This window comes from Kitasatospora sp. MAA4, from assembly GCF_029893355.1.
Lineage (GTDB): Bacteria > Actinomycetota > Actinomycetes > Streptomycetales > Streptomycetaceae > Kitasatospora.
The window spans coordinates 1-44,278 of the sequence record NZ_JARZAI010000046.1 but is presented as its reverse complement, the minus strand read 5'-3'; the positions used below and the strand labels follow the sequence as shown (position 1 = coordinate 44,278).

Genomic DNA, 44,278 nt, shown 5'->3' with positions numbered 1-44,278 from the left:
CTGCCCACGGCGGCCAATCGCCAGCCCGCCTTCGCGATGTACCGGCGCGCGCCCGGCAAGCCGACGCACGAACCGTTCGGGATCGGGGTGCTCCGCGTCGAGGACGGCGCGGTCGCCGAAATCGCGACCTTCCTCCAGCCGCAGGTGTTCGCCTCCTTTGCCCTGCCCACAGCGCTGCGGCGCCAGGCCGACGCCAGCGCCAGGGCCCGTTGATGGACGGCGAGGAGCGGATCTCGTTCCTCGGCACGCGCTGCCCGAGGGGCTTCCGGCTGCGCACGAGGGTCCTGGAACCCGGGGAAGAACTGCCGTTCCGGGCCGCCGACTGGCAGGACGCGCTCGTCCTCGTCGAGATCGGCGAGCTGGAGGTCGAGTGCTGGAGCGGCGCATCCGCGGGCTTCCAACGAGGGGCGGCTCTGGAGTTCGCCGGACTGACACCGCGATGCCTGCGGAATCCCGGCGACGGTCCGCTCGTCCTCGCTGCCTTGTCACGAGCCTGATCCGGCCTGATCCGGGCCGGCGGGAGCGATGAATGACGGGCCACCGCCGCGTCACACAGGTGACCGCTGTTTCCGGGACTGAGGATCCCCCATGAACACCACGACGCCGATCCACCGCTGGCGGGCCTTCGCCGTGCTCGCCGTTGCCTTCTTCATGACGATCGTCGACCTGACCATCGTCAACGTCGCGCTCCCGACCATCGGCCGCGACCTGCGCTTCTCCCCGTCGGGCCTGCAGTGGGTGGTGACCGCCTACGGCCTGGCGTTCGGTGGCCTGCTGCTGCTCGGCGGCCGCTCCGCCGACCTGCTCGGCCGCCGCCGGATCTTCCTGCTCGGGCTGGCCGTCTTCACCGGCGCCTCACTGGCCTGCGGCCTGGCCCGCAGCGACACCGTCCTGATCGTCATGCGCGGCGTGCAGGGCACCGGCGCGGCGATCGTCCTGCCGGCCGCGCTGTCCATCGTGATGACGATGTTCCCGGAAGGGGCCGATCGCAACAAGGCGCTCGGCATCTGGGGCGGCCTCGGGGCCGGCGGCGCCACCGTCGGGCTGCTCACCGGAGGCCTACTCACCCGCTACGCCGGCTGGGAGTACATCTTCTTCCTCAACGTCCCGGTCGGCCTGGCGGCCCTGGCGCTGGCCCCGCGGATCGTGCCGGAAAGCCGCCTGCGCACCGACCACCGACGCTACGACCCGCTGGGCGCGCTGACCGTGACCGGCGGCCTCCTGCTGCTCGTCTACACGATCTCGACCGCGCCGCAGGACGGCTGGGCGACGCCGAAGACCATCGGCTCGCTCGTCGCGTCCGGGGTACTGCTGGCCTCCTTCGTCCTCGTCGAGGCACGCGCCCAGGCGCCACTGCTCCCGCTGCGGCTGCTGCGGTCGCGGCCGGTCGCCGGCGCGAACATCGTCGGGCTGCTGCTCGGCGGCGGCTTCTTCGCGTTCATCTTCATCGGGACGCTCTACATGCAGCAGGTCCTGCACTACTCGGCGCTGATGGCCGGAGTGGCGTGGCTGGCGGCCTCGCTGACCTCGGTGGCGCTCGCCGGGCCGTCGCAGCTGCTGGTCACCCGCATCGGGGCGGGCCCGGTGATGACAGCGGGCATGACCCTGATCGCCGGCGGCACGGCCTGGGCGACCGCGGCAGGGGTGCACGGGAGCTTCTGGGCCGACCTCGCCGGGCCGTTCTTCGTGGCCGGCGCCGGTACCGCGTTCACCTTCATCCCGATCTCGATCGCCGGGCTGACCGGGGTCGCCGAGCGGGACGCCGGGCTCGCCTCCGGCCTGCTCAACACCACACAGCAGCTCGGCGGCGCGATCGGCGTCGCGATCGCGTCGACGGTCGCCGCGAGCCGCACGGCGACGCTGGCCGCGACGGGCCAATCAGGCGCAGCGGCGCTCACCGGCGGGTTCCGCGCGGCGTTCTGGGTGTGCACCGTGATCGCCGCGCTGGCCGTCCCGGTCGGCCTGGTCATCCCGCGCCGGACGAAGGCTCAGCCCCAGCCGGTCACCCCCACGGACACCGCGGCCCTCGACGCCGCGGCGCGCTGACCGCCCGAGTTCAACACCTCGACAAGGAGGACATCATGAGTGAGTTGTCGGACAGGACCGCCGTCGTCGTCGGAGCGAGCCGCGGCCTGGGCCGCGGGATCGCGACCGCGCTCGCTGAGGCCGGTGCCGCGGTGGTCGCCGTCGCCCGAGGCCGGGAAGCACTCGCCGAACTGGCCGAGGGCGCCGATCGAATCCGGCCCGAAGCGGCCGACGCCACCGACCCCTCTGCGGCCGGCACCCTTGTCGACCGCTACCGGCCGGACGTGCTCGTGCTGGTGGCCGGCGCGACCCCGCAGCTGCGTCCGCTCCAGCACCACACCTGGGAGACGTTCTCCGTCAACTGGGAGAGCGACGTGCGGATCGCGTTCCACTGGCTCCGCGAGGCCTTGCTGAAGCCCCTGCGCCCCGGCAGCCGGGTGGTCGTGATCAGCAGCGGTGCGGCGGTGGCCGGCTCGCCGGTCAGCGGCGGATACGCCGGGGCCAAGGCCACCCAGCGGCTCATCACGGGGTACGCGCAGGAGGAGGCGCAGCGAGCCGGCCTCGACATCACGTTCACCGCGGTGCTGCCCCGGATCACCCCGATGACCGAACTCGGACGGCCGGCGGTGCGAGCGTACGCGGAGCGCTACGGCATGACGGAGGACGAGTACATCGAGCAGCTGGGCCCGCTCGTCACCCCGGAGATCGCGGGCGCCGCCGTACTCGAGCTGATCGGGTCGGACGCCGCCGACGTCGCCCCGGCCTACCTGCTGACCGGCACGGGGCTGCGGAAGCTCCCTTGACGGGCGGCGCGGGAGACCGGTCGCCGGGGCCCGTCAGTGCTGGCCGGTGCGGCGGGCGATGTCCTCGGTGTGGCTCAGGCGCCGGCGGCCGTCGTCGCCCAGGGCGGTCAGGACGCCGGTGATGACGGTCTCGATGACGGCGAGGGTGGGGACCAGGCTGTCGTAGGGCGACAGGGTGGTGACCTGGCTGGGGAGGACGACCTCGGCTTGGGGAGCGACCGGGGACAGCCAGGTGTCGGTGAAGAGGACGACCTTGCCGCCGGTCTCCTGGACGAGTTCGGCCAGGGTGACCTTGTCCTGCTCGTAGCGGCGGTAGTCAAAGAGCACGAGCACGTCCCGGCGGCCGAGGGAGGCCAGGGTGGCGGTGCGCTCCACATCGCGCTCGGACAGGAAGCGGACGTCGTCGCGCAGTTGCATCAGGTGCAGGCCCAGGTACTGGGCCAGCAGTTGGGTGAAGCGTCCGCCGGCGAGGGTGATCCGTCGTTTGCGGTCGGCGAGGAGGGTGATGGCGCGTTCGAGGTCGTGCGGGGTCAGTTCGGCCAGGGTGCGGCTGACCGCGGCGGTGAAGACGCCGCCGCCCTGGCGCAGCAGGGCGGCGGGTCCGGCGTCCTCGCCCGTCGCGGTTTCGCCCGTGCCGTCCGACGGGTGTTGGGACAACGTGTGCTGGGACGACGTGTTCAGGGACGACTCGTGCAGCGACGACTCGTACAGCGACAGCGGTGAGGCGTTGCGTTCGTCGAGCTCCTGGCGCAGGGCGCTCTGGAAGTCGGGGAACCCGTGGTAGCCGAGCCGGGTGACGAACCGCAGCACGGTGGGCGCGCTCACCGCCGCACGTTCGGCGATGGTGGCGATGGTCTCGAATCCTGCGGCGGGCCAGCCGGCCAGCAGGACGCGGCCGACTTTGCGTTCGGCTGGGCTGCACTCGCCCAGCCGTCGCCGGATCTCTTCGGCGAGCGGGCCTGTGGCCATGGCGGGCAGTCCTTTCGTGGGTCTTCTCGCAGGTCTTCCATGAGACGGAGCCGGCTGAGCTTAACTTCCCGCGCTGCCCAGGCGGGTGATCAGTGCGGCGAGCAGGGCGACGCGCGCCGGGACGGTAGCGGTGTCCAGCCACTCCTGCGGGGTGTGGTCGGCGCCGCCGACCGGTCCCAGGCCGTCCAGGGTGGGCACGCCGCTGCCCGAGACCAGGTTGCCGTCGCCGGCGCCCCCGGTCGCGGCCGCCGCGAAACCGAGTCCCAACTCGGCTCCGGCGGCCTGGGCATGGGCGAGCATCCGCCGTGATGCGGGGCTGTCCTCCATCGGGGGGCACAGGTCGAGCAGTTCGACGTGTGCCCGGGTACCCTCCACCGTGCGGCGCGCGGCCAGCGCCTGGACGGCGGCGTCGGCGAGTTGGAGCCCGGCGAGGGTGGTGGCCCGTACCTCGGCGCGCAGTTCGGCCTCGGGGCAGACGATATTGGCGCGGGTGCCGCCCCGGATGACGCCGACGTTGACGGTGACACCCTCCCAACGGCCGTTGAGGGCCTGCAGATCGACCAGAAGGTGGGCGGCTGCCAGGGCGGCATTGGCGCCGCGCTCGGGTTCGATGCCGGAGTGGGCGGCCCTTCCGTGCAGGGTGATCAGGTAGTCGGCGATGCCCTTGCGGGCGATGACCAGGTCGCCGTTCTCCCTGGCGCATTCCAGGACGAGAGCGCAGTCCACGTCCTGTGCGACCGACTCGGTGACCGGGCGGCTGGCCGGGGAGCCGATCTCCTCGTCCGGAGTGGCCAGGAAGACCAGCTCCGCGTACTGGTCAGCTGCGGCCCGGGCCAGCACCTCCAGCGCACACAGACCGGCCAGCAGACCGCCCTTGTCGTCGCTGACACCGGGGCCGTGGCCGATCGCCCCGTCCAGGTGGAAGGGCCGCTGGGCGGCGGTGCCGTCCTCGAAGACGGTGTCCAGGTGGGCGACGAGGAGGATGCGCCGTCCTCCGGCCTCGGCGGGCAGGGCGCCGGTTCTGCGGGCAAGCACGACGTCGCCGACGGGACGCCCGTGAGCGAGCGGGAGCACGATGCGTTCGACGGTGAAACCGAGCGTCCGCAGCCGGACTGCGACCCAGTCGCCGACCCGGTTGACGCCGCCGGGACTGTAGGAGCCGGAGTCGACGGCGACCAGTTCGGCGAGGTCGGCGAGGTACTGGGGGTAGCGGGCCTGGGCGAGCGGCAGCAAGGCGGCGGCCGCGCCGGCCGGGCGCGGCTGCCGGGTGGGGGCGCTCACAGGACTTTGGACAGGAACGCCTGGGTGCGCTCGTGTCGGGGACTGAGCAGGACCTGGCGCGGCTCGCCGGCCTCGACGACGACGCCCTCGTCCATGAAGACGACGGTGTCGCCGACCTCTCGGGCGAATCCCGTCTCGTGGGTGACGACGACCATGGTCATGCCGTCGGCGGCGAGGTCGCGCATGACGTCCAGCACGTCCCCGACGAGTTCCGGGTCCAGCGCGGAGGTGGGTTCGTCGAACAGCATCAGTTTCGGCTCCATGGCCAGGGCGCGGGCGATGGCCACGCGCTGCTGCTGGCCCCCGGAGAGCTGGGCCGGGTAGTGGTCGGCGCGGTCGGCGAGCCCCACCCTCCCGAGCAGGCGCCCGGCCCGGATGCGGGCGTCGGCCCTGTTCACCCCGGCGACCCGGACGGGGGACTCGGCGACGTTCTCCAGCGCGGTGAGGTGCGGAAAGAGGTTGAAGCGCTGGAAGACCATGCCGATGTCGCGTCGGCGGGCGGCAACCTCCTTCTCACGCAGCTCGTGGAGTCTGCTGCCCTGGCGGCGGTAGCCGACGAGCTCGCCGTCGACGGCCAGTTGGCCCTCGTCGACCTTCTCCAGGTGGTTGATGCAGCGCAGGAAGGTGGACTTGCCCGAGCCGGAGGGGCCCAGCAGGCAGCACACCTGGCCGCGTTCGACGGTCAGGTCGATGCCCTTGAGCACCTCCAGCCTGCCGAACTGCTTGCGCACGCCCTGGGCGTGCACCATGGGAACCGACATGGTCTCAGGTGTCCTTTCCGGTCGTTCCGGTCACTCCGGTCATTCCTGTGAACATCCGCCGCAGCGGTGAGGTCCGGGTGGCGCGTGCGGTGCCGCGGCCGTAGCGGCGCTCCAGTCGGGCCTGCGGAACGCTGAGCAGAGTGGTAAGTGCCAGGTACCACAGGCTCGCGACGACCAGCATCGGGATGACCTGGTACGTCTGCGCGTACACGTCCTGGATGTTGGACATCAGGTCATGAGCCGCGATCACCGACACATAGGCGGTGGTCTTGAGCATGTTGATGGTTTCGTTGCCCATCGGCGGGATGATCACCTTCATCGCCTGGGGCAGGACGATCCGACGCATCGTCAGCGCCGGGGTCATTCCCAGCGAGTGAGCGGCCTCGGACTGGCCCGGGTCCACCGACTGGATGCCCGCGCGCACGATCTCCGAGGCGTAGGCGGCCTCGTTCAGCCCGAGCGCCAGCAGTGCGGCGACGGAGGGGGTGAGGACGGAGTTGGTGTCGATCCGCAGAAAGGTCACGTGGGTGAAGGGGATGCCGATCATCACCTGCTTGTACAGGGCGGCGGCGTAGGCCCAGAAGATGATCTGCACCAGCAGCGGGGTGCCGCGGAACACCCAGACGAACAGCGCGGCCAGGGCGTTCAGCACAGGGTTGGCGGACAGGCGCAGCACCGCGATCAGCGTACCGAGCGAGAGGCCGAGGACCATGGCCGCGACGGTGAGCCACAGAGTGGTGACCAGGCCGTTGAAGATCAGGCCGGCGAACAGGTAGTGACCGATCACCTCCCAGTGCAGGTTGGCGTTCCTGGCCAGCGAGCCGACGAGACCGGCCAGGCCCGCCGCCGCGCCCGCGGCGGCGATCAGCCGACCCCAGTGGCGCACCGGGACCGCCTGCAGCCGCTCGGGGGCGAGGGACGTACTGCTGGACCGACCGGCGCCCGTTGTGGCAGCGGTGGAGTGGGCGGGAGCGGGCATCTCAGTTCACCGCGCCGTTCTTGGTGGCCTGCTTCACCGTGATCGAGGACGCCCCGTACTGGTCGAAGATCTTCGTCAGGGTCCCGTCGTCGATCAGCGACTGAAGGGCCCTCTGGATGGCGTCGGCGAGGCCCGGAATGCTCCTGGAGACCGCTATGCCGTTCGGAGTGGCCAGGTAGCCACGCACTGCGGACGGGTCCTCGACGACCTCGAAGGCGCTGCCGCCGTCGGCGGTCCTGGCGGTCCATCCGGCGGCGGGCTTGTCCATCACGTCCGCCACGACCCTGCCGGAGCTCAGCGCGAGTTCGGCGTCGGAGTTCTTGGGGAACGCCTGGATGGTGACCTCGCCCTTCCCGGCGGCTCTGCACGCGCTCTGGTGTGCGCTCAGCAGGGTCTGCTGGCTGGTGCCGCTCTCGACGGCCGCCTTCTGACCGCAGAGGTCGTCCAAGGTGGTGATCCTGGCCGCGTTCCCCTTCGCGACCAGAATGCCGGTCCCGGAGACCGAGTAGTCGACGAAGTCGAGGACCTGCTCGCGCTGCCTGCTGTCGGTCATCGCCGAGATCGCCACGTCGTAGCGGCCGGCCCCGATGGCCGGCACGATGCCGTCGAACTTCTGCGCCTGGAAGGTGAATCGGACCCCCAGCCTGGCGCCGAGCGCCTGCCCCATGTCGTAGTCAAGGCCCGTCATCGCGCCGCCGCCCGCGCCCCGGTACATCTCGAACGGTGCGTAGGGGATGTCACTGGCGACGCGCACCTGACCGGACTGCTTGATCGCATCCGGCAGGACGGCATGCAGCGCCGCATCCTCGGTGATCCGCACACCGGCGATGGTGAACGGCGCGACCGCCGCCGCGGACGAGGGCACGGGTGCCGTTGCCTGGCCGCTGCCGCCGCCGCAGGCGGTGAGCAGCAGTGTTCCGCAGGCCGTCAGCGCGACGAGCGAGGCGAATCTGCGGGTGGGGGCGGTGGGAGGCATGGGCGGACCCCTTTCTGGGAGCGGCTGCGCGACGGGCGGGGGCCGTCGGCTTCCAGAACAAGAAGTTACACATGAACGTAATTCGACGCTAGATGTAACGCCAATTACATGATGGAGGATCTCCTCGCGCAGACGACGGCGGGCGAGGGCATGATGTTCGTCAGGAGGACCGAGGAGGGTACGGTGCCATGGACATCTCGCTGACCACCGATCGGCTCATCGTCCGGGACTGGTCCCTCGACGACTCCGAAGCGGCGCTGGCGATCTACGGCTCGCCGGAGGTCGCCCGTTGGCTCACTCCGGCGATGGACCGCGTCGGCGACCTGGCGGCCATGCGCGCGGTGTTGCAGGCCTGGCAGGAAGCGCAACCGAACCTGCCTCCGCCTCGGGGACGGTGGGCCGTGCAGCTGCGGGAGGACCAGTCGGTCGTCGGTGGCCTCGGCATCCGCCTACTGCCGCCCTACGAGGACGACCTCGAGGTGAGCTGGCAGCTGGCCCCCGGAGCGTGGGGGCACGGCTATGCCGCCGAGGCCGGGCGCGCGTTGATCGACTGGGCGTTCACGCAGGACATCGACGAAGTCTTCGCCGTCGCGCGCCCGAACAACGTCCGCGCCATCGCCATGGCGAAACGGCTCGGCATGCGGTGGGTCGGCGAGACCACCAAGTACTACGGGCTCAGCCTGCAGGTCTACCGGATCCGCGCCAGCGACGTCCCCGACTGAGCGCCTGACCGACTGACCGGCCGCTCAACCCGGTTCAGCCCGTGACGTCGATCACGATCCTGCCTGCGGGGGCACCGCTCTCCACCGCCCGGTGGGCGTCGGTGGCGGTGCTGAGAGTGAAGCGGCGGGGGTCGAGCACCGGCTTGAGCGCTCCGGCGTCGGCGAGGGCGGCCGCCTGCCGCAGGATCTCGCCGTGGTGCGTGCGCCCGCGACCGGTCAGCATCGGCAGCAGGGTGAAGATGCCGGAGTAGCTTGCTCCGCGCAGGGACAGCGGCGCCAGGCTGTGGGTGCCGTGGGTGCCGTGGGTGCCCCATCCCAGGGTGCTCACCACATGGCCGGTGTGGGTGCGGACGGCGGTGAAGGCCGTGTCGAGTGTCTCGCCGCCGACGGTGTCGACGATGACGTCGAAGCCCTCGCCTGCGGTGTACCGGGCGACGTACTCCTCCACCGAGGTGGTGGTGTAGTCGATCGCCGTCGCACCGAGGCGCTCGATGGCCGCCAGGCTCCGGGGCGATCCCGTTGCGAAGACCTCGGCGCCGCGATCCCGGGCGAGCTGGATCGCCGCCTGGCCGACGCCGCCTGCGCCGCCGTGCACCAGGACCTGCTGGCCGCCGCGCACCCGGGCCCGGTCCACCAGGCCCACCCAGGCGGTGATGAAGACCAGCGGGAGCGCCGCCGCCTCACGCATGCTCAGCGACGTCGGCTTGTGCGCCACCAACCGGGCGTCCACCGCCGCGTACTCGGCGAGCGAGCCCTGAAGGGCGCCGACGCCGCCGGTGAGGCCGTAGACCTCGTCGCCCGGCGCGAAGCCGGTGACGTCCGCGCCGACCTCCGCGACCACGCCGGCCAGGTCCAGGCCGAGCACCGCAGGCAGCAGGTTCTGGGCATGGGCGGCCTCTCCGGCCCGGATCCTGGTGTCCAAGCGGTTCACGCCACTGGCCCTGATCCGCACCAGGAGCTCGCTCGGGCCGGCCACCGGGGTCGTGATCTCGCTCAGGGCCAGCGGGCCGCCGAACTGTTCCAGCACCACCGCGCGCATGGAATCACCTCATCTCGTGTCAGGAACGCGTGTTCAGCAGAATCGGCAGGATCAGGAAGCGAAGTCCTGGGTCAGCCAGACCGTGCCGGAGGCGTCCCGCACGACGGCGATCCCGACGCGGGTGAAGGCCGAACTCAGGATGTTCCGGCGGTGCCGGACAGCGTGACCGGCCCGTCCTGGGCGCCAACACCCGCGCAGGCGAAGGCCGTACCGCCGCCCAGCACCGCGAGCGCGGCGGCCCCCGTCACCATCAGCCGCAGGCGACGCTTGCGGGCGGGAACTCGGCGGTGAGAACTCATGATGCGCAACACCTCGGGTTCGGGTCGAGGGAACGACTGGTCCGCTCCGAACCTAGGCGCTTTCCACCCCCCGAAACGGGCACCGGCCCCGACTTCAAGACCCCTTAAGAATCGCCTCATGTCCCGCTTCACCAGCGGGGAGGGTCCGGGCACCGGACATTCGTTCCTCGACGCCGGTCGCGCTCTGCTCGCGGTCGATCGCCCGCAGCGCCGCGGCCAGCCGTCCGCCCAGCTCGGGCAGGAGCGGCTCGTCGTCGTCCAGTTGGCGCCAGCAGTGCAGGCCGTTGCGCACGGCGAGGCGTACGGCCTGGTCGCCGGGACTGCCCCAGCGCAGCCGGTGTTCGGCGGTCGCGATCCAGCGTTCCGCGGCCCGTACGGTCGCGCCGGAGGCGGCGGCCGCGGTGGCCTGCACCTCCAGTACGTCGCCCATCAGCGCGGATTCCCGGCCGGCCGAGCGGAGCACCGCGCGCTCCCACTGGGCCGCGAGTTCCGCGGCCGCGTGGTGGTGGCCCGCGCGCATCGCCTGCGCGATCGCGGGGCGCAGGTCGGCCACCGGCTCCGCAGCCGTCGCGGGCACGTGCGGGGCGGCGGGAGGAGCGCTCGGGGCCTGCCGCCCGGGGTGCGGGCGCGGCATCGGTATCTCGACGCGCCCCGGTGAGGGCGAGGACAGCAGGACGGTGCCCGGCGCGAGGCCCGCCTGGCCGGCGGCCATCGCGTGCAGCTCGGGCAGGTGGACCCGGCCCGCGGGGGCGGTGCGCAGCAGCTCGGTGAGCGCCCGGGTGTAGCCGGGCACCTGCCGGGGTCCGCGTCCCACCGGCGGCGCGACCGCTCCCCAGCGCGCCACCTGGGCGGGCAGCAGCAGGTCGTCGTCGCGCATCGGCAGGCAACTCGGGTCCACGACGAGGTCCAGGACCACGGCGGTGCTGCCCGGCTGACGTCCGGCCAGCTCCCGGGCCAGCCACGGCCAGGGCAGCGCGCTGTAGCGGACCGTGCTGTCGTCGGTGGCGGCCAGCGCGACGTGCAGCAGCCGCTGGCGGTGGTCGCGGTACAGCAGCCCGACGACGTAGAGCAGCAGCGGACCCGCCGTGGCGGCGGCCTCGCGGATCCGGGCGAGGACGGCCTGCGGCTCGGTCGGGTCGAGCAGCGGCACCACGTCCACCGGCCCCCGCCATCCGGGCAGCAGGGTCTGGACCGGGACGGCGGCGACCGCGCCCACCGCGTACTCCGGGTCGAGCAGCCGGCGCCGGCTGCCGCGCGGGGCCGCGGCCAGCAGCAGCACCTGGCCGCGGGCAGAGCCCTGGTCCTCTCCGGCGATCGTCATACGTGCACCGTAGCGCGCCCGCACACCGCGTCAGGGCGCGGCGAGGACGTCCGGGCGTCGACGCAGCCCGGCGGCAGGGTGGCGTTCGGCTGGGCGGCGTCCCCGGTGGCGTACGACGTGGTCCGCGCGAGGTGGAGTCGGGGCACGTACGGGCGAGCGCCGGTGGCGCGGGCGCGACGCGGGTGCCCACAGTGGTGCTCATGGGGGGCCGTCGCACTGCCATGGAGGCTTCTGTCATGCCCGTCGTCACCAGTCCCTACACGCCCGGCACGCCGTGTTGGATCGACCTCATGGTCCCCGACCAGCAAGCCGCCCTCGACTTCTACCGCGACCTGTTCGGCTGGCAGGGCGAGGTCGGTCCGCCGGAGACCGGCGGGTACGCGGTCTGCACGCTGAACGGGAAGGCCGTGGCCGGCATCATGACCGCGATGGCACCGGAGGGCCAGCCGACGCCGCCGACCGCGTGGACCACCTACCTGGCGACCGCCGACGCCGACGCCACCACGGCGGCGATCACGCGTGCGGGCGGCGCGGTGCTGATGCCCGGGATGGACGTGATGACCATCGGCCGGATGGCCGTCGTCGCCGAGCCCAGCGGTGCCGTGTTCGGGTTGTGGGAGGCCAAGGACTTCTCCGGGGCACAGGTGGTCAACGAGCCCGGTTCGGTGGTCTGGAACGAGCTGCTCACGGGCGACACCGCCGCCGCCGCGAAGTTCTGCTCCGCCGCTCTGGGCATCGAGGCCTCCCCCATGGAGGGCGCGGAGGGCTACTTCTCGCTCAGCGCGGGCGGGCGGGTCGTCGGCGGCATGCAGGGGCTCGGACAGCTCCCGCCCGGCACGCCCCCGCACTGGCTGGCGTACTTCTCCGTCGACGACACCGACAGCACGGTCGACGCCCTGATCCGCGCCGGTGGCAACGTGCTCAAGCCGCCGTTCGACATGGTCGCGGGCCGGATGGCCGTCGTCCAGGACCCGCAGGGCGCCACCTTCGCGCTCATCAACGCGACCGGTCCCGAGCTGCCCTGAGCCCGGCCGCGCAGGCCGACCACGGTCGGCCTGCGCGGATGCCGGACACCCCGCAGGATGGACCCATGGGCGGAATGCGACTGGTCGCCAGGTTCACCTGGAAACCCGAGACCACCGGCGGCGAGGACAACTACCGCCGAGTCTGCGAACGTCTCGGCCTGGATCCCCTGCACGGCTCCTACGGCGTCCTGCACGTCGTGGCGGCCGACCACAGCCGGGAAACCTGGATCACTCCGGACGAGGAGTACGCCAGGGCGGTGGAGCAGGCACAGCAGCTCATCGCCGGCGGGATCAGCGTGAGCAGTACCGGTCCCCTGAACGGACTCGCGCAGGCCAGGGACACCTTCGTCCGGCTGCCCGGCTGGCCCGAGGCCTGGGACCCGAACACCCCGCCCAGGCCGCTCGGCTGAGGGAGAGCCTCATGAGTACCCAGCAGTACGAGTTGATCTTCACTCGAACGGGCGCCGAGAGCGGTGAGGATGTCGTCCTGGTCAGCCTCACCGGAACGCTGGGGCCCGGCGGCCACCCCGTCTACGTCGACACCAGCGGCATCGTCCGGGCGGAGATCAGCGACCAGGGCGAGGTCAGGATGCTGGCCACCGGCGGGCACCAGGACCTCGCGCAACACGTCGTCGCGCGCCCCCGATAACTGGAGGACCGTCCATGACCAGTTCCCTCACCGACCTCGCCCCCGGATCCTGGGTGCTCGACCCGGCCGGCTCCGCGGTCCGCTTCCGGCACAGCGCCATGTGGGGACTGGCCACCGTCAAGGGCGAGTTCGCCCGGATCGAGGGCCACGGCGAGCTGCCGGCCGGAGGCGGTCCAGCGCACGGTCGGATCGCCATCGACGCCGCGTCCCTGGACACCCGCAACGCCAGACGCGACACCCACCTGCGCTCCGCCGACTTCTTCGACGTGCAGGCCCACCCGCAGCTGGTCTTCGACGCACAGAGCGTGACCGCCTCCGGAGCCGACACGGCCGCGATCAAGGGGACCCTCACCGTCCGCGGTACCACCAAACCCCTGAGCTTCACCGCCCACGCGACGGAGGCCACCGCCGACGCCGTCACCCTGGCGGCGGAGGTGAAAGTCGACCGGGCCGACTTCGGGCTCACCTGGAACAAGGCCGGCGTGATCAAGGGCCCCGCAACCATCAGCATCAGCGCCCGCTTCACCCGACGCCTGCACCCGAGCTGAGCCGCCCGCATCCGCAGCGAGAAGGGCGTCCGCCGGGGCGGGCGCCGAGGTGCGGTCCTTCACCCCGGGACCGCCCGTCGGAATGACCGATATCACAGGTTTCAAATTCGGTGACGCTATCTGAAGAATCTTTGCGCATCAGTGGAAGTTCGGGGTGGCGTTCGAGTTTTGCGCATGAGGGGTCACTCTTTGGAATGGGTCATTACACGAACTTCTTGACCCATCGTGCAGGGCTGGCTACTTTTCGTGACATTGATCGGTACTTGCACGAAAGGGCCCTGATATGCCACGACTTCGCATGCCCGCCACCGTCCGAGCGTCGCTCGCCGCCGCCACCGCTCTCGCTGCCACCCTGTCCGGCCTCGGCCCGGCGTCGGCGTCACCGTCGTCGTCGGCGGCGGCGCGGGCGGCTGAGGGGTCCCTCGGCTACGTCGCCATGGGCGACTCGTACAGCGCCAACGTCTTCGTCCGGCCGTGGGACGACCGCGACGGCTGCGGGCGCTCCTTCCGCGACTACCCGCACCAGGTCGCCACGGAGTTGGGGCTGGGCCTCACGGACGTCACCTGCGGCGCGGCCGAGGTGCAGGACGGCATCCTGGGGCCGCAGCCGTCCAAGAAGCTGCTCGGCCCGCCCACCACGCCGCCCGAGGGCGGCTGGCCGGAGAAGCCCGCGCAGCTCGACTCGCTCTCCCCCGCCACCGATGTCGTGACGGTCGGGATCGGCGGAAACACCCTGGGGTTCGGGGACATCGTCACGCAGTGCCTGGAGCGCGGCGCCGCCTCGTTCGGACTCGGGACGCCCTGCACGACGCACTACAGCCGCGGCGAGGGCAAGCAGTGGCTGGACGCCAAGTTCGCCCAACTCGACGCCGAGTTGGGCGTGATGATGAACGAGATCGGGGACCGGGCACCCAACGCCAAGGTCGCGGTCGTCGGCTACCCGGCCATCGTCGCACGCACCAGCGGCTGCTCCTGGGCCAACTTCCGCCAGCTCGGCACCGTCACCAAGGGTGACATGCCGTGGCTGGACAGCCTGGAGCGCGACCTCAACGGCCGGCTCGCGCGGCAGGCCGCGGAGCACGGCGCCACCTACGTCGACACGTACACCTCCAGCATCGACCACGGGGTCTGCGCCAGCGGCGACCAGAAGTGGATGTACGGAGTCAAGGACGACCTCACCGGAGAAGGCGACCAGACCGACCCACCCGCCGGGCTCTGCCTGGAGATCCCTGGCACCGGCGCATCCTGCACGTTCGTGCACCCCAATGCCTCCGGGGCGGACAACCAGGCCCAGCAGGTGGCCGCCGCCTTGGAGCCGCTGACCAGGAAGGGGTGACGAGAAATGGGATGAGGGCGAATTGTTTCGGCGAGGCAATTCCCTTGCGGAGGGGTCGGGAAACGGAGCGAGAGAAATTCGCAGGACAGAGGAGGAGGTCATGAGGTCGTATAGAAAACGGGTCGACGTTGTCGGCAGTGCTGGACGTTAACAGCGATGCCTCGGTGGCCCGCTTCCAGGGCGAGTTCGACGAGCGGGGCTACGGGTGGTGGGCGGTCGAGGTGACGGCCACCGGTGGGTTCGTCGGCTTCGCCGGGCTGGACCGAGTGGACGACGGCCTGCCGTTCAGCGGGGTCGAGGTCGGCTGGCGGCTGGCCCGCTCGGCCTGGGGCCACGGCTTGCCACCGAAACCGCCCTGGCGAGCCTGGCCTTCGGGTTCGAGACCCTCGCACTGCCCGAGATCGTCGCGGTGACGACCGCTGACAACGTGCGCTCCCGGGCGGTGATGCGGCGGATCGGCATGTCCTACGACCCCGCCGACGACTTCGACGACCCGGACGCGCCGGAGGGGCCGCTGCGCCGCAACGTGCTGTACCGGACCCGTCGCAGCTCCGGCGGCTGAGAGCCCGCGTCGGCGGGCGTGGCGTCGGCGCTGCGGGGCGGTCCGGGCGGGGCTGCTTGGTAGCGTCGGCGTACACCGTCGATGGAGGTCCGCGTGGCAACCTACGTACTCGTCCCCGGCGCCGACGGCCGCGCCTGGTACTGGCACCGCCTGGTGCCCCAACTGCGGGCGCGGGGGCACGAGGTGGTGACCTTCGACCTGCCGCAGGACGATTCCGCAGGGCTCGCCGAGTACGTCGACGCCGTCGTGCAGGCGATCGGCGAGCGGCGCGGCGGGCTGGTGCTGGTGGCGCAGTCGCTCGCCGGATTCACCGCCCCGCTGGTCTGCGAGCGCGTCCCGATCGACGAGTTGATCATGGTCAACGCCATGGTCCCCACCTACGGCGAGAGCGCCGCCCAGTGGTGGGGGAACACCGGGCAGGGCGCGGCACGGTCCGCGCAGGCCGTGCGCGACGGGCGCGGGCCGGACGCGGAGTTCGACGTCCGGGTCGACTTCTTCCACGACGTCCCGGCCGAGGTGACCGAGGAGGCGCTGGCGGCAGAGGTCGGCGGGCCCTCGGAGGCGCTCTTCGCCCAGCCGTGGCCGCTGCGGAAGTGGCCCGACGTCCCCACCCGGTTCCTGCAGGGTCGCGAGGACCGGTTCCTGCCGCTCGAGTTCCAGCGCCGGATCGTGGCGGAACGGCTGGGCATCCCCGTGGAGGAGCTGCCCGGCGGGCACCTCGTCGCACTCAGCCGGCCGGCGGAACTGGCCGAGCTGATCTGCGGCCCTCGGGTGTCCTAGGACTCGGCGCCGTCGGGTAGGACGGGTAGGGGCCAGGTGGGTTCGGGGGCCCAGGTCGGCCAGCCGTCGGGCGTGGCGATCAGGTCGACGAAGAGGTCGAGGGTGTCGATGCCGATTGCGGTGCGCCGGTAGGGGCGCTCGAAGTTGACGTACCAGCGCAGCGGGCGCATCCCGGCGTCGTGGAAGCGGTGGACGCTGAAGTGCTCGCCGGCCAGGAAGTGGCTCAGGAGCGAGGTCTGCTGCCAGGTGTAGCGGCCGAGCTGCCAGGAGCCGGCGGCGAGGTCGGCGATCCCGCGCTTGCGCGGGATGTCGGAGCCGGTGCGCAGCGACTCGATCCAGGTGGTCGGCGCGAGGCTCTCGATGCCGGGCCAGTAGGCGAGTTGCAGGGTGGCGCCGGTGTCCTGCAGGACCCGCTGCGGCATGGCCGTCCAGACCTGGCCCGCCCGGACGTCGCGGCGGACCGCGGTGGCTCCGGGCTCGAAGCGTTCGGCGGCGGTGGCTGTCATGGCGTCCAGTGTGGCGAGCACGCGGCTGCGGGCCGTCCACTTCGCGCCGTAGTCACCCGATCAGGTGAGGACCGCCGGGCGCCGGTAGGGTGCCGGGGTGGAGAGCGAACCGTTCGTGGGCGAGGAGAGCGAGCACGAGGTGTGCTGGTTCTGCCCGTCGGTGCGCCTGCCGGCGGGTGGGTTCGACGTCTTCGAGCGGCCCACTCGGGAGTGCGCGTTCGATCCCGCCGACGGGTTCCGCTACACCGTGGTGGGCCGGGTGCCGGTGTGCGTGCACCCGGGCAAGGTGGGGCTGCCGCCGGGACGGTACGCCAGCGAGGGCCGGCCGATGCCGGCGCGCGAGCCGCGGCCGGTCGTCGTGGAGCGGGCTGCGGAGGCGGAGCCGGAGCCGGAAGCGGAAGTGGTCGGGGTGGTGCGTGCGCAGCGGCGTGAGCGGCGGCAGGTCCCGGCGCCGTACGCGGGTGCGCTGCCGGTGGGCCTGCCGCAGGAGCTGACCGGGCTGGCGGCCTGGGTGGCGGAGCTGGCGCGCGGGGCGCAGCCGCAGGACCTGGCCGAGGTGCTGGCCGGTGCCGAGGCCGCGGCGCTGACCAGATTCCCCGAGGCCGAGGTGCTGGAGGTGCTGCGGCGCGTGCTGTCCGGCGGTTAGGACGTCGGTGTCAGTCGCCGTCCAGTGCCGTGGCGCGCAGGGCGGTGAGCAGCGGCAGCACGTTGTCCTCGACCGGCCCCGCGGTGAAGTTGAGGATGGCGTCCAGGACGGCGCGGGCGATGTCGCCGGACGCCTCGTCGGGCGCGGCGGCCGCCCAGGTGGTCAGGGTGCGGCCGAGCGAGGTGCACATCCGGGCGGTGACGTCCGCCTGCAACTGCGCCTCCAGCTCCTGCGGCGACAGCTCGCCGTCGCCGCCGAACGCGAGGGTGAGCAGCGCCCGCAGGGTGAGGTTGCCGTAGTCCGCGACCAGCGCCGGCAACGCCGGCTCGTCCCTGCCCCGTTGGGCCAGCGCGGCGAGCGCCCTGTCGTCGTGGTTCCAGGCCGCCTCCAGCGCCGCCAGGGCCCGCAGGATCTCGTCCGGTGTCATCGCCATACCGTATCGTCTGCGCCGGTTGCGCTGCACCTCGCGGCAGTGTCGCCACCGCACGCTCGCCCGGGACCGGGACGAACGCCTGCCGCGCCGGGGCCCGTTCTGACACGCGGGACGGGAGGCGCACTCGCCCCAACGGCCTGACGCACTGCCGACAGCGGGGCGCCCGAGGGCTAGGGTCGGCCCAGCGGTCCTCCCCGGACGCACACAGGAAATCCAGGATCAGTGCGAGGTTGCGGACTTGATTCACCATCAGCTCATAACCGAGATCCCGTCGGCGCGGCAGCCCAGCCGGGCGTCGGCGCCGACCGCACCGACCGCACCGTTAGCCGCGGCCCGCGGTGGCGCGGGCGCGATGGCGCTGGTCGAGCGTGCCCTGGCCGCTGCCACCGAGCGGCAGACCGGTGCGCTGCTGGTGGAGGGCGAGGCTGGCATCGGGCGGACCAGCTTCCTGATCGAGGCGTCCGCGCTGGCCAGAAGGCTCGGCTTCACCGTCGCCCGGGGCCGCTGCCACCCCCAGGAGCAGAGCCATCCGCTCGGGGTGGCCCGCCAGGTCTTCGCCTCGCTGCTGGTCGCCGATCCGGATTTCACCGGCCTGCCGGACATCGACCCCGGCCGTCCGGGCAGCGGACCGTCGGCGGCCGGACTGTTCGAGGTGATGGTCACCCTGTACCGGCTGCTGGCCCAGGCCGCCGCTCGGTCCCCGCTGATGCTGGTCATCGACGACCTCCAGTGGTGCGACGAGTCCTCGCTGCGGGCGCTCAGCCAACTCGTCCACCACGGCGTGCGGTTGCGGCTGGTGGTGGTCGCGGCGGTGCGCAGCGGTGAGCCGGTCCCGCACACCGCCGCGTTCCAGGACGCGACCGGCCACCTGCGCCGCACCCGGCTGGCCGGGCTGGATCCGGGCGCGACGCGGTGCCTGGTCCGCGCGGTCCTCCCCGGGGAGCCGGATCCCGAGTTCGTGCTCGCCTGCCGGCAGGCGACCGGCGGGAACCCGACGCTGCTGCGGGCGCTGCTGGACGAACTGGCGCGCCAGGAGGCCGTCCCCGACGCCGCCTGCGCGCGGGAGTTGCTGGGCCATGCCCCCGAGCCGACCGCCCGGGACGCCGAGCAGCGGATCCAGCGGCTCGGCCCGGCGGCCACCGCGCTGGTGCAGGCCGTCGCGGTGCTCGGCGACGGCACGGACCTCGGCCGCGCCGCAGCCGTCGCCGGCCTGCCGCCCGCCGAGGCGGCCTCGGCCGCCGACCTGCTGATCCGCGGCGGCGTCCTCGCCAACCGCGATCTGCTCACCTTCCGGCACGCGGTGGTCGGCGCGGCGATCGCCCGCCATCTGCCGGCCGGCACCGCCGGAACCCTGCGGCTGCGCGCCGCCGCGCAGCTGCGGCGGGCCGGTACGGAACGGGAGTCGGCGCCGGTCGCGGTGGCGCGGGTCCCGGAGCAGGAAGCGTGGCAGGAGGGTCGGGAGGTGGGTCGGCGGTCGGCGTGGCAGCCGTCCGAGGCCGGCCGGGCGGCCGAGGCTCCGGGGCAGTTGGAGATCCGCTGCTTCGGCCGGTTCCGGATCGTCCGGGACAACCGGGAGTTGGATCTGTCGCCGGTGCGCCCCAAGGTGCGTACGCTGCTGCGGCTGCTGGCCCTGCAGGCGGGAGCCGGCGTGCACCGGGACCATCTGCTGGACGCCCTGTGGCCCGAGTTCCCGCCCGAGCAGGGCATCCGCAACCTCCAGGTGACCGTCTCCCGGCTGCGGACCTTCCTGGAGCCCGGCAGCGCCCGGGGGGCCTCCCGGTTCCTGCTGCGCAGCGGGGCCTCCTACCGGCTCGTCCTGGAGCCCGATGTCCGGTGCGACGTCCGGGAGTTCGAGCGGGCCATCGGGCAGTGGCGGCGGAACCGGGCGCAGTTGGCGCCGACCGAGGAGGCGGAGCTGCTGGCGGCGGCCCTGGACTGGTACGCCGGCGATCTGCTGCCCGAGGACGGCGCCGCCGAGTGGGTGGTGACCGAACGCGCCCGGCTGCGCGGCAAGGCGGCGGAGGTCCACCAGGCGCTGGCGGAGGTGTGCCTGGGGCTCGGGCGGTTCGGCAGCGCGGCGCGGGCCGCACGGCAGAGCCTGCTGCTCGATCCGTTCCGGGACGCCGCCTGGCGGGTGCTGGCCGCCACGTACCACAGCGCGGGGGACCCGGCGGCGGCCGAGCAGACCCGCCGGGAGTACGCCCGGATGCTGCGCTCGCTGGGCACCGGCCCGGGAGCGGTGGCGGGAGCTCGGGTTCAGGTTCAGGTTCAGGGGCGTTCGAAGAACTCCACCTCGCCGACGGCCGCCAGCGCGGAGGGCTGCATTCCGTAGACCGACCGGATGGTCAGCCGGATCCTGGTGACCCCGGCCACCGGCAGGTGGATGGTCTGCGGGGCCGGCTTGTCCTCCAGCTGGACCGTCTTCTGCACGGTGCGGCCGGCGTCGACCGACACCGTGATCTCCACCTGGGCAGGCCGGGCCTGCTTGAGGAACTCGTCCTGCTGGTCCGAGGCACCCGAGTGGACGACCAGGTCCAGCAGCCGAAAGGGACGGGCGAACCCGACCTCCAGCCACTCCCCCACCGGTGGGCCGGTGGGCGGGTCGGCGGGCGCCCAGTAGTGGTTCCAGGTGCCGTCGACCGCGTCCGAGGCCGGGTGGCCGGGCGCGGCGCTGGAGGCCGTCTCCGAGACGCCGTGCACGGGCGCGGGCGCGGTGTACCGGTCGCGCAGCGCGTTGACGATCCGCGGACCGTAGCCGACTCCGGCGTCCACCAGCGCGGCGAGCAGCGCCAGCACGAGCACTCTGCTGACCACCCGACCCACCCGTCCGCTCGGCCCGCGCCGCCGGTTGGTCCGGCGCCGGCGCCACCAGCGCAGGCAGCGGCGCCACCAGGAGAGCCGAGGCGGGGCGGCCGCCGGCGCGAGTGCGGCGCCGCAGCGGCGGCAGAACGAGCGCGCCGCCGGGTTCGCCGTCGCGCAGGCGGCGCAGTGCAGGTCGTCGGGTGCGGCGACGTGGTCGTCGACGGCGGCGCGCGGGGCGGGGGCGCGCACCGCGGGGGCGCCGGGCTGGACGGCCGCCGGGGGTGGTGGTGCCGGCGATGTCGACGGCGGTGCCGGCGCTGCTGACGGCCCGTCGGCCTCGGTGCAGGCCGGCTCCGGCTCGTCGGGCTCGGGCCCGGCCGGCCATTCGGGCGGGGATGCGGCGGGGGCCGGGCTCTCGCCCTGCCAGTCCGCGAAGGCGCCGCACCCACCGCAGAAGTCGTCCCCGGCGCTCACCCGCACGCCGCACTGCTCACACGTCCGCACTGCTTCCGTCCTCCGTCCGTCCTCGGTCCGTTCCCGGTTCATCCACTTCATCCGTCGCTTGCACGTCGACCGTGCAGGGGACGTGGGCCGGTCGGTTCGCGTCGATCAGGGCCGCCAGCGCCCTGGCCGGCACCGCCGCCGGGTCCGCGGTCCGGATCCGCAGCCGCAGGGCGGGCTCGGGCTCGCCCGGCAGCTCGCCGCCGGGCGTGGCGGACCAGGCGGCGGCGCCGCTCTCGGCCACCTCCGCGGGCAGGCCCAGTACCGCGCCGACCTGCTCGGCGAGCCCCCGGGCGGTGCCGCGAAGCCGGTGCGCACGCACCGCGCCCGCGACGGCCTCGCGCCGCTCGGCGAGCGACTGCCGTTCGCCGACGTCGGCGGCCACCCAGCCGGCCAGCCATCCGAGGAAGTCCTCCGGGGCCAACCGCGGGTCCCAGTAGGCGTCCAGGCAGTCCAGCACGGAGAACACCGGCGCCAGCACCTCGTCGAAGGCGGAGACGAAGCGCTGAGCGAAGTCGTCCTCCGCGTACGGTCCCGGCAGCCGCTCCCCGAAGGGGTGGGGCGTCAGCAGCCCCTGGACGGCGCGCCGCCCAGCTGGTCGGGGGTCGCCCTCGGCGCGCGTCACCGCTCCTCCACCCTGACCTGGTGCAGGTAGGAGAAGACCAGCGAGTGCGGGTCGAGGTCGACCCGGTCGCCGGGCGCGCCGCGCTCGCCGGTGAGCGGGTTGGCCGCGAACAGCCGTACGTCCTCGACCAGTTCCACACCCGCGACGCGTTGCAGCACGGCGTACGCCTCGCCGCTCTGGACCGGGCGCCCGAAGGGCCAGCCGGTGCCGTCCGGGCCGCCGCTCACCGGGTTGAAGTAGTGGTAGAGCGCGTCCAGGGCCCGCTCACGGACCCGCCCGGCCGTCTCGGCCCGCTCGGCGGTGAGCCGGGCGACCACCGTGACGCCCTGGTAGTACGGCGGTTGGACCAGCAGTCGGGCCCCGATCGGCCGGCGTTCGTCCAGGTGCTCGGCGATGGCCGCCAACATGGCGTCAGGCGGGACGAGTTGCTCGAAGCGCAGCCGGTCGCCGGGCTCGGCCACCACCGCGGGCACCACCAGCACCCGCACCCCGCCCGCGCCGGTGCCCTCCCCCGCCGGAAGGCAGCGGATCCTGGCGGCCGACGGGGCGATCCGGCGGGCGATCAGCTCGTAGTCGGCGGCGGTCACCGCGCGGTCCTGGGACCGGAGTTGGACGGGCCCGCGGAGCTTGGCACCCTCCACCGTCTCGCCGTCCACGCCCCCGGCGGCGGCGCTGCGGTTCTCCACCCGCGACACGTACGGGATCGAGCTGCGCAGGACGGTCAGCGTGCGCCGGGCCACGTTGCCCTGCCGCCCGCCGCCGGTCCGGTAGCGGCGAACCCTCAACCGGGCTCCCTTGGGCGGGACTTCGCCGTAGTGCCGGAGGGACCCGTCGCTCTCCCGCACCGCGGGGCCGAAGGCGATCTCGCCGGTGGTGGGGTCCAGGCGCAGGTGGCGGTCGCCGGGCCCGGAGGCGCCGAAGGAGTCGACCCGGGTCCACTCCTGCCAGCCGTCGCCCTGCGAGACCTCTACCACGAAGGGCTCGGCCCCCGCCAGGACCGGCGGTCGGCCGACGGTGAAGCGCTGGCCCGGCACGCCCGCGGACTCGCCCAGGCTCTCCCCCTCGACGGTCTCGGCGTGGACCGCGCCGACCGTGCCGCCGATCGTGAACGCCGAGCCGCCCCGGAGCACGGGCGAGGCGGAGTAGGCCGGTTGGTCCTCCTCGGCCGCCACCACCCGGCAGCGCAGCCAGCCCGCGCGGTGCCCGGCCAGCGCGGCGGCGGCGTGCCCCGCCGGCACGTGCAGCACCACGTCGCCCGGCCGGTTCAGGCCGCCGGTGGAGTCCTGGCCCACCTCGCAGGGCAGCCACCCGGCGCCGTCGTACGCCTCCCAACTCAGCGGCGGGCGGCGCGGATCCACCCCGACACCGGCCACCCGGCTGTCCAGCCGCAGCACCACCGTGCAGCTGGGCACCGCCGCGCTGAGCCCGAACAGCACCAGGTCGCCGACCTGCGGCAGAGCGGTGAAGCAGGGCGTTGGCCGACCGTGCAGCAGGTCCTCGGTGCGCTCCACCGGCCGACCCTCCAGCGGCTGGGTGAGCACGTGGGTGAGGGTGCAGGGCGGCACGGTGAGGTCGTCCGCGGTGCTGAAGACCACCGAATCCTCGGTCTCGGTACGGGCGGTGGCCACCTCGGTGCCCCGGCGCAGCACCACCGGCAGCGGCTGGGGGGCGGAGAGCCAGAAGGTGAGCTCGGCGGTGGCGGCGGCCGGCGGGAAGAGGGTGACCCCGATCAGGTCGAGGAAGGCCAGGTAGTTCTTCTCCGGCACCCGGTTGAGCCGGTAGAGGAGTTGGTCGGTCATGTGGGCGAACGCCTCGACCAGGGTGACTCCCGGGTCCGAGACGTTGTGGTCGGTCCACTCCGGGCAGCGCTGCTGGATGAACCGCTTCGCCTCGTCCACGAGGTGCTGGAACCGCCGGTCGTCGAGATTGGGGGCGGGCAGGGACATCAGCGGGCACTCTCCTGGGCATGCGGGCCTGCGGCAGGGACGGCGGGGGTAGCTGGGTCGGCGGTGGCGGCGGTGCCCTCGTGCGAGGGGATCACGTAGAAGGGGAAGACCAGGTTGCGCGGGCTGTTGGTGCCGCGCACGGTGTAGCGGATGTCGATGTAGAGGGTGCCGCGCTCGTGGGCGTCGAAGGCCACCGCCACCTCGGCGACGTCGATCCGCGGCTCCCAGCGGTCCAGCGCCCGGCGAACCTCGTAGCCGATCAGGCCGGCGGTGTCCTCGTCGGCGGGCGCGAAGACGTGGTCGTGGATCGCGCAGCCGAACTCCGGGCGCATCGGCCGCTCACCGGGCGCGGTGGCCAGGATCAGCCGGATGGACTCGGTCAGTTCCTGCTCGCGCGCTACCAGCGCGATGCCGCCGGTGGCGCCGATCCGCAGCGGGAAGGCCCAGCCGGAGCCGACGAACTGCTCGGCCATCTAGCCCTCCTCCGCAAGACGGTGAGATATCTGATGGATCTGATGGATCGTCAATTGAGCTTCACGATCTCGCCCTTGATGCTGCACTGCGCTCCGCCGTCCAGGCTCAGGCCGGTCTTTCCGGAGACCGAGACGGACTCGCCGGTGAGCGTCAGTGCGCCGGATCCGGCGTCCAGGGTGATCCCCTGGCCGGTCACGGTGACCTCCTCGCTCGCGGAGACCGTCACCTTGCCGTCGCTGTGCACGGTGATGACGGTGTTCTGCTGGTCGAGGTGCACGCTGAGCCGGTCCTCGTGCGTGCGCAGCCGGATGCCGGCCGGGCCGGCCGCCGCATCCAGCAGCTCGATCCGGTGGCCGCTGCGGGAGGCGAAGGAGCGCCGGTTGACCTTGCCGGTCCCGTCGTCCACCAGCGCCAGCTCGTCCTCGGTCGGCTGGTCGACCCCGTTGTAGAGGCCGCCGATCACGTACGGACGGTCCAACAGCCCCTGCTCGAAGGCCACCAGAACCTCGTCGTGCACCTCCGGGCTGAACACGCCGCCCCCACCCGCGCCGCCCAGTTGGACGGTGCGCACCCAGTCGCTGACGTACGCCGGATCGCCGCCGGTCGCCTCCGACAGCCACGGGAAGGTGAGCCGTACCCAGCCCTGGCCGGCCAGTTCGGTCGGCGCCTGGATATCGGTCACCACCCCGACGGCCACGCCCGGCACCCGCGGCGAGCGGGCCGGGGCGGCCGCGCCGGTCGCCAGGCCGTACGCGGTACGGTCCTGGCGCCCGCTGACGGTGACCCAGGTGTGGTAGCCGATGCCCAGCTCGTCGCTGTGCCGGGCCGCGGTGACCGTGTACTTGCCGTCGAAGGGCCGGCCCGCGCCGGTCAGCGCGATCGGCGTCCCCACCCGCAGGCGCGGATTGCCGAGGACGGTGATCTCCAGCTCCGCCACCGCCGCCGCCAACTCCGCCGCCAGCGCGGCCGAGACCGCCTGGACCTCGGCGTCCGTCCGGTACGGCACGTCCGCGACGAGCAACTCCGCTGCGGGGAAGGGCCGGACGGCCTTCGCCGGGTCCAACCCCACCAGCGGTCCGGCCCCGGCCTGCACCGACACCTCGGAGAGCAGGGCCTTCTTCTGCTGGACGTCCCAGCCGCGAACCCTCACCGTGCCGACCTGGTTCACCGAGGTCACCGAGGAGCGGATCGCCAGCACGTTCTCGCCCATCTCGACCACGTACGGACTCTGCGCCGCCGAGGTCGACCCCTCCGGGGCCGAGGAGGCCGGGACCGGGGAGCGGAAGTGGAACCTGCCGTTCTCGACCACCACCTCACGGTCGTTCTCCTCGGCCAGCGAGGCCAGGAACTCCCAGTCGGAGACGTTCGGTTGGGTACGCAAGGGGTACGTCGTCGCGGTCTCGTCGATGTGCCCCACCGGGATCCCGGCCCCGGCCGCCACCGCGGCGGCGATGTCGGACGCCTTGCGACCGACGAACCCGGTGATCCGGCGACCGCGCCGCAGCCGGTGCGAGAGGTCGAGCGCGCGGACTGTGGTGAAGCTCCCCGCACCGTCGAACTCGGCCTCCAGCGCCACCACTTCACCCGTGAACAGCGGCAGCGGCGCAGCCTCGTCGGCCCGCTTGACCCGGATGGTGAGCGGCGTGCCGATGCTGATCCCGGTGGCGGCCAGCAGAGCGCGATCCGGGTCCAGGTAGCGCAGTTGGGCGACCGCGGACAGGCTGGTGCTCTCGTCGACGCAGATGTCGACCGGCATCCCGTCCCAGGGCGGCGGCAGGGCGCCCGGGGCCTCGACGATGAAGACGGTGGTGCTCGCTCCGGAGGTCATAGGGGCTACCGCACCCCCGCCTGGTCGGCCGCGGGCACCAGGACCTCGGTCCCCGGGCGCAGCCGCAGCGGGTCGTCGATCCCGTTCGCCTCGGCGATCACCCGCCAGGCCGTCGGGTCGCCGTACTCCCGGTACGCCAGCTGCTCCAGCGAGTCGCCGGCCACCAGCCGGTGCACCCGGCGGGCGCTGAGCGCCCCCGAGGTCGGGTTCTGGCGCGGCACCGGGTCCCCCGCCTCGGTCAGCCGGACCGAGCAAGTCGCCCGCAGCGGCGTCCCGTTGGCGTCGAAGAGCGAGTACGTCGCGCTGACGTCCTCCAGGTAGCCGAAGAAGGAGACGCTGCTGAACGACCCCCACCCGAACTTCACGCGCGGCGCGGAGGGCGCCTTGGCCGCAATGCTCCGGGCCGTCGGAGCACACCAACTCAGCAGCGTCTCCACGCCCTTCTGGACGGCGGTGTCGTGGGTCGCGGTGGCGTCCAGGAACAGTTCCACGACGAGCCGGCGCGGCAGCGACCCGGTGAACTCCGGCAGCCCCACCTGCTCCGCGCTGCGGGCCTGGTGCGTCACCCAGCGGGCGCCCTTGCTCAGCGCGAGCGTGTTCGGGTTGAACTGGAACGCGACCGAGCCCAGCGCGCCGCCGGGCGGCTGGCCGGGCCGCTTGGGCGGCTCGTACGCCGTCAGGGTGGCGCGCGCTGGCGTGGGCATCGGGCGGGGTCCTCTCGGTGGGTGGGGTGGGGTTGTCTAGAGGAGGAAGCCGTGGTGGGCGAGTTCGATGCTCTCGCTCGCCACCTCCGAACGGGCGGGGTCGAAGGACGGGCCGGTCCAGCCGACCACGATCACCTCGCGCAGGGACCACTCGACGATGACCTCCGACAGGCTCGGCCGCAGCGCCGAGATCTGCGCCGTACCGCGCGTGACCCGCTGCGAGAGCCCGGCGAGGAACCTGGTCACCTTCGTGGAGTCCGCCGTCAGCGGGCGGGTGAGCGTCACGTTGGGGAAGGCGACGCGGGTCGGCAGCTGCCAGACGAAGCCGTTGTTGCCGCCCTCCACCCGCTGCTCCACCTCCACGTGTGCGCTCAGCCCCTGGCAGGTGCTGAAGTGGCCCAGGTCGATGCCGTCGATCTGGAGCTTGAAGTGCACGCTGGTGCCGGGGTCGCCGTTGGTCATCGGACCGGTCCTCGCTCTCTCGTGGTCGGTGGTCGGGTGTGGTGGAGGTGAGTCGCGGCCGCCTCAGCGACCGCCGTCCAGCAGCCGTCCGGCCCGCTCCCGGCCGAGTCGCAGCTCCGCGCGGAGCAGCCGGCCGACCGGATCGACCAGTCGGCGTGCCAACTGGTCCAGTTGCCCCCGGTCGAGCGCGCGCAGGGCCTCGTCCACGTCCGCCCGCGCGGGCGGCTCCGCCGGGGCGGGAGTGGGGGTGAGGGTGCTGGGGGTGGGCCCGGCGGCCTCGCGAGCCGGCGCGCTGCGGCGGCCGGCCGGCGGCGGTGGCGTCGGCGGGGCGGCGGCGGGCGGGGGTGGGGGTGGGGGTGGGGGCGGAGCACGCTGGATGACGACGGCGGCGGGAGGGGCGGACGGCGGGATGGGGGCGGGATCGCGGAGCCGCTGGACGGGAGCGGGGACCGACGCGGGAGAGGTCACCACAACTCCCGGACGCAGCAGCGCCGGCAGCACTGGAGCGACCGCGCCCCCGACGCGAGGCGGGGCCGTCGCCGGGAGGACCGCAGGACGCGGCGCGCTCGGCGGCTCGGCCACCCGTACGGGAGCCGTGCCTTCCTGCCTCCGCCGCTCGGCACCCGCAGCACGTTCGGCGACAGCGGCGGGCGCGCGCTGCACCAGCTCCGGCGAAGCCGCAGGGGCCCTCCTCGCCAGAGCGGCAGCGGAGTTGCGCACCCGCTGCACCACGCTGTGCCGTCGGGACGACCGCGCTGCCGGCCGGCGCCCGGGCGCGGGCACGGGCACGGGCACGGGCACGGGCACGGGCGCGGGCGCGGGATCGTCGGCGGCCCGCTGAACGGGAGTGCCCGGTTGCCCCACCGCATCCGTGGGCGCTACCCACCGCAGCGGGACCGCGGCCGGGACTGTGGCGGCTACAGCGGCACGTGGCGTGTCCCGGCTCGACAGCCGGGGACGCAGCGGACGCTCAGCCAGCAGGTGCAGCACGGGGGTTGACGTTGCGGGGGCGGCGACGGGGGCGGGGGCGGGTATCGGCGTCGGCGCCGCAGGGCGGCCGACTGCCTCGCTCCGCTGCACCACGGGGGCCACACCCCTGCGCCTCGCCGTGGCGGCGGCCTCCGAGCCGCTCACACCGAGGCCACCCAGGGCCGGGAGTACCGGGACGGTTGCTGGTGGCGTACTGCCGAACGTAGAGCTGGACCTGGACCGCACCGGAGCGGCCTGTTTGGTCGGCCCGGTCTGCCCGGGAGCGATGGTTCCCGATTCGCTGGTCACCGGCGGAGTGGCCAGGGGCGCGCCGACCTCGGGCCGGCGCTGCACGGAACCGACGTCCTGGGCACGTTGAACCTGCGGCTGGACGGTCGGCAGTGGCACGGCAGTTGCGAGCGGCGCTGCACCGAGCGGGGCCGGACCGGCGGGCAGCTCAGCTCGCTGCGCCACGGGAGCGGCCTTCGGTGACGGCCGGCTCTCCGCCATCTCAATGCGCCGCGCCTCGGACGGGACGGCAGCCCGCTGCACCACCGACGGCACCGCGCCCGGCGACGACGTGATGGGCGCGCCGAGCCCGAGCCGTGGCGTCGTCCTCCCCGCCTGCACCCGCCCGGCAACTGCCGACGGCGGGTTCGGCGCGGCGGATGGGGGCGGGCCCGCCGAGGGCGGGGGTGGGGCCGGGGTCGCTCGGTCGGCAGGCCCGGAGCCCGGCCCAGCCCCGGGCACCCGAGCGGCGCTCAGCGCGACAGGCGGCAGCCCCGACGACGGCGAGGGCAAGGGCTCCGCCGCTCGCCCAACGCGCTCGGGAGCCCGCTCCGCGCCCGGTACCCGGGCGCCGGCGGGCAGGGACGCCAACGGCTCGCCCAGCCCGGCCTTCCCCGCCGGTGCCCGCTGGACGACCGCACGCGCGGTCGGTGGATCGGCGGCCGGGGGCGGCGGCACCGCGACGGCAACAGCCGCAGGCGGCGAGGCCACGACGTGATCAGGAGCAGCGGAGGTCGGCTGCGCGACAGCGGCGGCACCAGCACCGTCCCCTCTCACCGACACCACCGCAGCCACCCGCCGCGCGGGCGGAACCGCGGAGCGTGCGATCGTCAGTGCCCCGGTCTGCCCTGTCGTCCGGGGCGGCGCAACCGCACGCGGCACGGCCAACCGGGGCGCCCGGCTCGGCACCGTAGCGTCACCGTCGGGTCCGGGGCCCTCGGGGCTCTGGGGCTCGGCCCGCCGCTGGAGGTAGGTCAGCGCAGGTCCCGGCGGTCCGTCCACCGGCCGTACGAGTCCGTGCACCAGGCCCGAGGGCGCCAGGGGCGTGACGAGGTGGCCCAGGGACGTCCCGAAGACGGGCATCCGGTGGGAGGCGAGCCCCTGCCGGAATCCGAGCGGGTCCGAGACCAGCTGCTGCTGCGCCACCGCGCGCCGCAGCACCGGCGCCGCGCGCCAACCACCGTCCGTGGGACGGCTTCCAGCACCTACGGCCGACGCCGGCTCGGCGTCCGCCGGTCGTCGCGGGCGCAGCCGCGCCAGCCGGTCCCGCACTGCCATGATCCGTCTCTCTCAGCCTTCGTTGATGCGGGTGTTGATCCGGGCGATCTCGCGTACCCAGCGGGTCCGTTCCGCATGGGTGAGGTCGAGGATCGGCTCCTGCTGCCAGTGGAAGTGGTAGGCGATGTACGCGATCTCCTCGTAGAGCCGGTCGGTCGCGTACGTCACGATTCCCCCAGGCGCCCACCCGCCAGGTCGATCTCGAACGGGGAGTCGCAGGAAGGGCAGGTGACGGCGGCCCGGGTGTGGCCCTCCGCGTTGATCCGCCGGTAGAAGTCCTGGAGGAAGGCCAGGTCGGAGGCGAAGAGTTGCTCGACGACGCCCGCGTGGACGTTGCCGAGAGTCCCGAGCCGGGTGACCACCAGGCCCAGCAGCACCACTGACAGGTAGGCCGGGTTCTCCTTGACCCGCAGGTCGATCAGCGGCGTCAACTCGTCGCGTGCGGTGGCCAGTCGCATCGCGCCGCGCCGGTGCACGGTGCCCGAATCGTCCACGTAGCCGCGCGGCAGCTCGAACTCGAACTCGGTCCTGATCCGCTCGGGAGCCCCCAACTCTGCTGACGAGCCAGCGAGTTCCCCCAGCGGGCCACTCTGTCCCGGGTGTCCTGTGCGGCGTATCAATTGAACTCGATGTCCTCGAAGACGATGGTGACCTTCTCGGTGGCCGGCTGGCCGTCGCCCGCCTTCAGGCTGGGGCCCTCCCACTTGCTGGCCCAGGCGTTCTTCAGGTTGATCGTGCGGTCCTGGTCGCCCTTGGCGTCGGTGAAGATGATGCTCAGCTGCTGCCGGGCCGAGCCGACGTCGCCGTTCTCGAAGGTCTGCTTGATCCAGGTGGTGAAGCTGCTGGCCTTGTCCATGCCGCGGGTGATGGTCACCTCGCCGCCCTTGCGGGCGCCGGGCAGCTTGCGGACGATCAGCTTGCCCTGGGCGTTGACCTGGACGACGTCGATGGTGTCCAGCTCCATCGTCAGGCCGGAGACCTCCTGGACCGTCTCGACCTGGATGCTGCCGAGCTGGACCTTGAACGTATGGGTGGCAAGCGTGTCACCGCTCTCGCTGGGCATGGACTGCTACCGCCTTTCAGAGGTGAACGGGGGAACGGACTCGTCACTCGTTGACGAGGCTGGTGTTGTCGGAGAACTGCGCCAGCCGGAAGATCACGAACTCGGCGGGCTTCACCGGGCAGATCCCGATCTCGCAGACCACCTGGCCGGAGTCGATCGACTGCGGCGGATTGGTCTCGGCGTCGCACTTGACGTAGAACGCCTCGCTCGCGGTCGCGCCGAACAGTGCGCCCTTGCGCCACTCCTCGGTCAGGAAGGCCGAGATGTTGCGGCGGATGGTGCTCCACAGGTACGGGTCGTTGGGCTCGAAGACCACCCACTGGGTGCCCAGCAGGACGGACTCCTCCAGGTAGTTGAAGAGCCGCCGGACGTTGATGTACTTCCAGGCCGGGTCGGACGAGAGGGTGCGGGCGCCCCAGATCCGGATGCCGCGGCCGGGGAAGGCCCGGATGCAGTTGACGCCGTTCGGGTTGAGCAGGTCCTGCTCGCCCTTGGTGACGTTGGTCTCCAGCTCGACGGCGCCGCGCACGACCTCGTTCGCCGGAGCCTTGTGCACGCCGCGCTCGGCGTCGTTCCTGGCCCAGACGCCGAGCATGTGGCCGCTGGGCGGCACGAAGCGGTTCTGTCCGCGCGACGGGTCGAAGACCTTGATCCACGGGTAGTACAGCGCGGCGTACTTGGAGTCGTAGCCGGCGCCCTCCATCCGCCACTCCTTGACCTGGCGCGGCGTCATGCCCGGCAGCGGGTCGATCACGGCGAGCCGGTCGCCCATCAGCTCGCAGTGGGTGATCATCGCCGACTGGACGGCCTTGACGCCCTCCTCGTCGATCAGACCCCGCTGATAGGCGGACATCAGGTCGGGGACGGCCAGCATGGTGATCTCGTCGATCGCCTCCAGCGCGCCGAGGCCGGAGCGGTTCTCGACGTCCCCGATGTACTCCTGCGGGGAGATGGCCGCCGCGGACGGCAGCCCGCCACCTGCGCCAGGAGTGGGAACCGCGACGAGGGCGACGCTCTGCTTCGCCGGCCGGGCCGGGGTGCCGGCCTCCTCGACCAGGACGAACGCCGAGCGCTCCTTCAGCTGGGTCACCACGTAGTTCTTGGTGCCCTTCTTCGCCGAGACGTCGAAGCTCTCGACCTGCCGGCCGCCCTGCTGGACGACCAGGGTGAAGCGGTCCTCGGTGGGGTTCTCGCCGGCCGGATCGGCCACCTCGACCGTGATGTCGCCCTCGACACCCGGTCGCGCGGACACCTTGAAGGCCCCGAGCGCGGCCGACCGGCCCGGACCGATCTCCTGCACGGCCCCGGAGGCGCCGACCGAGGCGCCGACCGAAGCGCCGCCCGGTTCGCCGACCCGCACCACGTAGGCGATGCCGCCGCCGTTGGCGAAGTAGCCGTAGACCGCGTGGGCCAGGTACGCCCCGTCCACGAAGTCGCCGAAGGTCTGTAGGAACTGGCTCCAGTTGGTCACCAGGCTCGCCGTGTGCAGGGGGCCCTTCTCGGCGAAACCGACGAAGGCCGCCACCGAGGTCCCGACCGCCTCGATGGGGCGGGGGCCGCCGGGGGACTCTTCCACATACACGCCTGGTGACAGGTACGACGGCATTCTTGCCCCTCCTGAGGAGTTCTCCGGTTCGAGCAGCAGCCTCGCGCAGCGGCGGGGGTGCGGAAACGACCATGGGTCAGCACCGGGGGCAGCAATGGCTGCGCGAAGGGGCAGGCGGTCGGCCAGGGCGCGCAGACGCGCGCCCCCGCACCTCCGAAGAGGGCGGGGGCCGTCCGGTACAGGGGCCCGGGCTCAGCCCAGGTGGGGCCCGAACTCGTGGGCCAGCACCAGCCGTCCGAGCTTGCGGTACTCCCGCTGTACCGCCGTGACCAGGTCCGCCGTGCAGAGCGGGCGGCCGGCCTCCGCCGCCAGGTAGGCGGCCGTCACCGCGCAGGCCCGGATCGATCCGCCGGCCAGCTCGAAGCGGGCGCAGAACTCCAGGTCGAGGTCCTCGCCGCGGGGCAAGCCGGTGCTCAGGCAGCGGTCCCACAGCGCGCGGCGCTCGGCCTCCTGCGGGACGGGGAAGTCGACGATCACGTCGAGCCGCCGGGTGAAGGCCTCGTCCAGGTTGGCGCGCAGGTTGGTGGTGAGGATCGCGATGCCGTCGAAGGACTCCATCCGCTGGAGCAGGTAGGCGCTCTCCATGTTGGCGTAGCGGTCGTGGGCGTCCTTGACCTCGGAGCGCTTGCCGAAGATGGCGTCCGCCTCGTCGAAGAGCAGCACGCCGTTGACGCCGGCGGCCTCGGTGAAGATCCGCTCCAGGTTCTTCTCCGTCTCGCCGACGTACTTGTCCACCACCGCGGACAGGTCGACCACGTAGAGGTCGAGGCCGAGGTCGGCCGCGATCACCTCGGCGGACATCGTCTTGCCGGTGCCGGAGTCCCCGGCGAACAGCGCCATCACGCCCCGGCCGCGCCCGCCGCCCGGCCGCATCCGCCACTCGCCCAGCACCTGGTCGCGGTGGCGGGCGCGCAGCGCCAGGTCGCCGAGCTGGGCGGTGGTGGCCACCGGCAGCACGAGGTCCGGCCAGCCGACGGCGGGCTCCACCCGGCGGGCGAGCCGCTCCAGGCCCGCCGCGTTCTGCGCGCGGACGCCGGCCCGCAGGTGCGCGGCGCCGATCGGGCCGCCCCCGTCGAGCAGGGCCTGACCGCGCGCGGCCAGTGCCGCGCGCCGGATCTGGTCCGGCGTCAGCAGGAAGGGGGCGAGCAGCTGTCCCGCCGCCACCCCCGGATCGAGCTCGGCGCCGTCCAGCGCGCCCAGCCAGAGCGCCGCGCGCTCGGCCGAGGTCAGCTGCTCCGAGCGCAGCAGCAGCGGACTGTCGTCGGCCCAGAGCGGGTCCCAGCCGCAGCCGCCGGTCAGCAGCACGGGGACGGGCAGCGCCGCGAGCCGGCGCAGCAGCCGGGTGTGTTCGGGGCGGCCGGCCGACTCCAGGGCGTCGAGCGGGCCGGCCACCACACCGGCGCCGCGCAGCCGGGCCTCCCTGGCCAGGCCGGTCAGCACCTGCTGGGCGTCCGGTTCGGCGGCCAGCGCCGCCAGGTCGACGCAGAGCGCGGGGCGGCCGGCGGCGGCCAGCGCGGCGGTGGCCGTGGCGGCGGCGCAGCCGCCCGGCTGCTCACGCAGGTAGACCAGCCGGACGCCGGCCCGCAGCGCGCCACCGAGTTCGGCGCTCCGCACCGAGGGCAGCGCGACGGCGGGCGCGAGCAGCCGGCTCAGCACGGGCTCGGGGGTGTCGTCACCCAGCAGGTGCGCGGTGACCCGGTCGGGGACGCGCAACGAGCGGGTGAGGAAAGGCCGTTCGGGATCCTCCACGAGCAGCAGGCCGCCCGCGACCAGCGGCGAGGCGGGAGCCAGCGCGGCCCTGGCCTCGGTGTCCAGCGGGCCCGCGCCGAGGAGTTCCAGGGCCAGCCCGATGCCGGCCCGGCGGCGGGAGACGTCGTCGTTGAGGTAGCCGTACAGCTGCTCGAAGCGGCTGTCCGTGTCGGGCAGCAGGGCGATCAGCAGCAGGTCGAGCTCGGTGTGGCCCAGCCCGAAGGCGCGGGCGAGCTCGCGCAGCGGCAGCCGGGCGCCGGCCGCCTCGGCCCGGTCCGCCGCCGCCTCGACGGCCACCGGCGCGTCCCCGCAGAGCGCGGTGTCCGTCAGCGGGCCGGCGGACAGCAGGCGGTCGACCGTCTCCTCGTCGAGGTAGAGGCCGCGGAAGGCGTCCGGCGGGCCGGGGTCGGCGGCACGGCGCGCGTCGACGGCGCGCCGGACCCGCTCCTCGACCAGCCGCAGCCGCTCCAGCAGGTGGGACCGCGCGCCGCGGACCGGTGCGGCGGCCGCCGTGCGGGTGGCCGTCACCGGGGCACCGGCCCCTGCGGCGCTCGGCGGGCCCGACGGATCCCGACCGCCGGTACGGCGTCCTCGGTGCGGTCCAGCGTGCGCAGCACCAGCGCGTCGGTGACCGGCGGCCCGACCGGCCGCCGGGCGGCGGCCAGCGGCGCGGTGACCACCAGGTCGAGCGAGGGCTTGAGTTCGCCGCCGAGCGAGGACCAGACGTCGGCCAGCGCCCGCCCCTCACCGGGCGGCAGCGCGACCGTGTACGGGACGGACCGGCCGCCCGCGGCCAGCGAGCCGGTGAGCCGCTCGGCGGGCAGCGCGCCGCGGCCCAGCAGTCCGGCGAGCAGCACCGACAGCAGCCGGTGCTCGTCCTGCGGGCGCTTGGTCCACGCGGTCACCAGGTACGACAGGTCGAACCAGCGCGCCGGCTCGTGGACGGCGAGCAGTGTGCCGTCCGCCGCGCGCTCGGGCAGTCGGCCCTGCTGACGGTGCACCAGCGACTCCCGGATGTCGTACAGGAACAGGTTGATGGTCGGCGCGTTGCGCCGGGCCGCCCACTCGCGGGTCGGCGCGTCGAAGACGACCTCGATCTCGCCCGCGCCGAGCACCTCTTCGGTGAGCAGCCCGTGCAGCGCCTCGTCGATCTCGTGGATCATCCGCCCTCACCCGCCCGGCACGGGATCGGTGAAGAACAGCGGCGGTCCCGAGGGCTCCGGCACCACCAGGAAGCTCCCCCGCACCGGCCCGAACCCGGCGCCGCCGGCAACCACGCTCCGCATGCCGGGCGCATCGCCGGACAGCACCAGCAGCTGCGCGGTGAAGCTGCCGTCCGGACCCGGGACGACGGGCGCGGCGGTGGCGGTGATCCCCGGCTGCCAGGTCAGCGTCACCGGGACGCCGGGCGGGAAGTCGTGGCCGCGCACCAGGGTGACGGAGCCCGACGTGCCCACCAACGGGCTTGCTGCGACGGCGGGTTGGCGCACCTGGAGGGCCTGGTCGGCCCGGTCGTTGCCCGGCACGGCGTCCGGGCCGGTGGTGGTGAGGGTCGCGGCCAGGTCGGGGTTGCCGGCCGCCGTCGGGGTGACCACCAGCTGGACCACGGCGGACCCGCCGGGCGCCAGGTCCCCGATCGGGCAGCCGGTGGCCGCGCCGCAGCCCGCCGGCCACCCGGGGGCGGCCACCGGGGTGTCGGGCGCCAGCACGGGCAGCAGTTGGATCCCGGTCGCCGGCCGGCCGCCGAGGTTGGTCACGGTGTAGGTGACGGTGACCGCGCCGCCGACGTAGGCCGGGGCCGGGGCGAGGGCGATCCGCACGGCCGGGTCGGGCAGCGGCGGGGGCGGCGGGGTGGGGGTGGGCGAGGGGCTGGGCGGGTCGCCGACCTCGACCTGCGCGCTCGCGTGGTTGTCGGTCGGGTCGGGGTCCAGGACCAGGCCGGTCGTGGTCCAGGTGACCGTCGGGCTCCCGGACGCGGTGGCCGCCAGGTCGACCCTGACCTGGACCAGCTGGTTCAGCGCCAACGAGCCGAGCTCGCACTGGAACTGGGCGGGCAGGCAGCTGCCGGAGGTCGGGGTGAGGGCGGTCAGCCGCAGGCCGGTCGGCACGGCGAGGGTGAGGCGGACGCCGGGGTCGGTGACCCGCCCCTGGTTGGTCACGTCCAGCAGCAGGCTGGTCCGGCCGCCCGCCACGGTCGGGTGCGGGGCCGTCACCAGCGCGGTGGCGAGGTTCGCGGTCGGCTGCCAGCTGGGCTTCGCCTGCTGGCCCTGGTTGCCCTGGAAGGCGCTCTGCGGGCCGGTCAGCTCGCTCCCCCAGCCGGTCGTGCCGTAACTGCGCACCACCGCGAGCCGGGTGGTGGCCGCGTCGTAGTTCCCCGAGGAGTCCAGGGACTGCGTGTCGGCGAGCAGCCACAGGCCGTCCGGGGACCAGGTGGGATTCAGGCAGGCCGCCGAGCTGAACTCTCCCTGCGCGGCGTTGCAGCGGTTGAGCGGGTCCGGGACGGTGCGGGCGTGCTGACCGTCCGCGTCCATCAGGCCGACCGGACCGCCGGTCTGGAAGACCAGGCTGCGCCCGTCCGGCGAGAAGGCCGCACCGTCGTCCCGGGCGCGCACGCCGTCCGGGTCGTCCACGGCGCTGAGGTCGCGCTGGGCGCTGCCGTCGTCCGCGTCGGCGGACCAGATGTGCCGTCGGCGGATGTCGGTGCGCTGGTCGGCGCGGGTGAAGACGAGCGTGTGCCCGTCGGGCGAGAAGGCCGGCCTGGAGTCGGCCTGGAGGTCGGGCTGCGGGACGGCGAGGAGCTGGCGCCCGGTGACCGAGTCCACCACCACGATCTGGCTCTCGGGGTGGCCGGCGGCGGCCGAGCGGGTCAGCGCGATGCGGGTGCCGTCCGGCGACCAGGCCGGATCGGTGTCGCTCTCGCCGTTCCGCAGGTCGCCGGTCTCCAGCGGCCTGGCGTGCGTGCCGTCGGCGTCGGCCACCCAGACCTGGCGGGGCCGGGCGTCGGCGGCCGGGACCACCTTGGTGAAGGCGATCCGCAGGCCGTCCGGCGCGTACTGCTGGCTCTCGTCGCCGATCCCCTGGTCGAGGTTCAGGTCGCGGACGGGCACCAGCAGGTCGCGCGGGTCGTAGCCGCCGGAGGTGATGTCGCAGAGGTCGACCGTCGCGGCCGTGGCGGCGGTGTCCCGGGTGACCAGCAGCTCGGGGGCGCCCTGCGCGGGGGTGTACCAGGTGGGGTCGCCGTCCTGGCGGTCCTCCGAGAGCCGCAGCACCGAGGCGGCCGCCGCGCTCGACGTGGGCAGGGTGACGGTCCAGATCTGGTCAATCTGCTGGCCCGCCGAGGGGGCCACGAAGGCCACCGTGCATCCGTCCGGGGACCAACTGCCGCTGTGGGAACCCGACATGGCTTGCGGGAGCGCCAGCACGACACCGGTCGCCAGCGTGCGCACGCTGATCTCCTGGCGCACCGACAGCGGCTGCCCGTTCTCGTACACGGGAAGGTTCGAGGTGTAGAGCAGCCGGTCGTGGGACACGACCGGGTCCCAGCTCGGCTCGGTGTTGCCGAACACCAGGGTCGGGCTGTACTCGTTGACATGGTCGAAGGTGATCTGCTGGACCGGACCGCCGGCCGAGGGGATCCGGTAGATCTGCCGGACCCCGTTGCTCGCGCCCCGGTCCGCGCTGAAGGCGATCGCCGTGCCGTCCGGCGACCAGGTCGGCCAGGTGTTGTCGCCCGTCCCGTCGGTCAGCCGGTGCAGGCCGGTGCCGTCGGTGGCGACCACCCAGATGTCGTGCTTGCTGGTGTCGTCCGTCCGCCCGGTGGTGGCCGCGAAGGCGATCCGCCGCCCGTCCGGCGACAGGACCGGGTGCAGCACGCCGGTGGCCGAAGCGGTGGTGACCTCGGTCAGCGGGCCGTCGCCCTGCCGGTACCAGACCTCGGGGAACGGCGAGTCGCGCAGGCTCGTCCAGACGAGCGCGTCCCCGCGCGCGGACACCTCGTCGTCGTAGTGCTGCGGCCCGCCGGGGAAGTACGGGACGCCGGCGGCGGAGTTCGCCGGATCCACCACGCCGATGCTGCGGTGCAGCGTGCCGCCGTAGGCGATCCGGCCGTCCTTCGCCAGCACGGTGCCGGCCGCGGCAGTCCCGCCGACGGCGCGCAGCGCGACCAGCGCCGCGGCCAGCAGGACCAGCGCCAGCAGCGCGACGGACAGCCGGCGGCTGGGCCTGCGATGAACTCCACGCACCGGAGCGCCTCCTGGGGTGGGCCCCGTCTCCGGACGGTCCGGACAGGGCCGGGCACCATCGTCGGGGCTGCGGCGGCACGGTCCACGGCCGCACGGGCCGACCGAAGGGACGCGGGCCCCGCCCTTTCGGGCAGCCGGGTCGGCCGACTGCCCGATGGGGCGGCGTCAGATGGGCGGCGTCAGATGAGCCCCTCGCGCAGCGCGTAGGCCACCGCGTGCGAGCGGTTGCGCAGTTGCAGCCGGCTGGTGACGTCGTGCAGGACGCTCTTCACCGTGCGTTCGGAGTAGGCCAGTTGCTCGGCGATCTCCCGGGTGTCGCGCCCCTCCGCCACCAGTTTGAGGATCTCGATCTCCCGGGCCCCCAGCCCCGCGAAGGAGATCCCGCGCGGATCGAGGACCTGGCGCTGCAAGCGGCCCACCTGGTCGAGCAGGCGGCCCAGCAGGTCGGCCGGCATGGTGCCCTCACCGCGCGCGGCCGAGGTCACCACCTGGGTGAGCCGCAGCGGCGTCGCCTCGCTGCGGCGCAGCAGCCCGACCACCCCGCACTCGACGGCCGCGGCCAGACCGGTGTCCTCGATCCGCGACACCACCAGCACGATCCTGGCCGCCGCGGTGTGCCGGTGCAGCTTGCGCAGCAGCGTCACCGCCTCGGGGTCCACGCTGTCGGCCAGCACGAGCAGGACGGCCGCCTGCTCCGGGTCCGCGGCGTCCAGCACCCGGATCTCCGGGCACATCCGTAACTGGCTGACGACCCCGGACAGGGTGATCGGGTCCTCGGTGTGAACAGTGACAGAAACGCGTTCCACAACGCTCCTCAGGACGAAGGCGATCGCAAGGGCGCGCCGGTGCAGCGGCGCGATGGCGCGATTGGGAGCACTCATTGTGCGAATGCGTCTTGCCATGCACCTAACATCGCCCTAACAGGTGACAGGGCTGCCCGAAGGTGTTCCCTTTCCGCCGGTGCACGGCGCGCCGATCGTGCCTAAGTTCGGCGCACATGACTGCCACCTCCCACTTGGACCCGCCTGCCGTCACCGTCGATCCGGGCGGCGAGCAGCAGGTCACCGTGCACGTCCGCAACGACGGCGACATCGTCGAGGCGTACCGGCTCGAGGTCGTCGGGCCGACCGCGGACTGGGCCGTGCTGGAACCGGCGACCCTGTCGCTCTACCCCGGCAGCGCCGAGACCGCGGTCCTGACCTTCCGCCCGCCGCGCTCGCACCTGCCGGCCGTCGGCGAACTGCCCTACGCCGTACGGGTACTGCCATCCGAACGCCCCGAGGGCGCGGCGGTGCCGGAGGGCACGGTCACCGTCCTGCCCTGGCACGGTCTCGACGGCCAGCTGCTGCCCCGCACGACGGCCGGACGGCTGCGGGCGCGCTCCCAGGTCCAGCTGGCGAACCGCGGCAACCTGCCCGCCTCGGTGCGGCCCACCGCCACCGACCCGGCCGACCGGCTGCGCCTGGCGTTCAAACCCGCGGCCATGACGCTGGCGCCCGGCGAGAGCGGCTACCTCGCCCTGACCGTCCGCTCGCGCAAGCGGCTGTGGCGCGGGAAGGCCAAGTCCCACCCGTTCCAGGTCCTGGTGACAACGGACGCGGCCGGCGACGCTGGGCCCACCGTCCTCACCGGCGGCTACGAGCAGCAACCGCTGCTGCCCGGCTGGGTCTTCGTGCTGGCCGCCGCCGGCCTCGGTCTGGTCGCCCTGTGGTTCACCCTGGTGCGGCCCAGCGTGCAGTCCGCGGCCCGGCAGTCGGTGGACACCCAGGTGAAGGCGGCGGTGGCGTCGGCCGTCAACTCCCAGGCGGCGCAAGCCTCGCAGGCCTCGCAGGCCGCCGCGGCGCCGCAGTCCGGCGGCGGCGGGTCCTCCCCCAAGCCCGGCACCCACCCCGGCGGCGGGTCCTCCCCGGCCGCGCCGACGTCGCCCGCAGCGGGCGGCGGCGCCACGGATGCCCCGGGCGGCGCGCCGACCGCGCCGGGACCAGCCGCGCAGGGGCAGTTCTCCACCCACCTGGACACCAGCGTCAGCCCGGGCAAGCAGAACAGCGCCACCTACCAGGTCCCCGACGACAGCCTGCTGCTGATCACCGACTTCGTCGCCGACGCACCCCAGGGCGACGAGGGCACCCTGACGGTCACGATCAACGGCAAGCAGGTCACCTCGCTGGCCCTGGAGAGCTTCCGCGACTCCCCCGGCCACTTCGTCACCCCGCTCCAGGCCCCGCCGAAGAGCAAGATCGTCCTGTCCGTCACCTGCCGCAAGCCCGGCACCCCACCCGACGAGCCCGCCCCGACCAGCTGCGCCGAGTCCCTCTTCGTCAGCGGCAGTTCCGTCCCCGCACCCTCCCCGACCCCCTCGAGCTCCGCACACTAGAGCGACGGACCCTTGTCGAGGTGACGCTGGGAGTCCGTGCCGGTCGGGCCGCTTCGGCGGGCATGCGCCCATGGTTTGGCCGACCATGGGGGCATGACACTGGTTATGACTCACGTGCTCATCGCCGCTACGCTGAGTGTTGTGCCCTCGGCCCTGCCCGCCGAAGCCGGTCACGCCCTCGCGCGTCGCGGCGACGCCCGGCCCGCCCCCAACACCCCCGGCGCGGCGGACGTGGTTCTGAACGAGACGTTCCAGCACCTCGACCTGGGCCCGCAGGGCGCCTGGGGCTGGCAGAGCACCGCCTTCGCGCACTGCTTGGACAATCCCGGCAACGGGAAGCTCGACCACCTCGTCCCCACCGCGGCGAGCAGCAAGCAGGGCTACCTGACCATCACCGCCACCGCCCGCCCCGACGGCAGGTGGAACACCGGGCTGCTCACCACCGGAGACTCCTGCGACTCCGGCGGCAGCGGCGTCCAGGTCCGCACCGGGGACCTGCTGCTCGCCCATGTCCGGCTGCCTGCCGCCGACTCCGGTGCCTGGCCCGCACTGTGGACCTGGCGGGACGGGCAGAACGAGGCCGACATCTTCGAATGGCACAGCGACCACCCCAACACCCTGGAATTCGTCAACCACGTACGCCACGGGGACTCCACCTACACCGGTCCCGACGTCGCGGCCGGCGCGTGGCTCTACGTGGGAGCGCGCTTCGGGGCGGACAACATCACCTGGTACATAGGCTCGGACGCCGACCACCTCACGGCCGCCTACGCCGATCACGTCGGTGTCGGCAGCGACTTCGCCGCGTACCCGATCCTGAACCTGTCGATAGACAACGGCGCCAACCACCCCGCCCCGACCACCACCACGCCGGTCACCCTCGCCTGCGACCAGCTCCTCATACAGCACCCGGCTCCGCCGGACCTCCCCGACCAGTGACGGCAGTCGGGCAGGGCCGTGTGCGGCCCGATTCTCCGAAACCCGACTGACACAGGCTCGTCCGTGCGACAAGATGTCCGCCTGTCGTACCGGCGAGTGAAAGGCAGTCCGGATGCCGCGCCCTGAACCGCGATCGATTCCCGAATCGACCGACCTGCTCACCGCGGAACTGGTGGTGGACCTGGCCGCCCCCGTGGCGCCGGCCATCTCGCCCGACGGTCGCCTGGTCGCCTACGGCGTGGTCGCGAACAGCGGAAGGCCCGGACGTCCGCACAGCTCTGTCTGGGTCGCCGCCGCCGATGGCAGCACAGCCCCGCACAGGCTGACCGACGGCACGGCCAGCGACGCCGCCCCGAGGTGGGCGCCGGACTCGGCTGCTCTGTTCTTCACCTCCGACCGCGAGGAGCGGGGCACCGCTCAACTCCAGCGGATCCTTCTGGACGGCAGCAAGAACGTCGCCAGGACAGAGCCCCTGACCAGGTGGCGCGGGGGCATCTGCGACCACTACCCGCTCGCCGACGGCCGCACCGTCGCGCTGCTCGCCGGGGACGAGCCCACCGCGGAGGACGAACGCCGGGAGGCCGAGGGCGACGACGCGAAGGTCTGGGGCCGGCACCTCCCGGTCACCCGGCTGCGCCTGCTCGACCTGGCGACCGGCGTGGTCCGCACCGTGGACGGTCTCGGGGACCGCCATGTCGTGGAGGTGACCCAGCGTCCGGACGGCGGCCCGCTGGCCGTGCTGAGCTGGGCCACCCCCGAGCTCGACCCCGGCGTCACGACGGCAGGACTGCATCTGGTCGCCCTGGAGACGGCAGCCGTCCAGGACCTGGGCCCGGTCGGGTTCGAGGCCCGGTCCCCGCTCTGGTGGAATCACGACGGTGCCTGGCATCTGGCCCACCTGGCGGTGACCCCTGGGCACTTGGTAGGCGCGCTCGCCGTGATCGACACGGTCCCGCCGGCGACCGGCCCGACCGTCGAACAGCGCAATCTCACGGTCGGCATGTCCGCCTGCCCCACCGAGCTGGTGCAGGTCGCCGACGGGCCGCCGCTGGCGCTGTTCGCCGACGGGCTGGATACCGCGCTGTACCGGCTCGATCCGCAGTCGCTACGGTTCCACCGACTGTCCTGCGCACCCGGCACACTCGCCGGGCTCACTGCGAGTCACTCCGGAGAGACCCTCGCCGTGCTGACGAGCACCGCGCGCGAGCCCAGGAACGTCCACGCGGGACCGGCGGGCGGGCCACTGCTCCGGCTCAGCGACACCGGTCCCGAACTGCGCGGGATCCGCTGGGGTGTCCAGGAACGGCTCAGCTACCAGGCGCCCGACGGACTCCAGCTGGACGGCCTGCTGATCCTGCCCGCCGGCCGGACTCGGGACGAGGGTCCGTTCCCGCTCGTCACCATGGTCCACGGCGGCCCCTACTTCCGCCATGCCGACGAGTTCACGCTCAGTGCGGTCGACTGCGGCCAGTGGCTGGCGACCGCCGGATACGCGGTCTTCCTGCCCAATCCCCGGGGCGGGTCGGGCCACGGCCATGAATTCGCCGCCGTGGTGGCGGGCGCGGTGGGCGGAGACGAGTGGACCGACATCCTCGCCGGGATCGACCTGCTGGTCGCCGAGGGAGTCGCCGATCCCGAACGCCTGGGCATCTCCGGCTGGAGCCACGGCGGTTTCATGGCGGCCTGGGCCATCGGCCGGAGCGAGCGGTTCAAGGCCGCCGTGATGGGCGCCGGCATCAGCGACTGGGGTATGCAGGCCGGGACCGGCGACTGGGGAATCATGGACGCGGCGCTCGGCGGCAGCACCGGCTGGAACGGGCCGGGACCGCACGTCCACGACCGGAACAGCCCGATCTCCCACGTGTCCCGGATCCGCACCCCGGTCCTGATCCTGCACGGCGAGGAGGACACCAACGTCCCACTCGGCCAGGCGGTCCACTTCCATCGCGCACTGCGCCACTTCGGCGTCGAGCACGAGTTCGTCGTCTACCCCCGAGAGGGCCACGGGCTTCACGAGCGCGCCCATCAACTCGACGCCCTCCGGCGTATCCGCGCCTGGTTCGAGCGCTGGCTGTAGGCCCGCACCAGGGTGGGCATCGAGTCGTGATCAACGAGTGGCGAAGGCAAGTTCAGTTGCAGTAGGTCACGCCGGTCACGGTGGCCGGCTCCGGCGGGAAGTCCGCGGGCTTGAAGTCCCAGGTCGCCGAGTTCCCCGGGGCGATGTAGAGGCAGGCACCGGTGTAGGTGTACGTGTTCCCGGCCCTGGTCGAGAAGACCGGGCTCTGCCCGAGGGTGTGCACGTCGGGCCAGCAGTTGTTCCAGGTGATCCACGCCTCGGTGTAGGGACCGCCGGGCTGGGAGACGTTCAGACCGCACGCGTAGCCCTGCGCCAGCGCCTGCGCGTGGGTGAGCACCTGGCCGCTGACGGCGGGCTTCACACCGGCGCTGACACTCACCGCCGGGGCGCCCGCATAGCCGGGCGTCGGGACGACGGCCGCGACGGCCGCCGCGACGCCCGCCACGACGGTGGCAGCTCTGAGACTCATTCATCGGTCCTTCCTGACCGTGCCGGACATCCCCTTACGGTGACCGGCGCCGAACGGCCTGTCAACGAACACGCCGGGTGACTCAGCGTCACAGAGAGAGCAGCGCCGCGGCGCAAGGACAAGATCCGGGCCCAGGGCCGTTGCAAAGTCCCGTGATCTTGTGCGTGTGCCGGTCAGGCGATGCCCAGCAGGTCGAGCGGGCGGGTGAAGGGCTCGTAGGAGG

44 protein-coding genes and 2 pseudogenes are annotated in these 44,278 nt (G+C 73.3%); 18 read left to right on the top strand and 28 right to left on the bottom strand.

Translation table 11 applies throughout. The features are described from left to right. The 4 genes and pseudogenes from P3T37_RS35690 to P3T37_RS35675 form a co-directional block, all read left to right on the top strand. Positions 1-213, top strand: a pseudogene (locus P3T37_RS35690) (RNA polymerase subunit sigma-70); the annotation flags it as partial. Then, positions 213-497: a hypothetical protein gene (locus tag P3T37_RS35685; protein WP_280728126.1), complete on the top strand. Its 285-nt coding sequence runs from the start codon at positions 213-215 to the stop codon at positions 495-497. The pseudogene P3T37_RS35690 and the gene P3T37_RS35685, both read left to right, overlap by 1 nt. A 91-nt stretch (positions 498-588) precedes the next feature. Beyond that, entirely contained in the window at positions 589-2,046 is a 1,458-nt protein-coding gene (locus P3T37_RS35680) for an MFS transporter (RefSeq protein ID WP_280728125.1), read from the top strand. A 35-nt stretch (positions 2,047-2,081) separates the two neighbouring features. Continuing rightward, positions 2,082-2,828 (top strand): SDR family oxidoreductase, encoded by a 747-nt coding sequence (locus tag P3T37_RS35675; RefSeq protein ID WP_280728124.1) that lies wholly within the window; start codon positions 2,082-2,084, stop codon positions 2,826-2,828. A gap of 33 nt (positions 2,829-2,861) precedes the next feature. On the opposite strand, the gene P3T37_RS35670 is transcribed toward P3T37_RS35675, so the two are convergent. Genes P3T37_RS35670 through P3T37_RS35650 form a run of 5 tightly spaced genes read right to left on the bottom strand, consistent with a single transcriptional unit; the run spans position 2,862 to position 7,794 of the window. Next, entirely contained in the window at positions 2,862-3,797 is a 936-nt protein-coding gene (locus P3T37_RS35670; protein WP_280728123.1) for a MurR/RpiR family transcriptional regulator, read from the bottom strand. A 60-nt stretch (positions 3,798-3,857) separates the two neighbouring features. Further along, positions 3,858-5,078: a M20/M25/M40 family metallo-hydrolase gene (locus P3T37_RS35665; protein ID WP_280728122.1), complete on the bottom strand. Its 1,221-nt coding sequence runs from the start codon at positions 5,076-5,078 to the stop codon at positions 3,858-3,860. After that, positions 5,075-5,827, bottom strand: a complete 753-nt coding sequence (locus P3T37_RS35660) for an amino acid ABC transporter ATP-binding protein (RefSeq protein ID WP_280728129.1) — start codon at positions 5,825-5,827, stop codon at positions 5,075-5,077. The genes P3T37_RS35665 and P3T37_RS35660 overlap by 4 nt, the downstream gene beginning before the upstream one ends. Before the next feature lie 16 nt (positions 5,828-5,843). Continuing rightward, on the bottom strand, positions 5,844-6,818 hold the full coding sequence (locus P3T37_RS35655) for an amino acid ABC transporter permease (protein ID WP_280728121.1): 975 nt from the start codon (positions 6,816-6,818) through the stop codon (positions 5,844-5,846). A 1-nt stretch (position 6,819) separates the two neighbouring features. After that, complete coding sequence (locus tag P3T37_RS35650) at positions 6,820-7,794, bottom strand: ABC transporter substrate-binding protein (RefSeq protein ID WP_280728120.1); 975 nt, start codon at positions 7,792-7,794, stop codon at positions 6,820-6,822. Between the two features lie 188 nt (positions 7,795-7,982). On the opposite strand from P3T37_RS35650, the gene P3T37_RS35645 reads away from it, so the two are divergent. Next, on the top strand, positions 7,983-8,516 hold the full coding sequence (locus P3T37_RS35645; protein WP_280728119.1) for a GNAT family N-acetyltransferase: 534 nt from the start codon (positions 7,983-7,985) through the stop codon (positions 8,514-8,516). 34 nt (positions 8,517-8,550) lie between these two features. On the opposite strand, the gene P3T37_RS35640 is transcribed toward P3T37_RS35645, so the two are convergent. From P3T37_RS35640 to P3T37_RS35625, 4 genes are all read right to left on the bottom strand, one after another. Continuing rightward, positions 8,551-9,555: a zinc-dependent alcohol dehydrogenase family protein gene (locus P3T37_RS35640; protein WP_280728118.1), complete on the bottom strand. Its 1,005-nt coding sequence runs from the start codon at positions 9,553-9,555 to the stop codon at positions 8,551-8,553. 51 nt (positions 9,556-9,606) lie between these two features. Further along, the gene (locus P3T37_RS35635) at positions 9,607-9,696 is read right to left on the bottom strand and encodes a hypothetical protein (protein WP_348533316.1); all 90 of its coding nucleotides are present in this window, start codon (positions 9,694-9,696) and stop codon (positions 9,607-9,609) included. Further along, positions 9,690-9,854: a hypothetical protein gene (locus tag P3T37_RS35630; protein ID WP_280728117.1), complete on the bottom strand. Its 165-nt coding sequence runs from the start codon at positions 9,852-9,854 to the stop codon at positions 9,690-9,692. The genes P3T37_RS35635 and P3T37_RS35630 overlap by 7 nt, the downstream gene beginning before the upstream one ends. A gap of 94 nt (positions 9,855-9,948) precedes the next feature. Further along, positions 9,949-11,175 carry a hypothetical protein gene (locus P3T37_RS35625; protein ID WP_280728116.1) on the bottom strand — a complete coding sequence of 409 codons (1,227 nt, stop codon included), beginning with the start codon at positions 11,173-11,175 and terminating at the stop codon, positions 9,949-9,951. Positions 11,176-11,411: 236 nt separating this feature from the next. Here P3T37_RS35625 and P3T37_RS35620 point away from each other — a divergent pair, with 236 nt between their 5' ends. From P3T37_RS35620 to P3T37_RS35590, 7 genes and pseudogenes are all read left to right on the top strand, one after another. Beyond that, complete coding sequence (locus P3T37_RS35620) at positions 11,412-12,200, top strand: VOC family protein (protein ID WP_280728115.1); 789 nt, start codon at positions 11,412-11,414, stop codon at positions 12,198-12,200. A gap of 65 nt (positions 12,201-12,265) precedes the next feature. Continuing rightward, entirely contained in the window at positions 12,266-12,610 is a 345-nt protein-coding gene (locus P3T37_RS35615; protein WP_280728114.1) for a hypothetical protein, read from the top strand. 11 nt (positions 12,611-12,621) lie between these two features. Further along, positions 12,622-12,849, top strand: a complete 228-nt coding sequence (locus P3T37_RS35610) for a DUF6296 family protein (RefSeq protein ID WP_280728113.1) — start codon at positions 12,622-12,624, stop codon at positions 12,847-12,849. A 14-nt stretch (positions 12,850-12,863) separates the two neighbouring features. Continuing rightward, positions 12,864-13,397, top strand: coding sequence for a YceI family protein (locus P3T37_RS35605; protein WP_280728112.1), 534 nt, complete (start codon positions 12,864-12,866; stop codon positions 13,395-13,397). A 283-nt stretch (positions 13,398-13,680) separates the two neighbouring features. After that, positions 13,681-14,733, top strand: coding sequence for an SGNH/GDSL hydrolase family protein (locus tag P3T37_RS35600; protein ID WP_280728111.1), 1,053 nt, complete (start codon positions 13,681-13,683; stop codon positions 14,731-14,733). Positions 14,734-14,843: 110 nt separating this feature from the next. Then, a pseudogene (locus P3T37_RS35595) lies at positions 14,844-15,295 on the top strand (GNAT family N-acetyltransferase). A gap of 93 nt (positions 15,296-15,388) precedes the next feature. Continuing rightward, positions 15,389-16,075 (top strand): alpha/beta fold hydrolase, encoded by a 687-nt coding sequence (locus P3T37_RS35590; RefSeq protein ID WP_280728110.1) that lies wholly within the window; start codon positions 15,389-15,391, stop codon positions 16,073-16,075. Here P3T37_RS35590 and P3T37_RS35585 read toward each other — a convergent pair. Beyond that, complete coding sequence (locus P3T37_RS35585) at positions 16,072-16,581, bottom strand: DUF402 domain-containing protein (protein WP_280728109.1); 510 nt, start codon at positions 16,579-16,581, stop codon at positions 16,072-16,074. The genes P3T37_RS35590 and P3T37_RS35585 overlap by 4 nt on opposite strands. Positions 16,582-16,678: 97 nt before the next feature. On the opposite strand from P3T37_RS35585, the gene P3T37_RS35580 reads away from it, so the two are divergent. Continuing rightward, on the top strand, positions 16,679-17,227 hold the full coding sequence (locus P3T37_RS35580) for a hypothetical protein (RefSeq protein WP_280728108.1): 549 nt from the start codon (positions 16,679-16,681) through the stop codon (positions 17,225-17,227). Between the two features lie 10 nt (positions 17,228-17,237). On the opposite strand, the gene P3T37_RS35575 is transcribed toward P3T37_RS35580, so the two are convergent. After that, positions 17,238-17,654 carry a hypothetical protein gene (locus tag P3T37_RS35575; protein WP_280728107.1) on the bottom strand — a complete coding sequence of 139 codons (417 nt, stop codon included), beginning with the start codon at positions 17,652-17,654 and terminating at the stop codon, positions 17,238-17,240. A gap of 358 nt (positions 17,655-18,012) precedes the next feature. On the opposite strand from P3T37_RS35575, the gene P3T37_RS35570 reads away from it, so the two are divergent. Continuing rightward, complete coding sequence (locus tag P3T37_RS35570) at positions 18,013-19,992, top strand: BTAD domain-containing putative transcriptional regulator (protein WP_280728106.1); 1,980 nt, start codon at positions 18,013-18,015, stop codon at positions 19,990-19,992. Here the strand turns inward: P3T37_RS35570 and P3T37_RS35565 are convergent. The 8 genes from P3T37_RS35565 to P3T37_RS35530 all read right to left on the bottom strand — a co-directional run bounded on the left by P3T37_RS35565 (position 19,929) and on the right by P3T37_RS35530 (position 27,470). Beyond that, positions 19,929-20,942 carry a discoidin domain-containing protein gene (locus P3T37_RS35565; protein WP_280728105.1) on the bottom strand — a complete coding sequence of 338 codons (1,014 nt, stop codon included), beginning with the start codon at positions 20,940-20,942 and terminating at the stop codon, positions 19,929-19,931. The two genes, P3T37_RS35570 and P3T37_RS35565, sit on opposite strands and share 64 nt — an antisense overlap. A gap of 10 nt (positions 20,943-20,952) precedes the next feature. Then, complete coding sequence (locus tag P3T37_RS35560; protein ID WP_280728104.1) at positions 20,953-21,588, bottom strand: phage tail protein; 636 nt, start codon at positions 21,586-21,588, stop codon at positions 20,953-20,955. Then, positions 21,585-23,534 (bottom strand): putative baseplate assembly protein, encoded by a 1,950-nt coding sequence (locus P3T37_RS35555; protein WP_280728103.1) that lies wholly within the window; start codon positions 23,532-23,534, stop codon positions 21,585-21,587. Before P3T37_RS35555 ends, P3T37_RS35560 begins: the two co-directional genes overlap by 4 nt. Next, positions 23,534-24,007 carry a GPW/gp25 family protein gene (locus P3T37_RS35550; protein ID WP_280728102.1) on the bottom strand — a complete coding sequence of 158 codons (474 nt, stop codon included), beginning with the start codon at positions 24,005-24,007 and terminating at the stop codon, positions 23,534-23,536. Before P3T37_RS35550 ends, P3T37_RS35555 begins: the two co-directional genes overlap by 1 nt. A 50-nt stretch (positions 24,008-24,057) precedes the next feature. Beyond that, positions 24,058-25,836, bottom strand: a complete 1,779-nt coding sequence (locus P3T37_RS35545) for a VgrG-related protein (protein ID WP_280728101.1) — start codon at positions 25,834-25,836, stop codon at positions 24,058-24,060. 5 nt (positions 25,837-25,841) lie between these two features. Then, positions 25,842-26,540, bottom strand: coding sequence for a LysM peptidoglycan-binding domain-containing protein (locus P3T37_RS35540; RefSeq protein WP_280728100.1), 699 nt, complete (start codon positions 26,538-26,540; stop codon positions 25,842-25,844). A gap of 36 nt (positions 26,541-26,576) precedes the next feature. Then, positions 26,577-27,002 carry a phage tail protein gene (locus tag P3T37_RS35535; protein WP_280728099.1) on the bottom strand — a complete coding sequence of 142 codons (426 nt, stop codon included), beginning with the start codon at positions 27,000-27,002 and terminating at the stop codon, positions 26,577-26,579. A gap of 63 nt (positions 27,003-27,065) precedes the next feature. After that, positions 27,066-27,470 (bottom strand): hypothetical protein, encoded by a 405-nt coding sequence (locus P3T37_RS35530; RefSeq protein ID WP_280728098.1) that lies wholly within the window; start codon positions 27,468-27,470, stop codon positions 27,066-27,068. 1,015 nt (positions 27,471-28,485) lie between these two features. On the opposite strand from P3T37_RS35530, the gene P3T37_RS35525 reads away from it, so the two are divergent. Further along, complete coding sequence (locus P3T37_RS35525) at positions 28,486-28,977, top strand: hypothetical protein (protein WP_280728097.1); 492 nt, start codon at positions 28,486-28,488, stop codon at positions 28,975-28,977. Positions 28,978-29,549: 572 nt separating this feature from the next. On the opposite strand, the gene P3T37_RS35520 is transcribed toward P3T37_RS35525, so the two are convergent. From P3T37_RS35520 to P3T37_RS35485, 8 genes are all read right to left on the bottom strand, one after another. Beyond that, positions 29,550-29,705 (bottom strand): DUF6760 family protein, encoded by a 156-nt coding sequence (locus P3T37_RS35520; RefSeq protein WP_280728096.1) that lies wholly within the window; start codon positions 29,703-29,705, stop codon positions 29,550-29,552. Further along, a complete protein-coding gene (locus P3T37_RS35515) occupies positions 29,702-30,118 on the bottom strand; it encodes a hypothetical protein (protein WP_280728127.1) in 417 nt (138 codons plus the stop codon). Before P3T37_RS35515 ends, P3T37_RS35520 begins: the two co-directional genes overlap by 4 nt. Before the next feature lie 35 nt (positions 30,119-30,153). Then, positions 30,154-30,600 carry a phage tail protein gene (locus tag P3T37_RS35510; RefSeq protein WP_280728095.1) on the bottom strand — a complete coding sequence of 149 codons (447 nt, stop codon included), beginning with the start codon at positions 30,598-30,600 and terminating at the stop codon, positions 30,154-30,156. 43 nt (positions 30,601-30,643) lie between these two features. Then, the gene (locus P3T37_RS35505; protein WP_280728094.1) at positions 30,644-32,206 is read right to left on the bottom strand and encodes a phage tail sheath subtilisin-like domain-containing protein; all 1,563 of its coding nucleotides are present in this window, start codon (positions 32,204-32,206) and stop codon (positions 30,644-30,646) included. 192 nt (positions 32,207-32,398) lie between these two features. Then, complete coding sequence (locus P3T37_RS35500) at positions 32,399-34,483, bottom strand: ATP-binding protein (RefSeq protein ID WP_280728093.1); 2,085 nt, start codon at positions 34,481-34,483, stop codon at positions 32,399-32,401. Then, positions 34,480-35,118 carry a DUF4255 domain-containing protein gene (locus P3T37_RS35495; RefSeq protein WP_280728092.1) on the bottom strand — a complete coding sequence of 213 codons (639 nt, stop codon included), beginning with the start codon at positions 35,116-35,118 and terminating at the stop codon, positions 34,480-34,482. Before P3T37_RS35495 ends, P3T37_RS35500 begins: the two co-directional genes overlap by 4 nt. Positions 35,119-35,124: 6 nt before the next feature. Then, positions 35,125-38,196: a hypothetical protein gene (locus tag P3T37_RS35490; protein WP_280728091.1), complete on the bottom strand. Its 3,072-nt coding sequence runs from the start codon at positions 38,194-38,196 to the stop codon at positions 35,125-35,127. A 179-nt stretch (positions 38,197-38,375) separates the two neighbouring features. Beyond that, positions 38,376-39,002 carry a response regulator transcription factor gene (locus P3T37_RS35485; RefSeq protein ID WP_280728090.1) on the bottom strand — a complete coding sequence of 209 codons (627 nt, stop codon included), beginning with the start codon at positions 39,000-39,002 and terminating at the stop codon, positions 38,376-38,378. Between the two features lie 191 nt (positions 39,003-39,193). On the opposite strand from P3T37_RS35485, the gene P3T37_RS35480 reads away from it, so the two are divergent. The 3 genes from P3T37_RS35480 to P3T37_RS35470 all read left to right on the top strand — a co-directional run bounded on the left by P3T37_RS35480 (position 39,194) and on the right by P3T37_RS35470 (position 43,586). Further along, complete coding sequence (locus tag P3T37_RS35480; protein WP_280728089.1) at positions 39,194-40,570, top strand: hydrolytic protein; 1,377 nt, start codon at positions 39,194-39,196, stop codon at positions 40,568-40,570. A gap of 141 nt (positions 40,571-40,711) precedes the next feature. Beyond that, positions 40,712-41,509 carry a beta-glucanase gene (locus P3T37_RS35475; RefSeq protein ID WP_280728088.1) on the top strand — a complete coding sequence of 266 codons (798 nt, stop codon included), beginning with the start codon at positions 40,712-40,714 and terminating at the stop codon, positions 41,507-41,509. A 112-nt stretch (positions 41,510-41,621) separates the two neighbouring features. Then, the gene (locus tag P3T37_RS35470; RefSeq protein ID WP_280728087.1) at positions 41,622-43,586 is read left to right on the top strand and encodes a S9 family peptidase; all 1,965 of its coding nucleotides are present in this window, start codon (positions 41,622-41,624) and stop codon (positions 43,584-43,586) included. A 52-nt stretch (positions 43,587-43,638) separates the two neighbouring features. On the opposite strand, the gene P3T37_RS35465 is transcribed toward P3T37_RS35470, so the two are convergent. Further along, positions 43,639-44,055, bottom strand: coding sequence for a hypothetical protein (locus P3T37_RS35465; RefSeq protein WP_280728086.1), 417 nt, complete (start codon positions 44,053-44,055; stop codon positions 43,639-43,641). Positions 44,056-44,278 lie beyond the last annotated feature (223 nt).

What these genes read in the sequence shown, in the direction of transcription:
- P3T37_RS35655 (WP_280728121.1), bottom strand. Translation starts at nt 6,818, where the DNA reads ATGCCCGCTCCCGCCCACTCCACCGCTGCCACAACGGGCGCCGGTCGG.
- P3T37_RS35680 (WP_280728125.1), top strand. Translation starts at nt 589, where the DNA reads ATGAACACCACGACGCCGATCCACCGCTGGCGGGCCTTCGCCGTGCTC.
- P3T37_RS35570 (WP_280728106.1), top strand. Translation starts at nt 18,013, where the DNA reads ATGGCGCTGGTCGAGCGTGCCCTGGCCGCTGCCACCGAGCGGCAGACC.
- P3T37_RS35545 (WP_280728101.1), bottom strand. Translation starts at nt 25,836, where the DNA reads ATGACCTCCGGAGCGAGCACCACCGTCTTCATCGTCGAGGCCCCGGGC.
- P3T37_RS35465 (WP_280728086.1), bottom strand. Translation starts at nt 44,055, where the DNA reads ATGAGTCTCAGAGCTGCCACCGTCGTGGCGGGCGTCGCGGCGGCCGTC.
- P3T37_RS35555 (WP_280728103.1), bottom strand. Translation starts at nt 23,534, where the DNA reads ATGTCCCTGCCCGCCCCCAATCTCGACGACCGGCGGTTCCAGCACCTC.
- P3T37_RS35495 (WP_280728092.1), bottom strand. Translation starts at nt 35,118, where the DNA reads ATGATCCACGAGATCGACGAGGCGCTGCACGGGCTGCTCACCGAAGAG.
- P3T37_RS35540 (WP_280728100.1), bottom strand. Translation starts at nt 26,540, where the DNA reads ATGCCCACGCCAGCGCGCGCCACCCTGACGGCGTACGAGCCGCCCAAG.
- P3T37_RS35640 (WP_280728118.1), bottom strand. Translation starts at nt 9,555, where the DNA reads ATGCGCGCGGTGGTGCTGGAACAGTTCGGCGGCCCGCTGGCCCTGAGC.
- P3T37_RS35550 (WP_280728102.1), bottom strand. Translation starts at nt 24,007, where the DNA reads ATGGCCGAGCAGTTCGTCGGCTCCGGCTGGGCCTTCCCGCTGCGGATC.
- P3T37_RS35670 (WP_280728123.1), bottom strand. Translation starts at nt 3,797, where the DNA reads ATGGCCACAGGCCCGCTCGCCGAAGAGATCCGGCGACGGCTGGGCGAG.
- P3T37_RS35685 (WP_280728126.1), top strand. Translation starts at nt 213, where the DNA reads ATGGACGGCGAGGAGCGGATCTCGTTCCTCGGCACGCGCTGCCCGAGG.
- P3T37_RS35605 (WP_280728112.1), top strand. Translation starts at nt 12,864, where the DNA reads ATGACCAGTTCCCTCACCGACCTCGCCCCCGGATCCTGGGTGCTCGAC.
- P3T37_RS35620 (WP_280728115.1), top strand. Translation starts at nt 11,412, where the DNA reads ATGCCCGTCGTCACCAGTCCCTACACGCCCGGCACGCCGTGTTGGATC.
- P3T37_RS35600 (WP_280728111.1), top strand. Translation starts at nt 13,681, where the DNA reads ATGCCACGACTTCGCATGCCCGCCACCGTCCGAGCGTCGCTCGCCGCC.
- P3T37_RS35535 (WP_280728099.1), bottom strand. Translation starts at nt 27,002, where the DNA reads ATGACCAACGGCGACCCCGGCACCAGCGTGCACTTCAAGCTCCAGATC.
- P3T37_RS35645 (WP_280728119.1), top strand. Translation starts at nt 7,983, where the DNA reads ATGGACATCTCGCTGACCACCGATCGGCTCATCGTCCGGGACTGGTCC.
- P3T37_RS35525 (WP_280728097.1), top strand. Translation starts at nt 28,486, where the DNA reads ATGCGCCGCGCCTCGGACGGGACGGCAGCCCGCTGCACCACCGACGGC.
- P3T37_RS35510 (WP_280728095.1), bottom strand. Translation starts at nt 30,600, where the DNA reads ATGCCCAGCGAGAGCGGTGACACGCTTGCCACCCATACGTTCAAGGTC.
- P3T37_RS35480 (WP_280728089.1), top strand. Translation starts at nt 39,194, where the DNA reads ATGACTGCCACCTCCCACTTGGACCCGCCTGCCGTCACCGTCGATCCG.
- P3T37_RS35610 (WP_280728113.1), top strand. Translation starts at nt 12,622, where the DNA reads ATGAGTACCCAGCAGTACGAGTTGATCTTCACTCGAACGGGCGCCGAG.
- P3T37_RS35615 (WP_280728114.1), top strand. Translation starts at nt 12,266, where the DNA reads ATGGGCGGAATGCGACTGGTCGCCAGGTTCACCTGGAAACCCGAGACC.
- P3T37_RS35630 (WP_280728117.1), bottom strand. Translation starts at nt 9,854, where the DNA reads ATGAGTTCTCACCGCCGAGTTCCCGCCCGCAAGCGTCGCCTGCGGCTG.
- P3T37_RS35505 (WP_280728094.1), bottom strand. Translation starts at nt 32,206, where the DNA reads ATGCCGTCGTACCTGTCACCAGGCGTGTATGTGGAAGAGTCCCCCGGC.
- P3T37_RS35575 (WP_280728107.1), bottom strand. Translation starts at nt 17,654, where the DNA reads ATGACACCGGACGAGATCCTGCGGGCCCTGGCGGCGCTGGAGGCGGCC.
- P3T37_RS35585 (WP_280728109.1), bottom strand. Translation starts at nt 16,581, where the DNA reads ATGACAGCCACCGCCGCCGAACGCTTCGAGCCCGGAGCCACCGCGGTC.
- P3T37_RS35650 (WP_280728120.1), bottom strand. Translation starts at nt 7,794, where the DNA reads ATGCCTCCCACCGCCCCCACCCGCAGATTCGCCTCGCTCGTCGCGCTG.
- P3T37_RS35675 (WP_280728124.1), top strand. Translation starts at nt 2,082, where the DNA reads ATGAGTGAGTTGTCGGACAGGACCGCCGTCGTCGTCGGAGCGAGCCGC.
- P3T37_RS35470 (WP_280728087.1), top strand. Translation starts at nt 41,622, where the DNA reads ATGCCGCGCCCTGAACCGCGATCGATTCCCGAATCGACCGACCTGCTC.
- P3T37_RS35625 (WP_280728116.1), bottom strand. Translation starts at nt 11,175, where the DNA reads ATGACGATCGCCGGAGAGGACCAGGGCTCTGCCCGCGGCCAGGTGCTG.
- P3T37_RS35660 (WP_280728129.1), bottom strand. Translation starts at nt 5,827, where the DNA reads ATGGTGCACGCCCAGGGCGTGCGCAAGCAGTTCGGCAGGCTGGAGGTG.